This is a genomic window from Sphingobium sp. LMC3-1-1.1, assembly GCF_040676285.1.
Lineage (GTDB): Bacteria > Pseudomonadota > Alphaproteobacteria > Sphingomonadales > Sphingomonadaceae > Sphingobium.
Window position 1 is genome coordinate 1 of the sequence record NZ_JBEGHQ010000004.1, and the last position, 57,671, is coordinate 57,671.

The 57,671-nt window shown below is 60.8% G+C and carries 38 protein-coding genes (1 of these 38 running past the window's edge); 16 read left to right on the forward strand and 22 right to left on the reverse strand.

Going from position 1 to position 57,671, the window contains the following annotated elements; translation table 11 throughout:
• Nucleotides 1–129 precede the first annotated feature (129 nt).
• Together MRBLMC3_RS07640 and MRBLMC3_RS07645 are read left to right on the forward strand one after the other, a co-directional pair.
• Nucleotides 130–648, forward strand: coding sequence for a DUF6644 family protein (locus MRBLMC3_RS07640; RefSeq protein ID WP_363827294.1), 519 nt, complete (start codon nucleotides 130–132; stop codon nucleotides 646–648).
• Between the two features lie 11 nt (nucleotides 649–659).
• A complete protein-coding gene (locus MRBLMC3_RS07645; protein ID WP_363827297.1) occupies nucleotides 660–1,160 on the forward strand; it encodes a DUF6644 family protein in 501 nt (166 codons plus the stop codon).
• Between the two features lie 101 nt (nucleotides 1,161–1,261).
• Here MRBLMC3_RS07645 and MRBLMC3_RS07650 read toward each other — a convergent pair whose 3' ends face one another.
• Together MRBLMC3_RS07650 and MRBLMC3_RS07655 are read right to left on the reverse strand one after the other, a co-directional pair.
• Complete coding sequence (locus MRBLMC3_RS07650) at nucleotides 1,262–3,292, reverse strand: NAD(P)/FAD-dependent oxidoreductase (protein ID WP_363827299.1); 2,031 nt, start codon at nucleotides 3,290–3,292, stop codon at nucleotides 1,262–1,264.
• A 713-nt stretch (nucleotides 3,293–4,005) separates the two neighbouring features.
• Entirely contained in the window at nucleotides 4,006–4,947 is a 942-nt protein-coding gene (locus tag MRBLMC3_RS07655; RefSeq protein ID WP_363735834.1) for a LysR substrate-binding domain-containing protein, read from the reverse strand.
• Nucleotides 4,948–5,117: 170 nt separating this feature from the next.
• On the opposite strand from MRBLMC3_RS07655, the gene ald reads away from it, so the two are divergent.
• On the forward strand, nucleotides 5,118–6,206 hold the full coding sequence (gene ald, locus MRBLMC3_RS07660) for an alanine dehydrogenase (protein ID WP_363827554.1): 1,089 nt from the start codon (nucleotides 5,118–5,120) through the stop codon (nucleotides 6,204–6,206).
• Between the two features lie 236 nt (nucleotides 6,207–6,442).
• Here the strand turns inward: ald and MRBLMC3_RS07665 are convergent, their stop codons facing one another.
• From MRBLMC3_RS07665 to MRBLMC3_RS07700, 8 genes are all read right to left on the reverse strand, one after another.
• Complete coding sequence (locus tag MRBLMC3_RS07665) at nucleotides 6,443–7,858, reverse strand: NAD(P)/FAD-dependent oxidoreductase (RefSeq protein ID WP_363827301.1); 1,416 nt, start codon at nucleotides 7,856–7,858, stop codon at nucleotides 6,443–6,445.
• Nucleotides 7,859–8,124: 266 nt separating this feature from the next.
• Nucleotides 8,125–8,850, reverse strand: coding sequence for an amino acid ABC transporter ATP-binding protein (locus tag MRBLMC3_RS07670; RefSeq protein ID WP_363827304.1), 726 nt, complete (start codon nucleotides 8,848–8,850; stop codon nucleotides 8,125–8,127).
• Entirely contained in the window at nucleotides 8,847–9,500 is a 654-nt protein-coding gene (locus tag MRBLMC3_RS07675; RefSeq protein ID WP_363735837.1) for an amino acid ABC transporter permease, read from the reverse strand. The genes MRBLMC3_RS07670 and MRBLMC3_RS07675 overlap by 4 nt, the downstream gene beginning before the upstream one ends.
• Complete coding sequence (locus MRBLMC3_RS07680) at nucleotides 9,500–10,234, reverse strand: substrate-binding periplasmic protein (RefSeq protein ID WP_363827306.1); 735 nt, start codon at nucleotides 10,232–10,234, stop codon at nucleotides 9,500–9,502. The genes MRBLMC3_RS07675 and MRBLMC3_RS07680 overlap by 1 nt, the downstream gene beginning before the upstream one ends.
• Before the next feature lie 357 nt (nucleotides 10,235–10,591).
• Nucleotides 10,592–11,905: an MFS transporter gene (locus tag MRBLMC3_RS07685; RefSeq protein WP_363827308.1), complete on the reverse strand. Its 1,314-nt coding sequence runs from the start codon at nucleotides 11,903–11,905 to the stop codon at nucleotides 10,592–10,594.
• A gap of 62 nt (nucleotides 11,906–11,967) precedes the next feature.
• Nucleotides 11,968–12,522 (reverse strand): YceI family protein, encoded by a 555-nt coding sequence (locus MRBLMC3_RS07690; protein WP_363827313.1) that lies wholly within the window; start codon nucleotides 12,520–12,522, stop codon nucleotides 11,968–11,970.
• On the reverse strand, nucleotides 12,519–13,160 hold the full coding sequence (locus MRBLMC3_RS07695; RefSeq protein WP_363827315.1) for a cytochrome b: 642 nt from the start codon (nucleotides 13,158–13,160) through the stop codon (nucleotides 12,519–12,521). Before MRBLMC3_RS07695 ends, MRBLMC3_RS07690 begins: the two co-directional genes overlap by 4 nt.
• A gap of 11 nt (nucleotides 13,161–13,171) precedes the next feature.
• Entirely contained in the window at nucleotides 13,172–13,597 is a 426-nt protein-coding gene (locus MRBLMC3_RS07700; protein WP_363827557.1) for a YceI family protein, read from the reverse strand.
• Between the two features lie 637 nt (nucleotides 13,598–14,234).
• Here MRBLMC3_RS07700 and MRBLMC3_RS07705 point away from each other — a divergent pair.
• From MRBLMC3_RS07705 to MRBLMC3_RS07715, 3 genes are read left to right on the forward strand one after another with little or no spacing between them, the layout of a single operon-like run.
• Nucleotides 14,235–14,783, forward strand: a complete 549-nt coding sequence (locus MRBLMC3_RS07705; RefSeq protein ID WP_363827318.1) for a DUF6644 family protein — start codon at nucleotides 14,235–14,237, stop codon at nucleotides 14,781–14,783.
• Nucleotides 14,784–14,794: 11 nt separating this feature from the next.
• Complete coding sequence (locus MRBLMC3_RS07710) at nucleotides 14,795–15,295, forward strand: DUF6644 family protein (protein WP_363735832.1); 501 nt, start codon at nucleotides 14,795–14,797, stop codon at nucleotides 15,293–15,295.
• Between the two features lie 35 nt (nucleotides 15,296–15,330).
• Complete coding sequence (locus MRBLMC3_RS07715) at nucleotides 15,331–15,570, forward strand: hypothetical protein (RefSeq protein ID WP_363735912.1); 240 nt, start codon at nucleotides 15,331–15,333, stop codon at nucleotides 15,568–15,570.
• Between the two features lie 33 nt (nucleotides 15,571–15,603).
• Here the strand turns inward: MRBLMC3_RS07715 and MRBLMC3_RS07720 are convergent, their stop codons facing one another.
• The 4 genes from MRBLMC3_RS07720 to MRBLMC3_RS07735 all read right to left on the reverse strand — a co-directional run bounded on the left by MRBLMC3_RS07720 (nucleotide 15,604) and on the right by MRBLMC3_RS07735 (nucleotide 21,318).
• Complete coding sequence (locus tag MRBLMC3_RS07720; protein WP_363827320.1) at nucleotides 15,604–16,017, reverse strand: c-type cytochrome; 414 nt, start codon at nucleotides 16,015–16,017, stop codon at nucleotides 15,604–15,606.
• A 106-nt stretch (nucleotides 16,018–16,123) separates the two neighbouring features.
• A complete protein-coding gene (locus MRBLMC3_RS07725) occupies nucleotides 16,124–16,591 on the reverse strand; it encodes a c-type cytochrome (protein WP_363827322.1) in 468 nt (155 codons plus the stop codon).
• A complete protein-coding gene (locus MRBLMC3_RS07730; RefSeq protein ID WP_363755333.1) occupies nucleotides 16,588–18,594 on the reverse strand; it encodes a PQQ-binding-like beta-propeller repeat protein in 2,007 nt (668 codons plus the stop codon). The genes MRBLMC3_RS07725 and MRBLMC3_RS07730 overlap by 4 nt, the downstream gene beginning before the upstream one ends.
• Nucleotides 18,595–18,711: 117 nt before the next feature.
• The gene (locus MRBLMC3_RS07735) at nucleotides 18,712–21,318 is read right to left on the reverse strand and encodes a TonB-dependent receptor (RefSeq protein ID WP_363827323.1); all 2,607 of its coding nucleotides are present in this window, start codon (nucleotides 21,316–21,318) and stop codon (nucleotides 18,712–18,714) included.
• A gap of 481 nt (nucleotides 21,319–21,799) precedes the next feature.
• On the opposite strand from MRBLMC3_RS07735, the gene MRBLMC3_RS07740 reads away from it, so the two are divergent.
• The 10 genes from MRBLMC3_RS07740 to MRBLMC3_RS07785 all read left to right on the forward strand — a co-directional run bounded on the left by MRBLMC3_RS07740 (nucleotide 21,800) and on the right by MRBLMC3_RS07785 (nucleotide 32,113).
• Complete coding sequence (locus MRBLMC3_RS07740) at nucleotides 21,800–24,055, forward strand: TonB-dependent receptor (RefSeq protein ID WP_363735907.1); 2,256 nt, start codon at nucleotides 21,800–21,802, stop codon at nucleotides 24,053–24,055.
• Nucleotides 24,056–24,340: 285 nt separating this feature from the next.
• Complete coding sequence (locus MRBLMC3_RS07745) at nucleotides 24,341–24,946, forward strand: YceI family protein (protein WP_363735906.1); 606 nt, start codon at nucleotides 24,341–24,343, stop codon at nucleotides 24,944–24,946.
• Between the two features lie 57 nt (nucleotides 24,947–25,003).
• A complete protein-coding gene (locus MRBLMC3_RS07750) occupies nucleotides 25,004–26,200 on the forward strand; it encodes a serine hydrolase domain-containing protein (protein WP_363827326.1) in 1,197 nt (398 codons plus the stop codon).
• A 135-nt stretch (nucleotides 26,201–26,335) separates the two neighbouring features.
• Nucleotides 26,336–26,746, forward strand: coding sequence for a DUF6152 family protein (locus MRBLMC3_RS07755; RefSeq protein WP_363735904.1), 411 nt, complete (start codon nucleotides 26,336–26,338; stop codon nucleotides 26,744–26,746).
• A gap of 161 nt (nucleotides 26,747–26,907) precedes the next feature.
• Nucleotides 26,908–27,333: a cytochrome b gene (locus MRBLMC3_RS07760; protein ID WP_363827327.1), complete on the forward strand. Its 426-nt coding sequence runs from the start codon at nucleotides 26,908–26,910 to the stop codon at nucleotides 27,331–27,333.
• A complete protein-coding gene (locus tag MRBLMC3_RS07765) occupies nucleotides 27,317–29,353 on the forward strand; it encodes a TonB-dependent receptor (protein ID WP_363827328.1) in 2,037 nt (678 codons plus the stop codon). The genes MRBLMC3_RS07760 and MRBLMC3_RS07765 overlap by 17 nt, the downstream gene beginning before the upstream one ends.
• Before the next feature lie 188 nt (nucleotides 29,354–29,541).
• Nucleotides 29,542–30,042 carry a hypothetical protein gene (locus tag MRBLMC3_RS07770; RefSeq protein WP_363827330.1) on the forward strand — a complete coding sequence of 167 codons (501 nt, stop codon included), beginning with the start codon at nucleotides 29,542–29,544 and terminating at the stop codon, nucleotides 30,040–30,042.
• Nucleotides 30,039–30,719 (forward strand): HupE/UreJ family protein, encoded by a 681-nt coding sequence (locus MRBLMC3_RS07775; RefSeq protein WP_363827331.1) that lies wholly within the window; start codon nucleotides 30,039–30,041, stop codon nucleotides 30,717–30,719. Before MRBLMC3_RS07770 ends, MRBLMC3_RS07775 begins: the two co-directional genes overlap by 4 nt.
• Nucleotides 30,716–31,330 (forward strand): hypothetical protein, encoded by a 615-nt coding sequence (locus tag MRBLMC3_RS07780; RefSeq protein WP_363827332.1) that lies wholly within the window; start codon nucleotides 30,716–30,718, stop codon nucleotides 31,328–31,330. The genes MRBLMC3_RS07775 and MRBLMC3_RS07780 overlap by 4 nt, the downstream gene beginning before the upstream one ends.
• Nucleotides 31,331–31,471: 141 nt before the next feature.
• A complete protein-coding gene (locus MRBLMC3_RS07785) occupies nucleotides 31,472–32,113 on the forward strand; it encodes an IS6 family transposase (protein ID WP_363827333.1) in 642 nt (213 codons plus the stop codon).
• A 343-nt stretch (nucleotides 32,114–32,456) separates the two neighbouring features.
• Here MRBLMC3_RS07785 and MRBLMC3_RS07790 read toward each other — a convergent pair whose 3' ends face one another.
• The 8 genes from MRBLMC3_RS07790 to traA all read right to left on the reverse strand — a co-directional run.
• Nucleotides 32,457–32,987 (reverse strand): toxin-activating lysine-acyltransferase, encoded by a 531-nt coding sequence (locus tag MRBLMC3_RS07790; protein WP_363827334.1) that lies wholly within the window; start codon nucleotides 32,985–32,987, stop codon nucleotides 32,457–32,459.
• 15 nt (nucleotides 32,988–33,002) lie between these two features.
• Nucleotides 33,003–49,703, reverse strand: a complete 16,701-nt coding sequence (locus MRBLMC3_RS07795) for a cadherin domain-containing protein (RefSeq protein WP_363827336.1) — start codon at nucleotides 49,701–49,703, stop codon at nucleotides 33,003–33,005.
• Nucleotide 49,704: 1 nt separating this feature from the next.
• Complete coding sequence (locus MRBLMC3_RS07800) at nucleotides 49,705–50,424, reverse strand: hypothetical protein (protein ID WP_363827337.1); 720 nt, start codon at nucleotides 50,422–50,424, stop codon at nucleotides 49,705–49,707.
• 1 nt (nucleotide 50,425) lies between these two features.
• On the reverse strand, nucleotides 50,426–50,797 hold the full coding sequence (locus MRBLMC3_RS07805) for an SEL1-like repeat protein (RefSeq protein WP_363827338.1): 372 nt from the start codon (nucleotides 50,795–50,797) through the stop codon (nucleotides 50,426–50,428).
• Nucleotides 50,798–50,802: 5 nt separating this feature from the next.
• Nucleotides 50,803–50,988, reverse strand: a complete 186-nt coding sequence (locus tag MRBLMC3_RS07810) for a hypothetical protein (protein WP_363827340.1) — start codon at nucleotides 50,986–50,988, stop codon at nucleotides 50,803–50,805.
• Entirely contained in the window at nucleotides 50,985–52,442 is a 1,458-nt protein-coding gene (locus MRBLMC3_RS07815) for an HlyD family type I secretion periplasmic adaptor subunit (protein ID WP_363827343.1), read from the reverse strand. Before MRBLMC3_RS07815 ends, MRBLMC3_RS07810 begins: the two co-directional genes overlap by 4 nt.
• The gene (locus MRBLMC3_RS07820) at nucleotides 52,439–54,622 is read right to left on the reverse strand and encodes a type I secretion system permease/ATPase (RefSeq protein ID WP_363827345.1); all 2,184 of its coding nucleotides are present in this window, start codon (nucleotides 54,620–54,622) and stop codon (nucleotides 52,439–52,441) included. Before MRBLMC3_RS07820 ends, MRBLMC3_RS07815 begins: the two co-directional genes overlap by 4 nt.
• Before the next feature lie 312 nt (nucleotides 54,623–54,934).
• Nucleotides 54,935–57,671 carry the 3' portion of a Ti-type conjugative transfer relaxase TraA gene (gene traA / locus MRBLMC3_RS07825; RefSeq protein WP_363827347.1) on the reverse strand. 113 nt of this gene lie beyond the right edge of the window, so only the last 2,737 of its 2,850 coding nucleotides appear in the window; its start codon lies off the right edge, out of view; its stop codon occupies nucleotides 54,935–54,937.

Consider the following 57,671-nt stretch of genomic DNA (forward strand, 5'->3'; position numbering starts at 1 on the left):
GGCGGACAGGCTCCAGACCAACTCCAGTGCGGGTGTCCAGTGCGCTCGTAAGGCTGTGGGCTTCCATACCGCCCACCGTCTGCCCCAATCACCACATCGTGCAAGGTGGGTGGGAAACACCGCTTACATTTGAGCCAGTATCTGCGGACCACTCCGGCTTTGGATCTGGCGGATCGGATTGCCGCGACCTCCCTCAGCCGGTCGATCAGCAGCAACTTCTGGGCGGTCCCGGCGCTTCAGGTCGCGCACATCCTTGCGATCGCGGCTGCTTTCGGATCTGTGCTCATGATCAACATGCGCATCCTGAGGATCAGCGGGGTCGACCGAACGATGGGCGACACCGTCGCGCGGTTCGCACCGTGGATCTGGTGGGCTTTGCTCGTCCTGGCCATCAGCGGACTCGGGATGATCATTGCCGAGCCAACCCGCGAGCTCCTCAATGCGGCCTTCTGGATCAAGATGGTCCTCGTGATCTCGATGATCGGGGTGACTCTGGCCTTCCAGGCGCGGACGGTGCGGCTCAACGTCAAGGATTGGGAAGCCACGCACGCGCGTCGAACTTCAGTCCGGCTCACCTCAGCGGCGATACTCCTGCTGTGGTGCGCAATCATTTTCGCTGGACGCTGGATTGCTTACGCGCCGACTTGAGAGGATTGTCGATGGCATTGGAATCTTTGTGGCAGACGCTCGAAGCGTCTTCCTTGGCGACGTTTCTAGCCGAATCGGCTTGGGCGTTCCCGACAGTCGAGTCGCTCCACGTCCTGGCGATAGTCACGGTCGTCGGCTCGATCGCGATCATGGATCTTCGCCTTCTCGGCCTGGCGTCCAACGGATCGGCGGTCTCGGCGGTCTCCGATGAGACGCTGCCCTACGTCTGGATCGCGTTCATGGTGGCAGTCGCCACGGGGAGCCTGCTCTTCGTCAGCAGAGCCACTGCCTACGCTGTCAACACCTACTTCATCGCAAAGATGCTCTGCCTCGTCCTGGCGGGGCTCAACATGCTGCTGTTCCAGAGCATCACCTGGCGCGGCCGAGATCGCTGGGATCGCAGCGCCACGCTTCCGCTGGCGGCGAGGATGGCTGGCGGCATTTCGCTGTTGTTCTGGATCATGGTGGTCGTGTGTGGTCGTCTCATCGGCTTCACTCTCGCCGCCTTCTGACAGGAACCCTGAGAGAGGATCCGGAAGTGCTTCCTGTGCTTCAAGATCACCGCTTCGGAAAGATGCCGCCGGCAACCTAGGCATTCGGTGAAGGCCGCGGATCAGGCCCGCCGTGCAAACGGGAACGTGCGTTGCGCGATCACCTCGCCCACTGCGCGATGCGCCTCCTCGAACGCAGCGTCGGTGTGGGGACTTGCAGCAGCATCTGAATTGGCGATCGAGATCAGACCGAATGGCTGCCGGGCGACGACACACGGTCGATCAGGCGCCTCCGAGAACACCCACTCCACGGGATCATAGAGGCTATTGTAGGTGTAAGCATAACCGTGGGGCCACCGATTGACCGTGATGCCGGCGATGTCTCGACCCGGATCGAAGCCTCCGGGCCCCAGGATACGTGCCAGCTGGCTTCTCGCCTGGCGTTCGAACTCCTCGAAGCTTATCGCAAGAAGCTCGGCGCGGCCGGCCCGATGCTGGTCCCGTTTCGTCGGCAAACCTGGCGCAGCCATGTACTTGTTCATCGCAACAACGATGGGCTCGTCCGGCGAAGTCGGGGGAACGACCTCGCCGATACCGACGCACTCCGCCAACGACACGTCCTGAAAGAACATCGTCTGGGAACTAACGCGCTGTATGCCGAGCTTCTGGAAAGCACGCCAGTTGCGCAGGGCAACGTTGGTATAGACCAGCGGACCCTTCACTCCATAGGCGAGAGCCTCGCGTTGAAGCGACGGGAGCTCGGGCACGAGATACGGGATGAACATGTTCCAGCAGGCCATGATCACATTGCGCGCGCGGACACGCTGCAAACCCTTCGCTTCCGCATCGTTGCTGCGAGCATATGTGACGATGCATTCCGTCGCTGCGGCCGGACTACCTTCGTGGCGAACGTTGAGCACCGTCGAGCTGAGACGGATCCGAACCGGCTGATCCGGTCGATCCAGCGCTCCGTAGTCGATCAGGCCGGTGCCTAGATCCTCCTGGGTCCTTGCCTTGGTGGCTCCCGGCACCAGCGAACCGACGAGCAACCGCGCGAGCGTGGCGCTGCCGTCGGGGAAATGGACCGAGGAGCCTGACTCCTTCTGGCGGCCATGATGGCCTCCGGGAAGGCTCTCGAACAGGCCATCCGGGATCGGGCCAAGCTGCAGGCCGGAGAAGCCCGGATAGCCCTGAACCCAGCCGAACAGGGCGGGGTAGGCGTCAGCCCCGACACAGAACGTCCCCTGACCAGCTCCCTGGAAGTACCAGAAGGCCTGCGGATCGATCTTGACGATCTCCAGCAGATAATCTCGATAGGATGTCTTGGCGAGCAGCGCCTTCTTCTCGGCGATGCTCCGTCCGGCGAGATAATCGGGCTGATCGGGCGCAAGCAGCCGGAGCATGTCAGCCTTGGCACGCGCCGACAGCGGACTGCGCGCGATCGCGTCCGGGCTCGGCCCGCCGCGCATGTCGGATGCTGCAGGTGGCACAACGAGCTGATCGCGCCTCCACGTCTCTCGATCGAAGAAGTGCCCGGAGCGCAGGCCGAGCGTGTCGTAGAGCTTGTAATTCGCGCTGTTCGCCTGTTCGTAGCGGTGTAGATCAACCCCTAGATCATCAAGGACGCTGCGAGCCCATCGATTGTACCGGTCGGGCGACTCGATCTCGAGCACGCCGCCGTTTGTGACGAGCAGCCGCCCATCCACGCGAAACTCGTTCCGCCTGGCGTGGCCACCGAAATCGTCGTGGTTCTCGAGGATCAGAACACGCACATCGCGCCCGACGCTCTTGATGAAGAAGTGGGCGGCCGCCAATCCGCTCAGGCCTCCGCCGACGATCACGAGATCATAGGTCTCGCCGACGTCCACCGCGGTTGCCGGATCGAGCGATCCGTCGCGCAGCGCGTGAGCCGCCTCGAACGCTCCTGGATGACTCCCGCGCATCCCCATCCGAGCGGGGGGGTAGTTCGTCGGCGGGGCCTTCCCGCCAGTCGTGGAGGCGGAGGGGGCGGCTGCTCCGGCCGTCGCGGTGGCGAGGGCTGCAATCCCGACGGCCGCGCCATTGACGAAGTCCCGGCGCGTGATGGCTCGATCCATCCCCAATGCGCGATCGTCGGCTATCGGCGAACCATTCGCCGGACGGGTGGTGTTCATTTGCTCGATCGCCTCCAGCGCAGATCATATTCGGTGGTCCAAGTCCGGCCTTGGTCCTCGGTCCCAACAGACAGTTCGCGAACGGTTCCGTCCGGCTCCCGCGACAACGTCCAGTGTCGTAGCCGGACGCCACCGCCGACAAGCGGCCGCTCGGTCACGAAAAGCACGCGGTCCTTGCTCTGCTCCGTCCCAAGGAACGATGTCGCGGACGCGGTATCCGCCGCCCATAGGTACAGCCAGCGGCTCACCAGGCGCGAGTAGGTGAACAAACCTAGTCCATTGCCGCTGCGAGGTTTGCGAGAGATCGACACCCACCGCTCATGTATGGCGCACCCACCAAGGGCACGTTCCATGGTCACGCGGGCATCCTTCTTCCCGTTCGCGTAAACATCCCACGTGCCGAGGGTGAAGTCCAATTGACGGTACAATGGATCCATCGCGCAACTCGGAGGACTCGCCGGAGCTGCTGCAGACGCGGGCGTCGCCGCGACCAGCGCCAGCATTAGAATTGCGGGCGTCTGGAGGCGGCCCACTTCCACTGCATCAGTCCAGCGCATCGAATGTGCTTCCGATCCATCATCTCATTGATCTCCGGTTCGCAAAGCAGCTTCCAGCGAGGAAGATGCCTAAATGCGCCCCCTAGGTGCTGAATAGACACCGAACCCATGGCGATCATCCGCGCCGATCCCGAAGGGTCACTCCGTCGTCGATGATCACAGCTGGCTGAAGTCACCCGCCTCATAGGCGTCGGCGGTTCGTCGCAGCCATCGCCGGAATATCGCCAAGGCAGGCGTGCTCCAGCGATCCTCGCGGGCCAAGAGCGTATAGCCGCCGAACCGTACGGGTACGAAGTCCCCCTGCGCCAACTCGACCCTCACGAGGCGTCCATCGGCCAGCTCGTCGCCGAGCAGCATCGGATTGGCTAGGACTATCCCACGATCCTGACGGGCAGCGTTCAGCGTCAGATGAGCGTGCCAAAGGCGCGGCCCCGGAAGTTCATCGGATATCGTCATGCCCTGAGCCTCGAGCCAGTGGCGCCATTCCAGATCGTTGTCCTCGTGGAGCAAGGTGTAGGACAGCAACTCCTCGACGCTCTCCAGCGGCTTCATGTTTGCCACGTAGCCGGGGCTCGCCACTGGAAAGACGAGGGGGCGCGCGAACTCGAGCTTGTAGGCAACCTTCGGCACGGCCGCCTCCTCCCATCGGCGAAGGTAGCGTATATCCCCGTCGACCTCCTTCGAGCGGAAATCCGGGCTGGCGTCCGCTGGCCTGAAGTCTAGGTCGATAGAGGGATGGTGCTTGATGAAATCGCCCAGACGATCAGAGAGCCAGAGAGAGGCGAATCCGGGAATGCACCAGATCCGAAGCTTCTTGCGCTCGGTGGTCTCGGTCAGCCGGGCGGTGGCGGTGGCGATGGTCGTCAGCGCCTTGTAGATCTCCTGATGATAGACTTGGCCGTCATCCGTCAACTGATAACCAGTCGGCTCTCGCACGAGCAGGTTCTTCCCGATCAGGCTCTCAAGCGTTCGAATGTGCCGACTAATGACCGCATGATCAATCTCCAGTTCCTTGCCGGCCTTCCTTACGCCCCCAAGCCGACCCACGGCCTCGAACGCCCGCAATGCCGCCAGCGGCGGTAGCAACTTGTGGTTCACCTAAATCCAAACTCCCGATCCCGCCGTTCGGTCAGCCCACTCGCGCGACATGATGTAACCTGTGCGACACGATGTAACCTGGTGGCTATCATACACCACCTGGGATGGTGTTCGCAACTTTCTGGTCGCGAACCTTTTGTCGATGAGTGCTGGGAACAATGGAGCCCATGATGATCGTCGGTGTACCTAAGGAAATCAAGACGCACGAGTATCGGGTCGGCCTCACTCCGGCGGCCGTTCGCGAATACGCTGCGCGAGGGCATCGGGTCTTGGTAGAGACGGGCGCCGGCGCCGGTATCGGCACGACCGACACCGAATACGAGAACGCGGGTGCTGAGATTGCCGCCGATGCCGCGCAGGTGTTCAGGTCAGCTGACATGATCGTGAAGGTGAAGGAGCCGCAGCGAGTAGAGTGGGAGCAGCTTAGAGAGGGGCAGATACTCTTCACCTATCTGCATCTCGCGCCAGATCCCGAGCAGGCTCGCGGACTGCTGGCTTCCGGCTGCACCGCCGTCGCCTATGAGACGGTCTCCGAGCCGGGGGGCGGTCTGCCGCTGCTCGCGCCGATGAGCGAAGTCGCCGGCAGATTGTCGATCGAGGCGGCGGGGGCTGCGCTCCGTCGCTTCGCCGGAGGGCCCGGCATCCTGCTCGGCGGCGTCCCGGGCGTTCCGCCGGCCCGGGTAGTCGTGCTCGGCGGCGGCGTGGTGGGCAGCCACGCGGCGCGCATGGGAGCAGGACTCGGCGCTGACATCACGATCATCGATCGTTCGCTTCCGCGCCTGAGGCAGCTCGACGACATGTTCGGTGGTCGAGTGAAGACTCGGTTCTCCAGCATCGCCGCAATCGAAGATGAACTGGTGGTCGCCGATGCCGTGATAGGAGCGGTGCTCGTGACGGGCGCGACGGCGCCGCAACTCGTCACCCGCGATATGCTCAAACTACTCCGCCCGGGTCGCGTATTGGTTGATGTCGCAATCGATCAAGGGGGTTGTTTCGAGACGAGCCGTCCTACCACTCATGCCGATCCGACCTACGAGGTCGACGGCATCATCCACTACTGCGTCGCGAACATGCCCGGCGCGGTCCCGATGACGTCCAGTCACGCGCTGAACAATGCTACGCTTCCATACGGCCTCGCCCTCGCCGACGGCGGCTACGAAGCATGCCTGGAGAATCCCGCGTTGCGGGCGGGATTGAACGTGCACCAGGGGCGCATGATGAACCGGGTTGTCGCCGAAAGCCTGAATCTCGATGTGTAAGGTTGCATCCATGCCGAGTGTAGAAGATCGTCACCGATGGCGTCATTCCGACAAAGCGATGCTCTTCTAGCTGAAGCGGAGCTCGACCCCCAGCATTCACGAGGCGCGGCCGCTCGCTGAAGAACAGGCACGTCTCGATGATCGCAATCGGGGGGACCATCGGCGCGGTCTGTTCGTCGGATCGGGCAGCGCGATAGCCTTGATCGGCCTCGCAGCCGTGATCATCGCCTTCATCCTCATGGATCGCCCAGAGCTGCTGCGATCGACGCATCGAACGGCGGCGCGCGACCGGCCGCATCGGCTTCGTCGATCCGTGAAAACGCGTTCTGCACGTATCGAACGCCAAGCCAGCGAAAAGGCTCGGGCTCCCACCGCTTGCCTTCACTGCGATGGAACGGCAGCTTTTCCAAACCGGTACACTGATCGGTGATTAATCCGCCCAGAAGTTTCCCGAACAGGCTGCTGGTCGCAACTCCGCGTCCCGTGTAGCCGTGCAATTGCGCCAACCGACTCTGTCGATCGAACGTCACCGTGGGCATCCAGTCGCGCGGTATGCCCAGGTAGCCGCCCCAGGCATGGGTAAATCTAACGCCTTCAAGTGCCGGCCACCATTCCCGAACGCATCCGCGCATCCACTCGAACACCGTCTCGTCCCGAATGGCAGCGTCGTCCATTCGCGATCCGAACCGGTAGTTGGCGCCTCGACTACCATACAGGATGCGACCATCAGCGGTGCGGGTCAGATAGTTCTTGGTATGCGCCAGCGAACTGAGACATTCACCGCCTTGCCACCCGAGCTCGCTCCACAAACTCTCGCTTAGTGGTTCGGTGAGCACGATCATCGACGACATGGGCAGCAGGCTTCGATGGAAGCGGGGGAGTCCGGTGAGATACGCCTCGCCTGCCGCCACCACGGCCAGTCTCGCGGACAGGTCACCTGCGGCCGTGACGATGGCCGCATCTGCTCCCGTGCGCAGCTCGGTTGCAGCCGTTCCCTCGTAAATCGTACCGCCAAGCCGTTCCACGACGCGCGCTAGTCCCCGCGCCAGCCGGCCCGGATGAACGGCAGCACCGATCGAGGTGGAAAGGCCAGCATGGATGTTGGTGGCGTGCACTCGCTCGAACGCCTCGCCTGCACTAAGGAGGCGCAGCGGACCGTCCATTCCCAGTCTGGCGAAGGTCGCAAGCGTATTGGAGAGCGAAGCGGCCTGCTTCGGACTACGCGCGAGGCTTAGCACTCCGGTCGTGCGATAGTGGGCGTCGATCCCCTCGCGCTCGCAGATTTCCCCGACGTAAGCAGCGGCTGCCTCGACCGACTTCAGGATTGCCCGTGCTCCATCGATACCGAACCTCGAGATCAGCGCCGCTGGCTCCAACGGAAAGCGTGGCGAACACCAGCCGCCGTTGCGGCCAGAGGCGCCATATCCACACACCTCGCGCTCCACGATCGCAACTTCGAGATCGGGTCTCGCCCGCAATAGATGATAGGCTGTCCAGAGGCCGGAGAACCCGCCACCGAGGATGGCGACATCAACGACGCGGTCGCCGGCCAGCCGGGAGCGAGCGACAAGATCCTCGCCGCAGGTCTCCAGCCAGTAGCTCACCTGCGCCATCGACTGAGCCGCGAGGCGTGGATCGCGCAGCTCGGTCATGACCCTGATCCGCCTTGCTCGAAGAGAAAGAATATCTTGCGAGTGGGCTCGAGGACGTCCCAAACTCCGGCGCTCTCGGCCGAGCCGATCGGTTCGGGCACCGGAGCGAAGCGTGGAAGTTCGCGAACGAGTCGGCTCAACGAGAAATGGATCGGTTTCATTGACGTTCCTGCCGTGTTCCGCGCATCGTATCGGCGCTGCGAAGGTTATGAGGAAGTTTCAATCGGCTCCGCTGCCGCTGCAGACGCATCATTACATCTCAGGCCTCAGAGCGGATTGAGCACACGATCCAGGAAACGCCTCGTCCGCTCGGCGCGGGGAGCGGTCAGCACATCCCGGGCCGCGCCCTGTTCGACGACCACACCTCCGTCCATGAAGATCGCGCGATCGCCGACCTCCCGCGCGAAGGCGATCTCGTGCGTGACGACGATCATGGTCATGCCTTCGACGGCCAAGCCACGCATCACCTGCAGGACCTCTCCGACCCGCTCCGGATCGAGGGCGGAGGTCGGCTCGTCGAACAGTATGATGCTCGGCCGCATAGCCAAAGCGCGTGCGATGCCGACCCGTTGCTGCTGACCGCCTGAGAGCTTGGCGGGATAGGCTCGAGCGAAGTCGGCCATGCCAACGCGCTCCAGCAGTGTCAAAGCTTCCGCCTCCGCCTGTGCGATCGGGCGACGTAGAACCTGCACGGGACCTTCCACGACATTCTCGAGGACAGTGCGGTGCGGGAACAGGTTGAACCGCTGGAACACCATAGCGGCCTTGCGGCGAACGGGGAGCAACGTTGCGTCCGAAACAAGATCTCCGTCGACCCGGATTTCGCCCGCATCGTGGCGTTCGAGTCCATTGATGCAGCGCAGCACGGTCGACTTGCCGGAGCCAGACGGCCCAAGCAGACAGGTGACCTCCCCCCGAGCGGCGGAGAAGCTCACGTTGCGGAGAACGACGTGAGAACCGAATGCCTTACCGACGCCGTTCAACTCTATCATCGCCGGCCCATTCGACGTTCGAGGTGACGGACAGCGGCGGCGAGAGGCAGGCTGGCCGCGAGATAAAGCAACGCGACGAGCAGGTAGATCGTGCCGTTCTTGAAGGTCGAGATCGCCAGCAGCTGGCCGGCGCGGGTGAGCTCGGCGATGGTGATCGTCGAAGCTATCGAAGAATCCTTGAGCAGCATCACAGCGGTGTTTCCGAACGGCGGAAGCGCGGTGCGTACGCCGAGCGGCAGCGTCACGCGATGGAACACATTTCGATCAGTCATCCCGAGCGAGCGTGCGGCTTCGATGGTCTGGGGATCTACGGACTGGAAACCCGACCTGAAATTTTCCGCCTGGTAGACCGAATAGGCGATACCGAGCCCGACCACCCCGGCCGAGAACGGCTCCAGCTCGATACCGACCTCGGGCAGCACGAAATAGACGCAGAACAGCTGCACAATGATGGGGATGCCCCGAATTATGTTGACGAAGATGCGTGCCGGGGCGCGCAGCGCGGCCAAGCGGCTCATCCCTCCAAGCGCGAGCAGGAGCCCGAGGGCGACGCTGAAGCTCAAGGCGCATAGGCTCAGCACAATGGTCATGGCCAAGCCCTTCAGCAGGACTGGAAGGTAGAGAACTGCGTCGCTAAGGAATTCGGCCATCAGGACGCCTCCAATCCCCAACGTCGGTTGATCTCCGGAATGGCGGAGGCTCGCATGCGTTCTATCGCCAGATCAACGTGCGCCAGCAGTGGATCGCCCTTACGTATGACCAGGCACAGCGCCTCGCCGGCCGGTGCCGCGAATTCCTCAGCCAGCCGCACCGGCCGCTTCGGACCCACTCGCAGCTGATAGGCGAGGATGGGCTGATCGCCGTAACCGACGTCGATTCTACCCAAGCCGAGATCACGCAAGATGTCGCTTAGTCCGTCATAGGTCGAGACATCGATCACACCGGCCGAGCGCAGCTGGTCTACGAACCGGGTGCCGATCTGCGCACCGACGCGCAGACCTCTCAGGGAGACGAGAGAAGGATAGGTGCGTTCGGACGCCACCGGCACGACCAGCGCACCTGAGTAGGAGTAGACCGGACTGCTGAAGGACACCACGGCCTCGCGCTCGGGCGTGCGCAGCATGGCGGCCGCGATCAGGTCGATCTTGCCTGCCGTCAACGACGGAATCAGCGCGCCGAAGGAGGTGATCCGCAGATCGGGAACCCGCCCAATCGCCCTGGCTACGAGAGCGGCAGTGTCAACCATCGACCCAGTCAGTTCGTTGGACCACGGGTCGACGAAGCTGAACGGCACCCCAGTCGGCGACGATCCGATCCGCAGCTGTCGGGCGTCGAGCACCGAACGAGAACATGCGGCAACGGCGGCCGAGGCCGCCAGCACCATGAATCCGCGCCTGTGCCACTCAGCTTCTATCACGCGCAGCGATCGATCGGACCAGTCATCGGCGGATCATGCCCGCGCAGCCCGGTGCACGAAAGTCTTCAATCGCAAACCATGCGGTGTCGGAGTGACACCACGGCCGACCCGAGCCAGACGTAACCGACCTCAAATGTCGGCGGCATGCAGGCCCTCACCACGCGTGCCGATTCAACCTGCCGATCCCAGTGCCGCCGATGGCATTCCACAGCTTTGGCGGCTGGAGGGCCTCACTCCTCGGCGATCACCACATGCATGGGCTGGAAGGTAATCGCGGTCATCATCGGCTCGCAGCGCCTGCGGTCGACCAGGGAAGCCCGCCCGTCAAGTTGAAGGAGACGTCGCCGGCGCACGCAGCGAGAGCAGAGCAAGGGCGCCGAGGAGGGAACCCATCGCCATCGCGACCGCCACGCCCTGGAGTCCGACGCCTGTCTGGAAGAGGTATCCAGCCAGAATCGGCCCCAGAGCGGAGCCGCCGCGCCCGATACCGACCACGAAACCCGTTCCCCCTGCGCGGACTGCCGTGGGGAAGGATTGCGCGAAAACCGCGTAGAGGCCCACGATCGCGGCATTCGTGAAGAAGCCGGCGGCGCCCGCCATCAGCGACAGGCCGGCCAGATCACTCTGCCCCCGTCCGAACAGAGTGACGAGCACCGCAGCGAGCAACATCGCACCTACAACCAGACTTCGCACCGCATATCGCTGCGTCAGGAGGCTCAAGGCAAGAGCGCCGAGCGCACCACCGACGTTCGCCCAAACCAGCACGCTACCTGCCCGCGCCGGCTCAAAGCCCATGTCGACAACGATCTTCGGGATCCACTTCAGGATGAAGTAGAAGGTCATAACGTGCGCGAAGTAGGCAAAGGTGAGCAGGACAGTCGTCCGGGCGAGCGCCGGCTGGAACAACGCTGCCACGCCTGGGCGCGCACCGGCCGCGTCAATTTCGGGAAGCGCACCGACCTTGTCTGCTCCAATCCTCCTCAGAACGGCGTTCGTCCTCTCGAGTGCCCGCGTGGGGCGCCTCTCGACCAGAAAGGCGACAGTCTCCGGAAGAAAAAGCCAGACGACAGGAATCAGCACTGTCGCCACTATCGCTCCGAACACGAAGATCGCGCGCCAATCTCCTCCATCCAGCAGAAGCAGAGAGGAGATCGAGCCGCCAACGATCGCCCCCAACGGATAGCCGCCCGCCATGAGCGCTACCGCCAGTTGGCGGCGACGCGCGTTGGCAAACTCTGCAACCACCGCATTCGTCGTGGCCAGCATGCCACCGATGCCAAGCCCTGTGATGAGTCGGTAAGCCGATAAGGTGCCGACATCCGGGGCTACAGCCGCGAGCCCCATGCCCGCCGCCATGACCGTCAGGCAGAAGAGCACGATCGGCCGCCGGCCCCACCGGTCGGCGAGACTGCCGAGCACGACCGAGCCGGCCGCCATGCCGATCAGCTCCATCGACAGCACGATGCCGAGTGCCGCGCGGTCGATCCCCCACTCGGCAGCGACGCCGGGAGAGGCAAAGCTGATCGACAGCACGTCAAAACCGTCGAGCGCGTTCAGGACGACGCACAGCACCACCGCCGCGATCTGGATCGGCGCCATCGGCCGTTCAGACACGAACGCGCGCGGGTCTTTTTCCATGACGACCTCTCAGATTCTTGCGGTGATGGATCTCTGCCCAGAGACTTCGGGCGAGACTCCCGTCAGCGTTGGGCCGTGAGCCTCACCTGCACTCGGACAACTTTGCTGACCCAGGCGCCGGTTGGATCGGATTTCATTCCGATGTCGACCGCCGCCCGGTCGAGTGCGAGGTCGCCCGACATCGTGGCCTTGTTTCCGTTGATCGCCAAGGTAAAGGGGAGTTGCACCGGAACCTTCCGACCCTTGATCTGCAACACTCCGTCCGCCACGTACTTTCCCGGCCCGGAGGCGCGGATCCTGCTTGTCGTGTAGGTGGCAGTAGGAAATGCGGCGGAGTTGAACCATTCCGCGCCTGCCAAGGTCGTCTCTTGAAAGCGATCGCCCGTCTTTGCGGACGCGGTAGCAAACACCACCACAGCCTTTGAACCCACCAGGTCTGCGGGATCGAAGGCGATCTGCGCCTTCCACTGGTCGAAGCGACCCTGAAACGGCTTCCCGGACTGGGTCCCCGCGAAGGAGACGCGGCCTTCCTGCGGCGACACCCGCCACGCTGGTGCTGCGGCTACGGCCGGGGTCGCAAACGCTGCGACGCAGATCAGAAGACGAGGCGAGATCATTGGCGGGTTTCCTTTCTTGCCTGAGGTATGTGGCGAGGGCGCACCCAGGGAGCCATGCCGGCGAGCACGTCATCACGATCGACGAGGTGATGCTTGAGTGCGGCGGCCACGTGGACGGCCACCAGCAGGATACCGCTCCAGCCGAGCAGCTCGTGCGCATTCATGGAGACGTCGGCCACGACTGCGCGCCGCGCCTCGGACAAGCTAGCGACGAATCCGATGTGCGGCCATTCGAACTGGTTGAACCACAGCGTCGGGATTGCGAAGGCCGCTCCCATCGCGCGGTTCCAGCCGGCCGACACGTAGATCCAGCCGCTCAGCGGCAGCCCAACTATCAGTACATAGAGGAGGACGTGGGAGAGGCGAGCGCCCCACCTCTCCCAACGCGACATCTCCTGGGGACGCGGCGGTGCCCGATGCAACAGGCGCCACACGACACGGATGACGCTCAAGACGAGGATCGTCAGTCCGACCGACTTATGCACCTGGTAAGCCTCGAACGCGTTCGCCTGGGTCTCGGGCTCGTTGATCGCACGGGTCATCCACCAGGCGAGCGGATACATGGCGATGATGAGGACCGCGATCGACCAGTGAAGCGCGATCGATACCAGGCCATAGCGGTGTTGCGCGCACGGCATTGACTATCCCTTCATCGATCGGGAGTGAATTTCGCGGCTGAGCGGTCCCATACCCGCTTTCGCCCGATCCATCCGGTAATTGCGACGCCGAAGTCGCTGCGCTTGATATTGCCGGTCGCGCTGAATCCCACGTTGAGCGCGTTGTTGGCCATGGGGCTACTGCCGGCGCCAAGAAAACGCGCGTTCAGGGTGACGGGCTTGGTGACGTTCTTGATCGTCAGGTTGCCGACGATAACGGCAGCATTCTTTCCGGACGGCTTAATCGAAGTCGACACGAAGCGCGCGGTGCCGAACTTTGCCGTATCGAAGAAGTCGGCGCCGTTGAGATGCTTGGTGAACCCTGGAGCGGTCGTGCTCAGTTGCTTCATGTCGAACGTAACCTCAACCTTCGACGCCACGACCTTCGCAGGATCCAGTGAATAGACTCCCGCTGTCACCTGCAATGAGGTGGGCGCCCGGCACCCGATCGGAGAGCGCGAGCAAGATCAATCGAATGTTCATCAGGCAGTCCAGTCCATCGAATGTTCTCGGCAACCTAACGAAGTGACAAGCCCCGAAAAGTCCCATTCACCCGCTTCCGTGGTGTTTCCTGAAGGTAAAGCGGTGATGAGCAGGCACCGCGATCCACTTCGTCGACAGCGCCGGCCATGGGACTTAGTCCGGAAAGTTAGGAAAAGGGGAAGTCGCTTGCGAAGCGCAAACTGGCGCCGCGCTCGCACCCCCGCGATCAGGGTATGATGAACCATCGGCTGTCGACGCATGCCAGCAGCGCCTGTCCCGTGTGCAGCGTTGATGCCGCACTCGCCTGCAAATCAGCAGCATGCCACTGCACTCGGAGAGCGCCGGCGCGTCGGAATGGAAGCGCCAGTTGTATCCTGCGGTGGAAAAGGTGCAAGCCAGCCCCCTCGGCCTCGCTCCTGGTGCTCTGCGAACAACGCCCGATCGCACTTTGACACCTTTGCCGGAGGCCAGTTTCGCTCAGTCTGACGAGCGAGGCTTGGCGGCAGCAGAAGCTATCGAGAGTAAGGACGACACAGCTTCACGGAGTTGAAGTGCCAGCAGTGAAGGAAGCACATGTCCACCTTCGGTGACCTGTTGTATGATTTGAGCCAGTATCTGCGGACCACTCCGGCTTTGGATCTGGCGGATCGGATTGCCGCGACCTCCCTCAGCCAGTCGATCAGCAGCAACTTCTGGGCGGTCCCGGCGCTTCAGGTCGCGCACATCCTTGCGATCGCGGCTGCTTTCGGATCTGTGCTCATGATCAACATGCGCATCCTGAGGATCAGCGGGGTCGACCGAACGATGGGCGACACCGTCGCGCGGTTCGCGCCGTGGATCTGGTGGGCTTTGCTCGTCCTGGTCATCAGCGGACTCGGGATGATCATTGCCGAGCCAACCCGCGAGCTCCTCAATGCGGCCTTCTGGATCAAGATGGTCCTCGTGATCTCGATGATCGGGGTGACTCTGGCCTTCCAGGCGCGGACGGTGCGGCTCAACGTCAAGGATTGGGAAGCCACGCACGCGCGTCGAACTTCAGTCCGGCTCACCTCAGCGGCGATACTCCTGCTGTGGTGCGCAATCATTTTCGCTGGACGCTGGATTGCTTACGCGCCGACTTGAGAGGATTGTCGATGGCATTGGAATCTTTGTGGCAGACGCTCGAAGCGTCTTCCTTGGCGACGTTTCTAGCCGAATCGGCTTGGGCGTTCCCGACAGTCGAGTCGCTCCACGTCCTGGCGATAGTCACGGTCGTCGGCTCGATCGCGATCATGGATCTTCGCCTTCTCGGCCTGGCGTCCAACGGGTCGGCGGTCTCGGCGGTCTCCGATGAGACGCTGCCCTACGTCTGGATCGCGTTCATGGTGGCAGTCGCCACGGGGAGCCTGCTCTTCGTCAGCAGAGCCACTGCCTATGCTGTCAACACCTACTTCATCGCAAAGATGGTCTGCCTCGTCCTGGCGGGGCTCAACATGCTGCTGTTCCAGAGCATCACCTGGCGCGGCCGAGATCGCTGGGATCGCAGCGCCACGCTTCCGCTGGCGGCGAGGATGGCTGGCGGCATTTCGCTGTTGTTCTGGATCATGGTGGTCGTGTGTGGTCGTCTCATCGGCTTCACTCTCGCCGCCTTCTGACAGGAACCCTGAGAGAGGATCCAGGAGTGCTTCCTGTGCTTCAAGATCACCGCTTCGGAAAGATGGGAGCACGCCGCGCCGCCGGCAACCGCGCCGGTCATCCTGAACAAGATCAGCGAGACCACGCGGGAGCGGCGTTGGCAGCGGGCAGCGAGGGCGGGCTTCTTCGACGCGAGCTGACCGCAGGTGGCCGCGCGCTTGCCAGCACTGGCTACACTGTGGATGATCGACGCGAAACGACGAAGGCCAGCCTTCTCTTCTTCACGCGCCGCTGAGGCCCTACCGCCAACGAGCCCCCCTCGCCCCGCCTATTTCGCGCTGAGAAGATAGGCGATGACCGCCTTGCGCTCGGTGGCGGACGGCACAGCCGTGACCATCCGCGTGCCGGGTACCATCTTGCTCGGCGCCAGCAGGAACTTGTCGAGGACGGCTTCGGTCCAGACCAGCTTCGAGTTCTTCAGCGCGGCGGAATAGTTGAAGGCCGGCACCGAGGCCGCAGGACGCTTTGCGATGCCGTAGAGGGCGGGACCCACGCCATTCTTCCCGTCCACCTTGTGCGTGTGGCACATTTGGCAACGCCCTTTGAAGAGCGCCTCCCCATCCGCGGGAGCGGCCTGTGCGGAGACCGTGGACAAAGCGACGGCGCTGGCGAACGCAAGCGCGAGGCCAGCAGCGTTCGACTTGACGAGATCCATGGCACGACGAGGGAGACTCAACTGCATGCTAACTCCAATCCTTTGATGATCATTGCGCGGCGACAGCTGCGGCGTCCGTTCGTCTGCACTCGTTCTACTGCGTTGCAGCGCTTGCCGCGGGCTTCGACAAAAATTACTGACCGATCGTGATGCTGCTCAGCTCGCTCGGTTCCTTGACCCCGGCATTCGGCAGCGCTTGCCCATTCTCGGCCAGGATGTAGGCAGTTAGGTTGAGAACGGTTTCTGCTTCGAGCGAGCCGGGATCGTTCTGTGGCATCGTGCTGAGGATCCGCCCATAGAGCGCCCTGGCTGGCTTGCCGCTCCAGGAGGTGAGAAAACGCTGTCCCTTCAGGCTTGCTGAATGGGCGTCGCTCGGCTGGCCCTGATCCATGCCGTGACAGGCGGCGCAGACTTCCCCGAACACCTTCTTGCCGGTGGCGATCTGGACTGCGACGGCCCGAGTATCGGACGCAGGAGATGCTGGACCGCTGGGCGCCGATGCGATCAGAAAGGGCGCCGCCAGGACGGACCCGCATGCTACTCGCAATCCCGAGATCCGCCGTCGCTCGTCAAGTGTGCCGGCTCTGCGTGCGCTGCTCATCGTGCCGGCACCTCGTTCACGGCCAAGGCGACCCAACGGCCTCCGACCTTGCTGTTGCCGATGGGTACTACTATCATCTGCCTTCCTTTGACTTGATAGGTGATGGGTCCGCCTGTCGTTCCTGCGGGCAGCTTGATCTCGCCGACCACCTTTCCCGTCGCCTTGTCATAGGCGCGGAACACGGACTCCCCCGAAACGCCGGACCCGCCGAACACCGCATCGCTCCCCTCCCCGACGAAGAGCAGCGATTTCGTCACGAGCGCTGCCGGCCTGCCAGGATATCCGAGCGGCGGCAGCTGTAGCCCCGCGAGCAGCGGGTGGTTGCGCGGCCCCTCCCCGTTCGCCGCCATCCAGACTTGTCTGCCGACCTTCATGTCGATCGCCGTGATCCGGCCGTAGGGCGGCTTGGTGAGCGGCAACTCGTTTCGCGGACCGATGCCGTACGGATTGCCCGGTGGCGGCGATCCCGAGAAGCCGACGTCCCAGCTGTAGTCTATGGTCGCCTTCGGATCCGTCGTCTTGCTCACTCCGACCACGCCAGGCGCGGTCATGGACACCGCATAATAGAGGCCCGTCTCGGGATCGAACGCCCCGGTGTTCCAGCCGATCGAGCCGATATCACCAGGGGAGGAAATTGTACCCTTCGTGCCCGGACGATCCTTCGCGTTCACCGTCGGCGGCGTGAAGAGCGGACCATGCACGTATTGGTCGCGTATTCGCATGGCCTCCTCGCGAAGCGCTGGAGTGAAGTCAATGAGGTCGTCATCGGCGAGGCCGATCCGGTCGACCGGCTCCGGACGCGATGGAAATGGCTGCGTGGGCGAGGCGTGCTCCCCAGGCACGGTGCTTGGCGGTACGGGGCGTTCGTTGATCGGCCACACCGGCTTTCCGGTCGCGCGGTCGAGCACGAAAATATAACCTGTCTTGTTGGCTTGGATCACTGCCTTGACCGTGCGTCCGCCAGTCTTGAAGTCGGCGAGCACCGGCGGTGAAACGTTGTCGAAGTCCCAGAGATCGTGATGAACGGTCTGATAGTGCCAGATTTTTCGACCTGTCTTGGCGTCCAGGGCGACCAAGCTGTTCGAGTAGAGGTTGTCGCCGGGGCGGTGGCCGCCGTAGTTGGGGTTAGTCGGCGCCGACAGAGGTACATAGACAAGGCCGGTTTCGTCATCCGCGGTGATCGGCGCCCAGGCGGCCATGTTGCCCGAGTAGGCCTCGGCTCCTCCCCAGCTATCGCCGCCTGGCATGCCCCGGTCAGGGATGACCTTGAATGTCCAAACTAGCTTGCCCGTGCGAACGTCGTAGCCGCGGATGTTCTCGGGCAGGGCCTCCTTTTCGTTGCCGCTGTCGCCATAGCCTACGCCGACCTTGCCGCCGCCGTTCCCACCGACCACGATCACGTCGCCCACTACGATTGGGCCATTGAAGTTGAAGTATACCGCGCCATCCGGCGTGTTACGGTTTAGCGATACACGACCGCCCTCGCCGAATCCCGTCACGGGACTCCCATCGCTGAGGTTCAAGGCGTAGAGATATTCGCCGCGCACCGAAACAACTCGCGCCTCTATTCCCGTGCCCCAAACATCAACGCCCCGGCTGCTCTGTCCGGCCGCTTCTCGGAAGGTGGCCTTGAACGGCTGCTGAACCCAGACGGTCTTGCCGGTCGCTGCGTCGAACGCTTCGACCAGCCCCACCCCATTAGGGGCGTAGAGGATGCCATCCCGGATCAGCGGCGTACCCCGGAAATAGGGCGATGGTTGCAGATCGGGAAACTTGGTCAGCAGCGCTTCGTCGACGCCCGGGCGGTTCCAGACGACCGCCAGCCGATCGACATTCCTTCGGTTGATGTTCGCAAGCGAGGAGTAGCGGTCAAAGCGGTGAGAACCACCGAAGTAGCTCCACGTGTCGGCGCCGCCTGCTAGGACGCTCGACGGGGACAGCAAGAGGGCCAGGGAGAGCAAGCCACGTGCTTTTCGGAAGTTCACCTTGTCGTTCTCGCTCATCTCGAATTCGTATTCCTCTGCGTCGAAACAATCCCCGTCAGCCCTCTAGCGGCAACCGCCTTGCGGAACTGATCGTGGCGCGGATGCGCTGCACCACAACCACGGTACCTGCCGCAGCTATCGGCGGTACGAGGCGGTGACGCCGACTGTACGGGGCCGGAGATAGCTGGTCGTGTACAATGGGCTGTTGACGTACTTCTCGACGCCCTGTGCACGGTTGTAGTTGAGCGCATTATTGACGAACACCGACACGTCGACGCGATCGAAGCGCATGCCTGCCCGCAGGTTGACGAGGCTCACGCTCGGCCGTGGAGTGTCGAACGGCTGGAACAAGGGACTGTCGGGATCGACCCTGCCGGTCCGACGAGGGGCGCTGGTGTAGGTAAAGTCGCTGCGCAGATACCCTTCGTTTCCGCGCATCGGGATACGGTATTCGCCCGAGAGGTAGATCGTCCAAGGGGATCCGGCATTCGGCACGAAGTCGCCCTTCTGGAAGACAAGGCTTTCTTCGCTGAACGTTGTGCGATTGTAGCCGACCGACGCGCTGAGATCGAGTTGCGGGATGGGACTGTATGTCACAGCCGCGTCGAAGCCTCGTGACTTTGCCGAACCGAGGTTGTCCACGAATAGATAGCCGCAAGTCGGCAGCTGCAGCTGCGTTTGGATCTTGTCCCACTTGATGAGGTAGATGCTTCCGTCGAACCGCAGTTTGCCGCCGAGCATTCGATTCTTCGAACCGACTTCGTAGTTCCAGACCGTGTCCGACTCGTACGACGTGGGTGATGCCGGGTTGCCGTTGGCATCCACGTAGCCAAGGCTAGTGAGATCCCCCCCGCAAACCGGCGGAACACGGACCTGCGCGCCGCCGGGTCTGAAGCCCTTCGACGCCGTCGCGTAGATCAAGTTACGGTCGTCCGGCTCCCAAGAGATACCGAACTTCGGGGTGAACACCTTTTCGTTGTTGAACTGTCGTTCGATCGGGAACACCGGCGCGAACGCCCCCTGCCCCGGCGTGCAGCCTGCCGCGTCAGGACACGGCGTTCCATAGGGGGCGTTCAGGTTATTGAGCGGACCGCCCTGGACAGTGTCGAACCGGACCTTGTTGGAAGCGTAGCGACCACCCACCGTGAGGGTGACTTGCGGCACGATCTTGAAGTCCACCTGGCCGAACGCGGCGAGTTGCCGTTCGCGGGACGAGAACTCTGCCGAGTATACGAGGGAGTTCGGTCCGAGCGGTACGCCGAAGGCGTTGAGGAACGCGCTGGTGCCCGGATAGGGGCCGTCCGCCGCGGTGACGCCGAACAGGGACGGCACGCGCCCGAGGAAGTTGACATAGTCCTCTTCGTACGAACGTTGGCGGTTGTTGCTGTAGAAACCCCCGACGACCCAGCGCAGACGAGCGTCCGGATTAGCGGATTGCAGCCGCACCTCCTGCGTGAAGTTGCGCTGACGGTCGGTGAGGATGTCGCGCGCAGAATCGCCGACGCGTGGCGCTGCGAAGCCGAGGAACGAGTAGCCGTAGCTGCTCGTGGCCTCGACCCACTGGCTGTGGTTGCGGGCCAGCCACGCCGTCGTTGAGATCAGCTGGACCGCATCGTTGGACCAGTCGACGGTCACATATGGAAGGTAGAGCCGGTCCGAGCCCTTGTCATAGAGCGGAGCCTCCAATCCCGTGAGGAAGGGCTGGCCCGTAGCGGGATTCCCGGGATCATTCGGATCGTTCAGGAGCTGCGTGGTCGAGCCCGCCGCGAAGACTGGAGCGGCGTAGACACCTCGGCCCGGTCGTGAGGCGCTGACCCACACCGTATTCGTAGCATCGTGGAGCGTCTGGTCCTCGACATTGAAAGATCCTGTCACCACGAGATTTTCGGTCACGTTGAACGCCAGCGCGAAGCGTCCGGCGATGGTCTCGGTCCAGTTGGAATCCTCGTAGACGGTCCTGGCACCCTCGAGGCGCAGCCCGTCCGGGCCAAGCGAGCCGTCCACAACCGGCTGGCCGCCGCTTGTTGCCACGATAGGGGTGCCGGCGATGCGATCGATGAAGCCCCCCTGACGACGGAAGTACCCGGCTGCGCGGAAGGCGATCTTGTCGTCGACGATCGGCCCACCGACCGCCGCTCCGAACTCGTAGCTCTGACCGCCGCCATCGATGTCGCCGAACTCGGCCCGCGCGCGGAATTGGAAGTCGTTGAACGACGGTGTCGGCTGGATGAAGCGGATGGTTCCCCCCTGCGATCCGGATCCGAACAGGGTTCCCTGGGGACCGCGGAGCACCTCGACCCGCTCGAGGTCGAACAAGACCGGGAAATATGTGCCGGCGGAGTAGCCGAGACTGCGCACCTGAATGGGAACGTCGTCGATGTAGACGCCGGTGGTGGATGCTCCGGCGGCAGAGGATATGCCGCGGATCGCGATCTGGTTCGAGCCGGAACTGGTGCTCGTCAGGTTGACGCCCGGAGTGAGGCGGATCAGGTCGGCGAATTCGCGCACGCCCGTCCTGTTGATCTGCTCCTGCGTGACCGCCGCGATACTGACTGGGACCTTGGAGATCGATGAAGCACTCCGTGTCGCCGTCACGATGATATCGTTGCCCGGTGCCACCGTCTCGTCTGGGGCCGCCTGCGCGTCAGCGGTTCCGGAGCACATCGCCGCAGCGAGAATAGCAAGCGCCGAAGCTGTTCCGAGAAGCGCGTGATTGCCGCACATGGATTGCTCACCAACCATTCTACCTACCCCCAACTGACTTGAAGCCTCCAACCCCAAGCTCGTCAGACTGATCGAAACTAGCCTCCGGCAAAGGTGTCAAAGTGCGAGCGGGTGTTGTCCGCAGAGCACCAGGAGCGAGGCCGAGGGGTCTGGGGCTTGTACCTTTTCCACCGCAGGATACAACTGGCGCTTCCATTCCGACGCGCCGGCACTCTCCGAGTGCAGTGGCATGCTGCTGATTTGCAGGCGAGTGCGGCATCAACGCTGCACACGGGACAGGCACTGCTGGCATGCGTCGAACAACCGCCTGAAAGAGAGGCGAAACAACCGCCATCCGCCCGAGCGAGCTTGCTTGGTGATGATCGCCTCCCATAAGGTGTCAATTTGACACCCTCTCCGCGAGGGTCTGCGAGACTACCGGTTCCCCACCAGAGGTTGCGAGAAGCACGATCTGATTGGCCGCATCCTTACGGACGCGCTGAAGGCAAGGGGGAAAGAGATGGTGCAGTTCATGGTTCGTCGTACCCTAATGGCGGGGGTTGCGAGCGCGGCGCTAGTCTGCGCTTCGCAAACGGCTTGGGCGCAGGCGGCGCCTGCAGAGCCACCGGCGGCGCAGGGTACTCAGGCCGAAGTGGATGAGAACTCGGGCGGGTTGCAGGACATCTTCGTCACCGCCACCCGCACGTCCACCAACATCCAGCGGACGCCGATCGCCGTGACCGCGCTGACGACCGAGGCTTTGCAGGAGCGCGGCGCGCGCAGCCTGCTGGACCTCAACTCCTTCACGCCCAGTCTGTCCGTCGGAAACACGTCCGGCCAGGCGACGAGCGGCGGCTATGCGATCCGCGGCATGGGAGTTAACGGCAGCTCTTCGGCGGCGGTCGGCATCTACGTCGACGACGTTTACTTCTCCTCCTCGGCGGGCAATCTCCTCAGACTTATCGACGTCGAGCGCATTGAAGTGCTCCGCGGTCCGCAGGGGACGCTGTTCGGCCGCAACACCATCGCCGGTGCCGTCCAGTTCATCACCAACAAGCCCACGCAGGAGTTCGGCGGATACGTCGACGGGACCGTCGGACGCTACGATCGTGCGGACATCCAGGGCGCGATCAACCTTCCCGTGACCCGGACGCTTGCCGTGCGCCTTACCGGCGCGTCGCAGAGGAAGGACGGTTACGTACTTGACGAATTCAACCAGATCTATCGCGGAGCTGAGCGCTACAGCCAAATCCGCGTCCAAGGACGCTGGGAGCCGATGGAGAGCCTGACGGTCGATCTCAAGGGCGACTTCTTTCGTCAGCGGAGCAACGGTCAAGCGATCCGCGTGACCGCGATCAATCCCAACGCCCTGTTCATCGGCCTCGGAGCATTGGGCGGCGAGACGCGACCGTACGACGACCGCTATCTGTCGCGGTCGCGCTATAGTTTCGCAGGGTTTGGTTCGCCGGAATTTGCGCGACAGAAGTTCGAGGTCTATCAGGGCGTAGTGAACTACGACGTGACGGAGAACTTCCACCTGAAGTCAATCACTGCCTACACCAAGGCGAACAACTCGACAGCTTACGACACCGACAGCACGCCCCTCAACTTCGTGTCTGTCACGCCTGACGACAACACCGCCAAGGTATTTACGCAGGAGTTCCAGGCGAGCGGATCGGCGCTCGATGAACGTCTGAAGTGGACAACCGGCGTCTACTACTACGACAGCAGGAGCAGGTCACAGTCCGGCATCCTTTCAATTGGTCTGGATGCCTTCCCGCTTGATCCAGCGAGCCGCAGCAACGTGGAGTCGAAGGCGGTCTACGGCCAGGCAACCTTCAACTTCACCGAAGCCCTCTCGGTCACCGGCGGCCTGCGCTACTCGAAGGAGACGAGCACCGACTTCGTCGAAGGCACGGCACCGGGATCCTCAATGTTCAAGAACACATCGCCACTGATCGGCATTAACTTCCAGGCTACCGAGCGTGCCCTCTTCTACGCGAAGGCATCGCGCGGCTTCCGCGCGGGAGGGTTCACTGCGGATGCACGGCTCCCCGGAAACGGGCTTGGGTTCGGTCCAGAGACGGCTTGGACCTATGAGGCGGGCGCGCGCCTCGACCTGTTCGATCGCCGACTGCGCCTCAACCCTACGGTGTTCCAGACGGATTGGAAGAGCATCCAGTTCAACCTGCTGATTCCCACTGCCGGCCAGATCATACTTGCGACGGCCAACGCTGGCGACGCACGCATCCGCGGCGTGGAACTGGAAGGCCAACTGATAGCTACCGACCGCCTGTCCTTCAACTTCGCCGGCTCCTACTTGGACGCTGAATACACCCGAGTGCCCGCGCTCACCTATTCGGCCTATCCCGAAGGCGTGCTCGGGCCGGTCGTCACCCTGCCGAACCTGACCCGCGATACGGAACTTCAGCGGACGCCTAAGTACAAGATTTCGGTCGGTGGGCGGTACGTCCTTCCCTTGAAAGGTGGCCAGAAGATCACTCTGTCGGGCGATTACACCTACACCGATAGGCAACGCAGCGCGGTGACGATCTCGGACTCCGTCGAGATGCCTTCCTATCACCTGGTCAACTCGCGACTGCAGTTCGACTCTGCTGACGAGATGTGGTCAGCGGCATTGTTCGTCACGAACCTTACGAACGAGTACTATCTGACGGGAGGGGTGGATTATGCTGGCGGCTTCACCGCCGGTGCTCGCGTGGAGAATCCCGCCCGTCCGCGTGAGTGGGGCCTTCAGGCCACCGTCCGGTTCTAATTGCACGGGCAGCTCTTCGTAGCGGTCACGGCTCGATCTCCGTGGATGAGGCTGCATTTTGACAGGAGTGCAGCCTCATCCGTCCCGGACGCGGGCTTGGGTGAGTCCCCCCTTTCTTAACTTTCCGGACTAAGTCGCATGGCCGGCGCTGTCGACGAAGTGGGCGCGGTGCCTGCTCATCACCGCTTTACCTTCAGGAAACACCACGGAAGCGGGTGAATGGGACTTTTCGGAGCTTGTCACTTCGTTAGGTTACCGAGAAAATTTGATGGACTGGATCGCCTGATGAACATTCGATTGATCTTGCTTGCGCTGTCCGCCGCGCCAACGGCGCTGTCCGGTCAGGTGCCGGGTACCCCAGACCCATCGCGGGCGACAGCGGGAGCCTATTCGGTGGATCCTGCACACACCCAGGTCACCTGGAAGCTGAACCATCTCGGCTTCAGCATGCTGCAGGGCCAATTCGGAGCTTCGGGAGGGTCGCTGTCCCTGGATCCTGCGAAGGTCGCGGCGTCGAAGGTTGAGGTTACGTTCGACATGAAGCAACTGAGCACGACCGCTCCAGGGTTCACCAAGCATCTCAACAGCGCCGACTTCTTCGATACGGCGAAGTTCGGCACCGCCCGCTTCGTGTCGACTTCGATTAAGCCGTCCGGAAAGAATGCTGCCGTTATCGTCGGCAACCTGACGATCAAGGATGTCACCAAGCCCGTCACCCTGAACGCGCGTTTTCTTGGCGCCGGCAGTAACCCCATGGCCAACAACGCGCTCAACGTGGGATTCAGCGCGACCGGCAATATCAAGCGCAGCGACTTCGGCGTCGCAATGGCCGCGCCGGCCGTAGCAGACGACGTCGAGCTCGAGATCAACGCCGCTTTCGTAAAGAACTGATTCAAAACGGATGGGGTGGCCGATTGACCGCATCATCCCATTGCCGGGGAGTGAGTGATGAATGTTGGACTCCGCAAAGCGAAGGTTTTCCTGGCGCTGGCGATCTCGGCAACACTCTCGCTGCCATTAGCAGCGGAGCCCCCGTCGCCTGCGGTAGTCGCCGCGCGCCGCGCGATCTTCGATCCGGCGATCAGCTCCGTGCTCTTCCATAACATGGACGAGTTATTCGAGACGCGTGTCGTCGGCCATGCAGCTGCGCCCTGGCAACTGCCCCGCACCGATGCACCGATGAACTTCTCCTACTCCTATGGTGGAGCGACTAAGCCGGCAAGTGAAATCCTGGACGGCAACTACACGAATGCGCTGCTGATCATCAAAGACGGCAAGATCGTGACGGAGATCTATCGGAACGGGACGGATGCACAGAGCAGGTTCATTTCCTGGTCCATGTCGAAGTCGCTGACTGGCACGCTGGTGGGACTTGCTGTGAGCGAGGGCAGGATCAAGTCGTTGGATGACGGTATCGTCACCTACCTGCCGGAACTGCGGCGCACGGGATATGAGGGCGTCACGATCCGGCAAATACTGGAGATGAGGTCGGGCGTTGACTACGACGAGCGCTACGACTGGAAGAACCCAAGCGTCGCTTCTATCAATCACGAGGAAGCGCTGGTTCAGAACCGTGTCCGCTTCGCCGACGTGGCGCGAACCCTCAAGCGCAAACACGCTCCAGGATCGACATTCGACTACAAGACAATCGACACCGCCGTGCTCGGCTGGCTTGTCGAACGGGTAACCGGGATGAGCGCCTCGGCTTACATGTCCAGTCGGATTTGGGAACGGCTCGGCACGGAACGGGACGCCTTCTACATCATGGACGGCCCTCCTGGGATCGGGCGGGAGTTCACCGGCGGCGGCTTCAACGCGACGTTGCGGGATTATGGACGCTTCGGGCAGATGATGCTGCAGGACGGGGTCGGCAATGGCCAGAGGATCCTTCCCGCCGGTTGGGTGCGCCAGGCCACTGCGCCTGTTGGAGGGCAGGAAGGAGAGACGGGCGGCTACGGCTACCAGTGGTGGACCGTTCAGAACAGCGATGCGTACTTCGCGCTCGGGTTGTGCGGCCAGTTCATCTACGTGGATCCGATCACCCGCACGGTAGTCGTGAAGTTGAGTTACGTTCCGCTCGAAAAGGGCGACGCGATGAAGGAGACGCTCAGCTTCATGGCGGCCGCCTCGGCATGGCGGCCGTGAGTGCGATCACGAGGCGTGAGCGACAAACCAGGTTTAGCCTAGTCTAATAACACACTGTCCATAACCGGCAACTAACACCACTAAATCAAAGAATGGCTTTGCTAGTCGGTTCGGTGAGCTACGAAGGATGTTGAGATGAAACGTGCTCTTTTGGCCATCGCAATCCTGGCCGCTGGACTTGCCTCCCCGATTTCAGCGCATCATTCGACGGCGATGTTCGACAATCAGAAGCTCGTCATTTTGCGAGGCACGATCAAGTCGTTCTCATATTTGAATCCTCATTCGTGGATTTCGATCGTGGCGGCCCCTGAAGGCACCACTGCTGCGAAGAGATGGGACGTGGAGTTGGTCTCGCCGGTGGTGTTGGAGCGGATGGGTATCACCCGTGAAACGTTTCGGCCTGGTGACAAGGTCGTGATGGGGATCCGGCCGTTGCGCGACGGCCGTCCCGGAGGCGCCTTCGTGCTCGCGGTGACGGCGAATGGGACACCCTATGGTGCCAAGCCTGCGGAGGTCGGCGTCGATCCGAAGCGCCTACGCCTCTAGGCCTCCGGATCGGGCGACCTCCTGAACTTCTGCTGGCGGCCCCTGCCGGACGCATGCCGACACTACATCTCCCGAGGTCCATCGCCCGGATGGATCGGGCGAAAGCGGGTATGGGACCGCTCAGCCGCGAAATTCACTCCCGATCGATGAAGGGATAGTCAATGCCGTGCGCGCAACACCGCTATGGCCTGGTATCGATCGCGCTTCACGTGTCGGCCGGCTGGAACCGCGCGATGGGAGCGGCCTTCGCAATCCCGACGCTGTGGTTCAACCAGTTCGAATGGCCGCACATCGGATTCGTCGCTAGCTTGTCCGAGGCGCGGCGCGCAGTCGTGGCCGACGTCTCCATGAATGCGCACGAGCTGCTCGGCTGGAGCGGTATCCTGCTGGTGGCCGTCCACGTGGCCGCCGCACTCAAGCATCACCTCGTCGATCGTGATGACGTGCTCGCCGGCATGGCTCCCTGGGTGCGCCCTCGCCACATACCTCAGGCAAGAAAGGAAACAGGAAACGACAGCTTCCGCTTAAAATCCAGGGTCACTTCGCAGCGGAAATCAACGAGGAACCTTCATGTACCACATCCGTAAACTGGCGGCAGCTTGCCTGGCCGTCGGCGCCTCTCCCCTGTCCTTCACGCCAGCCGACGCCGCTGCTCCGGTCGATACAACCGTTCTTGCCGCGAGGGCCGATGCCGACATCGTCGTGTTTGGCCGAGGCGAGAGCAAGATCGGTGTCGCGGGCGCAGCGAGCGAGGGCAGCGTCGCAGGCTCCGACCTGCTCATCCGTCCGCTCCTGCGCGTGGCCGAACTCCTCGAAGCCGTGCCGGGCATGATCGCCGCGCAGCATTCGGGCAGCGGCAAGGCAAACCAATATTTCCTGCGCGGATTCAACCTCGATCACGGATCGGACTTCACCACCTATATCGACGGCGTGCAGATGAATTTTCGCAGCCACGGCCATGGCCAGGGCTATCTCGACCTCAACGGCCTGATCCCCGAGGTCATTGACCGGGAAGATTACCGCAAAGGCCCTTATCGCGCCGACGGCGGCGATTTCGCGATGGCTGGATCGGCCGCCCTGACAACCATTGAAAAGATCGACGCGCCCTGGGTCTCGGCCGAACTCGGCTCCTATGGCTGGCGGCGACTCGCGGCGGGCGGGACGATCGGCAATGTCGGCGGCGGCGACTTGACCCTTGTCGGGCAGTTCAAGATCTATGACGGCCCCTGGCAGCAGCCCGAGAAGCTGCGTCATTATTCGGCCTTTGCCAAATATGCAGCCGTGATCGGTCTTGGCAAACTGGACCTCAGCCTGCACGGCTATCGTGGCACATGGCGGCCGACCGAGCAGATCCCCGAACGCATCATCGGCTCCTCGATCTGCGCCGATGCCTTCTGCTCGCCCGATCCGACAGCGCGCGGGGAAACCACCCGCGTTGTTGCCAATGCGGCGCTTAGTGGGGAGAGTTGGTCGGCGAACGTCTATGGTCAATATTATGACTGGGCGATGAGCTCCAACCCGACCTATGCCAATACCGATGGATCAAGCGCCCAGATTCTGCAGTTCGACAAGCGCGTCATCCTGGGGATGACGGGCCGTAAAAAATGGGAGATCTCTCCCTCGCTCGACATCAGCATCGGCACCGAAAACCGCTATGATACGATCGGCCCCGTCGGGGTCCACCACACCGACGCCGGAAGCTTCAAGGAATCATTGGGATCCTACGACATCACCGAATCCTCGGGTGCGATCTATGGCGAAGCCACGCTTCGCCCTTTGCCAGGCGTGCGGGTGATCGGCGGCCTGCGCGGGGATTATTATCATTACATCGTGCGAGCGCGCGACGATGTTGCCGCAGCGCTTGGCGCGGGGCGCGGTGATGATGCCATCCTCTCGCCCAAGCTGGCGCTGGCCTACTCTCCGGTCCCATCGCTCGAATTCTACGCCAATGGGGGCCGGGGGTTCCATTCAAATGACGTGCGCGGGGCGGTGAATACCGCGTCGCCCGTCCCGGTCCTGGTCCGGGGCACCGGCAAGGAACTGGGCGCTCGCTTTCAGACCGGTCCGTTCAGCCTCACCGCAACCTATTACTGGCTGAATGTCGGGAGCGAGCTGCGCTTCGTGGGAGACTCCAATGCGGTGGAGCCCACCGGCGCCAGCAAGCGGCGCGGTTACGAGCTGGTGGGCTTCTGGCGACCCCTGCCCTGGTTGGCCCTGGATGCCAACTATACCGCCAGCCGGTCGCGCTACGACAATGGTGACCGCATTCCCAATGCCTTTGAAAACGCCGCTTCAGCAGGCATTTCGGCCATGTTCGACCGCTGGAGCGGCAGCGTCCGCCTCCGCCATCTGGGTCCCTATCCGCTGATTGAGGATAATAGCGCCCGTGACAAGGGCAGCACCATCGTCAACCTGCGTGGAGCATGGAAACCGCCTCATCTCGAGGTTTTCGGCGAAGTGCTCAACCTCTTCGACAGTCACGACAAGGACATCGCCTATTGGTATGAATCCTATATTCCGGGCTTTGACAGCGCGCCCACCGAAGGTCGCCTCAGTCGGGTGGTCGAGCCGCGCACCTTCCGGATGGGGATCCGCTACAGCTTCTGAGCGAGCAGGCTTGTACCGCCACGCTGCCCAGACGGACCCAGACAGAGAGCGCCCGTGCCCTAACAGCACTGTACCGCCAGCGTCACTGCAATTGCCTTTGGCGCGGCGGCGCAGACCGGCAAGCTGGGTATGAATGAGACAAGGGACAAAGCTTTCGTCCATCGCACGACAGACACCAGGAGACAGGCATGAAGAAAAGGCTGATCGCACTTGCATTCTGGATGACGTTCGTAGGCGGCTGCGACCGCAAGACGGACCAGCCCTCGGCGGACGCGCCGCCGGCTGACGTGCACAAGCTGATGGTGGAGAAAGTCGATCCGTCCGCCAAAAGCTATTGGAACGCCGTCCAATATGTCAGCGATGAGACCGGAAATCACGAAATTCGGCCGCGTAACGATGCGGAATGGACCCGAACTCGCGAGGCTGCGGAACGGGTTGGGCAATATGCCGCACTTTTGCGAACACCGGCCTATGCCAAAGGCCGCGGCCAGGACTGGCAGGAATTCGCGCAAGGCCTCTCGGACGCCGCCGGACTGGCCGCACACACAGCGGCAGCAAAGAACGTCAACGAGGTATTGGAAGTGGGCGGCGCGTTGTATAATGTCTGCAGCGCCTGCCATCAGGCCTATATGAAGTCGCCGGCCAGCCTCGCGCCAACGGGGACCAAAGAGCCTGAAAACGCCTCATGAGGCGGTGGACGCTTCCCCTCGCCGCCATGGCGCTGGCATTCTGGTCAGTGACCGCCCTGGCCCACGACGTGGCCGAAGGCGACAAGGCCTTCGTCCTGGCCACCGACGGTCCGGCGATCCTCCCGTTTCTCTATCTGGGCGCCAAGCATATGGTGACCGGGTACGACCACATCCTCTTCCTGATCGGGGTGGTCTTCTATCTTTATCGCCTGAAGGATGTCGTCCTGTACGTGTCGATGTTCACCATCGGCCATTCGACCACGCTGCTGCTGGGCGTGTTGCTGGGTTTTGGCGCAAATGCTCATTTGGTCGATGCAGTGATCGGGCTATCGGTCGCCTATAAGGGCATCGAGAATATCGGCGGCCTCCGGAAACTCGGTATCTCCATCAATACCAAAGCGACCGTTCTTGCATTCGGCCTGGTTCATGGCCTTGGCCTCGCGACCAAGCTGACCGAACTTTCGTTGCCCAGAAATGGGCTGCTGACCAACCTCATCAGCTTCAACATCGGGGTTGAGGTCGGACAGTGCCTTGTCCTTGCCTTTGTCCTCATGCTGCTCGGCCTCTGGCGTGGCACGTCCAGCTTTCGAAACGGGGCGTTTACCGCCAATCTGGCGCTGATCGCCGCGGGCATATTTCTCGCCGGTTATCAAATTGCGAGGTATCTTGAATCATGACTGAAATTGAACCCGTGCGCCCCTCCCGGCGCGCGCTCGTCATTGGAACCACGGCGACGCTCGCCATTGGCGCAGCAATTGTCGTCCTGTTCGTGCTTCCAGCCGAAACCGGCATCGATCCGACGGGCGTCGGAAACGTAACGGGCCTTTCCAGTATTGCAACCGCTGGAGCCAACCAGTTCTTGGAACGGGGCCTGAAACGCCAAGGTACGTTCACGCCCAGCCAGACGCCCCTGCCGCCCGAGCCAGGCGCCAGCGACCATTGGGAATTCGAACTCAAACCCTTTGAAGGCATTGAGCTTAAATATGTGGTCGATGAGGGGCAGCCGATACACTTCCACTGGTCGGGATCAGGACCGCTCAACTATGACATGCACGCCCATCCCTTCGACGGTGGTGAAGAGCTGACTGAAAGCTATGCAATCACCAAGGGCGACCGGCAGGCAGGCCGCTATGTCGCGCCGTTTACGGGCATCCACGGTTGGCATTGGCAGAATCGCAGCATGAACAACGTGCACCTGACGCTTGATGCTTCTGGCAAAATTAAAGGATCCAAGCTGTTCGATGCCGGCGGGGAACACGACCGGACGCTGACGCCTCCAACGGAGTAAGATAGCACAGGAGCCAGGGCTCTGTCAGAGCAAAACGGCGCGTTGCTCTGGGCGCTGCTAAAGTAGGGGCATGAGCCGCTCCAAGCCTGACAATCCGTTCCGCTACTTCAACTCGTCGCGCGAGGTATCCGGCTGGCGGTGATGATGTACGTGCGCTTCCCGCTCAGCCTCAGGAACGTGGAAGACCTGCTCTTCGAGCGCGGTATCGACATCAGCCACGAGACGGTGCGCTACTGGTGGAACAGGTTCGGCCCGCTGTTCGCAGGCGACATTCGCCGGCAGCGGATCAGCCGCATGCGGGGATTTCGCCACTGGCGCTGGCACCTCGACGAAATGTACGTCAAGGTGAATGGCGAAATGGTTTATCTATGGCGCGCCGTCGATCAGGAAGGCGAGATCCTGGTGAGCTATGTCACCAAAACCCGTGATAAGATGGCTGCGCTAACCTTCATGAAGAAGGCGCTGAAGCGTCATGGATCTCCCGAATCGATCACCACTGATGGCCTCCGCACCTACGGCGCGGCAATGGATGAGCTTGGCAACCGGGCAAAGCAGGAAATCGGTCGGTGGGCGAACAATCGGGTCGAGAACAGCCACCTTCCCTTTCGACGACGAAAGCGAGCCATGCTGCGCTTCCGACAAATCAGGTCGTTACAGAAATTCGCATCCGTACACGCCAACGTCCACAACCACTTCGCACTGGAACGCCACCTCGTCGATCGCCAGACCTATAAGGAAAGACGCTCAGCTGCCTTTGCTGAGTGGCATTCTCTCATGAGCTGATCCCCTACCCTCGCGATCCAAAGTGCATCGCGTGGAGAGCAGTTCGCCTTTGTCTGACAGCACCCCCACCACGGTTCCGGCGTCGTCCGAAAAGCCAGCTTTGACAGTATGTTGGGAAAAACTTGGCTGGGGCGGCAGGATACAAATTCCCGCAACAACTCATTGAAAGTAAGATATTACTAAATAATACTATAATAAAATGACCAACATTTACTACCAAGAATACATGATCCATCTTCGGATTCATTGAAACATATTGATCAATAATGAGATTTTGTCAAGGCGATCCCTATCATCGCCTTACGATATCTCAGGCGTCGCTTTGCTCCAGGCTTCCACTCCTCTATTGCTTGCTTGTCAGAGAGGCTTCAATGGCAATCTTGAGTTTCTCGCCAGCGTCCCCATCGACCGTTTGCACGGTCCGCTTACCCGTCCGGGGATCGGTCTGATGGAATTTGAACGCTTTGCCGCTTAGCGGCCCGGAAATCAGATCGGCGATCATGATCTCCCGATGCTTGTTCTCTCCGTTTGCAAATGGTGCGATAAGGTCGACAAGCCAGATCGCCTCGCCAGACGTCCACTCCTCGAGCGTCAGACGGTTGGCCGGTTCGATCATCCCGCCCTCCAGCTTTTTCTCGGCTTCCGGGCTGCATTTCGCCCACAGCGCGAGACCCACCGGCTTATCGCCGTCGCGGAAGACATAGAATTGCTGGTGGATCAGCGCCGGCATCAACAGCCATTCGATGTCGCCGATCGAAAGCCCCCGATGCAGCGGGGACTGCGTCAGGAGCCAGGTCATCTCTCCCAGCATGTGGCTTACGGTGGGCGGCGCGGAAGCGGCCGCAGCCGCTTCCTTCTGTGTCGTCTCGTTCATGCGACAATCCTATAATCAGGCCGCGAAATAATCATAGAGCGCTTCGGTCTTGGCATAACGGGTGTTCAGTTCACCCTCTCCGCTTTCCGCCCCGAACGCCGCCATCTGTTGCGTCATCCGTGCCAATATGGTCTCCCACCCGCTCGCCGGCTCGTTTGCCGCCTCACCGGGCTTATAGGCGAGCGCTACATCGCCTACGGTCCCCACCGAGCCGTTCGCACGCGTGAAAGTAGAGGTGGCCAGCACGACATTCGATCCGATCTTCACATTCTGCTCGACCGCACGCGATGACAGGCTGATCGAGGTGATACCATGATCGGCCAGGGACTTGAGTTCCCCGCTATCGGTTGCGCCATCACCATCGCCATCCACCCAGACCTTCAGCTCGCCAAAGCGGGTGTCGTTTGCGTCGATCTTGCCGTCCTTATTGGAATCGAGTGCTCCAAGCGCATCAAGATCACTCTTGGCATTGCTCTTCTCGGTGAGGAAGCTGAGTTCCGAAGCGCTGGTAATGCTACCGTCCCCGTCGCGATCAATGACGAGGAAACCATCGCCCTTCCCGACCCAGCCGGTGTTGTCCGCAATCCCGTCTCCATTCATGTCAAAGGCGGCCTTTGCCTTCTTGATCGAGCGCATCTCGACGCCGTCGCCATCCAGATCGAGGATGATCGGCGAAAGCATGCCGATGTCCTTGTTGGAGAAAGACAGGATGGTGGCTGGATCAATCAAGCCCGAGCGCCCGTCCAGAACGGCGGTGTCACTCCGCCGACGAACAAACATCTGACCGCCGGTTGTCGAGATCATATAGCGCTTGGATTTACGCTCATATTCCTGCCGCTCGACGTCAATCGCTGGTACAATCGGAGCATCTGAAGTGGCAGGCGTTTCGGTCCCCGTCCATGCCGAATAAGCCTCACGCGCGCTGCCATCGCCGCGTACATAAGCGAGTCCGGCATCGAGAGCTGTACCAGTGGTGCCATTAGTACGGCTGAAGCTCGCTTTGCCATAAATGATGTTACCACCGTCGTTGGCGTTTTCCGGCGCGACTGACAAAAGGCCGATGGCGCTGATCCCGGCTTCAGCGAGACTCTTAACTTCACCCGCATCCGAGATGCTGTTGCTGTTGGTGTCGAACCATAGCTTGAACTCAGCAAAGCGCGCATCGAGCGCGTCAAGCACGCCATCCCCGTTGCTATCAAAAGCCTTCAGACCCTCGAGATCGGTCTTGGCGCCTTCCAGATCACCGACAAAGGAGATTTCGGCAATGTCGGAGATCTTGCCGTCACCATTGCGATCCAACGCCAGGAAAGCATCACCCGCTTCGATCCAGCCTGTGCGTTCGGTCGCGCCGTCGCCGTCCATATCAAAGCGAACTGTGCTTGAGGTTACCGAGATCAGGCCAGCACCGTCACCGTCATAGTCAAGGATGACCGGGGCGGCGATCCCGATGTCGGAGGGATCGAACGACAGGAAAACGTCACCGACGGCTCCGCTGGTACCATCATCACGCAAAAATTCCGAGGTCGCATAAATCACGTTATCGGCCCCTCCCGGAACCTCGCCTGTCAAGTTGAGCGTCAGGTTCACCTGTGCGATCCCCAGCGCCGAAAGCGAGAACAGCTCCCCAGTCTGGCTGACGCCATCCTGGTTGACGTCCCGCCATATCTGGAATTCGGCGAAACGTTCATCGCCACCATCAAGGAAGCCGTTGGCATTGCTGTCATAGGCTCGCAGCCCTTCAAGGTCCGAGACAGCGCCTTCGGCATCCTCCACAAAGGAGATTTCCTTGATATCGTCGATTGTACCATTGGCGTTACGATCCAGCGCCAGGAAACCATCGTCACCGCTGAGCCAGCCAGTACGATCCGCTATTCCATCCAAGTCCATATCGAAGGTTGTCGTAGAGATATCGGCGGCCACAAGTTCGAGGCCATCGCCATCGAGATCCAGCATGACGGGAGGCGTTGTCTGTCCACGGCGAATGAAAGTAATCTTCATCGGAATATAAGTTGTCCGATCGCCGTTTACGATGTTGAGCGTGAAGGTTGCGTCAACGCTTGAAGTTCGCCTGACGCCTCCGATCTTCAGGCCGCCCTCCCATTCGCCGTCCCAATCCTGTCCGGGAACCCAGAAACTGATGCGTCCAGAAGAATCAATGTTGATATTCGGCATAGCCGTCGCGTTGATCTCACCACTTCCACCCGAAACAACATTATATTCTCTATAGCTCAGGTTTGAGATGGAATAGGTAACCCCCTGACGTTCGGGATCAGTGACGATCGGCGTGATATACCGGGTCACGGCCGAAGAATTCGCCATGATCCAATATTCGGTATCGGTTCTCTTGATCCACGTTCCTTTGGAACTGCCGGTCAGGTAGGACGCATAGGAAACGTCTTCATTCACGTCAGCGACATTGAGCGTCAGGGTTGCTGAGGCTATCTGGCCCGAACTGTTATCAATCGCCTGAACGCCCAGATTGAATGTTGCTCGGGACGTGTCTCGGCCGGTATAGACCTGATATTCGTAATAGCCGCCATATTCGTCCCAATAGCCTTGGGTCTGGTAAACTTCGACGAGAGACTCATAATCTGTTCCTCCCGTCATCCAGATCGCACCGGTCGCTGCATCGATACTCCAAGGACCCCAATTCTGCGAACCATTGGAGAATCGGTAGCTGATATTGGCGCCACCTTCCGCGTCGGACAGCATCAACGATTTGGCATTGAGAAGCTCGCCAGAGGTCGCCGTGACACCTGTCCATGGCCCCAAAGCCGTGTTGGATTCATTGACATTGAAGGAGCGATTGGCCAGCGTGTGCTGCTCATTAACGTCAGAAATGAACACCTGCATGAGTGTTGGGCTAGACCAAGCGCTGCCATCGAAGGCCTTGAGCGACACGTCGGCGACACGGGCATCAAGACGTCCATCGCCATTCCAGTCGTAGATATTATAACCGTTCGCCCGGAACCATTCGAAATCAAAATTAAGGCCTGGTTGGAAGCGAACCGTATTGCCATCGATATAGAACCAGCCCTGCGACGTACTTCCGTCTGCAAAACGCAAGGACGGCGTCCCGCCATCAGGATCGCTTAATCCGAACGAACCGGTCACGACATAAGCGTTTGCTGGATTGGAACCGAGACCTGTTTCGTCGAAGAACGACCATTTTGTCGCTCCATTGTCTGGCGCATTAGGGGTTTCATTCACATTGGCGATTTCGATCCAGAAATTGGCCGCCGCTTCGGTATAGCCCGGATTGCCCTGATTATCGCGTGCCCGAATGACATAGTTCCGTCCAGGATCCGGCGCCTCGCGGTTGAGTGGAGCATTTGTCCTGATGATACCAGTCACATTGTCGATCACATAGCGCCCGTCCCAGGACTGGTTGGAATAGTTGGTGCCGTCCCAGAACCAATAACGCTGCTGGCCAAAGGCCACCCCCGATCCATCCGGATCGCTCGCCGCGACCGTGCCGACAGTGGTCCCCACCCCGACATTCTCACTCACATACATGGTGAAACCAGCGAGGCTGTTGGCTTCGTTCACATTGTTAATGCCGATTGTGACAGTCGTGGAAGTCTGGTTGTAACCGGCATTGCCCTGATTGTCCCGGGCAAGCACGGTATAGTTGACCAGGGCGTTGCCGGCTTCGTAATTCAAGGCGCTATTAGTCTTGATCAAGCCGGTCACGGCATCGATCACATAGCGCCCGTCGAACGAAGTGTTGCTGGCCACAGAGCCATTCCAGAAATAATAGCGCTGCTGACCAAAGGCCACACCAGAACTGTCGACATCAGTTGCAGTCACCGTACCAACGAGCGTACCGACGCCGACATTCTCGTTGACCGCCATGGTATAGCCGGCCGGCAAGCTGTTCGCCTCGTTAAGGTTGTTGATGCCGACCGTCACCGTCGTCGAACTCTGGGTGTAACCGGCAGCTCCCTGGTTGTCGCGCGCGATTACTGTGTAGGCGACGCTGGTGTTGCCCGCCTCATAGTTGAGCGCGGCGTTGGTCTTGATTTGTCCGGTGACCGCATCGATCGTATAGCGACCATCCGAGGACGTTCCGCTCGCCGCCGAACCGTTCCAGAAATAATAACGCTGCTGACCAAAGGCCACACCGGAACCGTCGGGGTCGCTGGCCGCCACCGTGCCCACAAGCGTGCCAATGGCGACATTCTCATTGACCGCCATGCCATAGCTGGCTGGCAGGCTGTTCGCCTCGTTCAGGTCGACGACGCCGATGGTGACGGTGCTGGACGTCTGGTTATATCCCGCCGCACCGGCATTATCTCGCGCGATAACCGTATAGGCTACGTTGGTGTTACCCGCCTCATAGTTGAGCGCAGCGTTGGTGGTGATCTGCCCGGTCGTCGCATTGATGGCATAGCGCCCATCCGACGACGTGCTGCTCGTTGCCGAGCCGTTCCAGAAATAATAACGCTGCTGACCAAAGGCGATGGCAGAGCTATCAGGATCGCTGGCCGTGACCGTGCCGACAAGAGTGCCAACCGCCATATTTTCGTTGACCGCCATGCCATAGCTGCCTGGCAAGCTGTTAGCTTCATTGATGTTATTGACGGCAACGGTAAGGGCCTGATCCTTGGTCTGGCCGAAGCTGTCGGTTACGCGAACGGTAATCGCATGCGACGTCGCAGCCTCGTAATTGAGGAGCGACCCATTGGCTACACTCAGCACGCCCGCCGAGCTTAATGCAAAGCGTCCCCCAGCATTGTCGATGAGCGTGTAGGCGAGGACATCGCCCGCGTCAGGATCGACGCCGGTGATCGTACCCACCATGGTATTGTTTGCCGCATTCTCGTTGATCGAGCCCGACAGGTTCGCGCCGGTTGGCGGCGCATTGATGACGACCGTCGTCGTCTTCACGGCCGAGATCGCGGTCTGCCCAGCCTCGGTCGCACGCGCCGTGACGGAGAGCGAGAGATCCTGACTCCAGCCTGCCGGTGCATTGACCTTGAGGCCGCTTGTCTGGGCGGATGTCAGCTTCCAGATCCCCGCAGCACTGTCATAGGTTCCAGCGCTCAGCGTCACTCCCGACGGTACGCCGGAAATCCAGATTTCCTGGGTTTCGGAGCCGTCCGTGTCTGGGAATGTGACATCGAGCGTCAACGGGATGCCCCCGGCCTGCCCAGACGTACCCGAGCCGCCAGTAAAGGCCGCGACCACCGGCGTATCCGCGATAGCGTTGACGGTGACGGTAAATTCCTGGGTCTCCGTGACGCCGCCCGCATCAGTCGCCTGAACGCGAATGGTTGCCGTCCCGCTGGCGTTGGAAACCGGCGTGATCGTGAAACTGCGCTGATCGCTGGAATCGGGCGCGCCGAACACCAGCCCCGCATTAGCGATCACAGACGAACCCGATATGACTGTGGCCGACATCTGGATATTCGCATTGGGCGTAATATCATCGGTCGCTGTGACGGTGAGATTGATCGTCCCGTCCTCATTGACCGTCCGGTTACCGATGGCAGACATGACCGGCTTGGCGTTCGTTCCCCAATAGGTCGCCCATTGCGCCTTGTAGGTAAGGTCGGCCATCAAGATGTCACGCTGCGCGGTCGTGGTCGGCTTGGTCTTGGTCGCCATCAACTGGACCAGGCCCTCGACGTTGATCTGCGTGCTGTAGCGCTCACCCGCGATGATGAAGTCGATCTTGTAGTTGGACCGGCTGCTGGGATCGGAGATCAGATACCAGTCCTTGATGAGAACGCTGGAGGTCGTGCCGATCACGCTGATCCGCATGTCGTTGCCGACCTGTTCGAACCAGAGATCCTCGTCGTTGATGGAGCCAGCGGTGTCCTGGAAGCCCAACACGTCGACATCGTCGCCCGAAGGGTCGTAATTATAGATGGTGTCGGCCTCGGACGAGCGCGTCACGATATAAGTGTCGTTGTCCACGCCCCCGTTCAGCAGGTCGTTGCCAGCGCCGCCATCGAGATAGTCGTCCCCGCTTTCTGCATAGAGCTGGTCATTGCCAGCCCCGCCGAGCAACGTGTCGTTACCGGTTCCACCATAGATGATGTCGTCACCATCATCGCCCAGCAAGGTATCGGCGCCATCGTCGCCATAGAGCGTGTCGTTGCCGCTCCCACCCTGGAGATTGTCGTCGCCAGAACGACCGCGCAGAATGTCATTGCCGCCGAGACCCTCGATCCGGTTGACGGACCCATCGCCACTCAGCGTATCAGCAATTCCGGTGCCCCGAAGATTTTCGACACTGGAATAGCTGTCACCCGCCGCTGCGCCAGTGTTTGATGCCGGAGTTACCAGATCGGCCGTCACGCCCATCGTGTCGGCAACACCGGATCGAAGCTGACTATAGTCCGCCCAGTCCGAACCGGCGCCGCCAATCAGCTGGTCGGAACCAAGACCACCAAACAGAACATCGTCACCATCGTCACCGTTAAGAATGTCATCTCCGTCCTCGCCAAAGAGCGTGTCGAACGTTCCCACGTCATTGGCACCGCCATAGATGCTGTCATTGCCAGCACCCGCCCTGATTGTGTCAGCGCCATCACCACCATAAACGGTGTCGTGGCCGTTGTTGCCGATCAGCAGGTCATCGCCAGACCCGCCGTCAATGAGATCGTCGCCATCGCCCCCATCGATGGTATCGTTGCCGCCAAAGCCGTAGAGAAGGTCGCGATTCTGCTGACCGATGAGCGAATTGGCATTGGCGTCGCCCTCCAACACATCATCCTGGTTGTCCACGGCCAACGTGATTGTCCGTTGGATTGAGTGCGGAGCCGCACTGAGGTCGGTGGCGGTCATGGTGAACGCGATGCTGCTGCCCGCCTCATAGTCGAGCGCCGCGCCCTGCTTCAGCCGCAGGACATTGCCCACGACCTCGAACCGGCTATCGGACACGGAATAGCTGTAACTGGCGTCGGCAAAGCCCGCGATATCCGGATCGGTAACACTGAGCGTCCCAATGGTAGTAGCAGGAAGCATCGTGCCATTGGCAACCCGGTCGCGTTCGGCCACCGAGGCGAGGCTCGCCGACCAGTTAAGCGCGGTTGGCGCCTCGTTGACGTCCTCGACCCGAATGGCAAAATCAGTGCTGCCTGGCGATGACAGGCTGCCATCCGTGGCATCGACGGTTCCGGTCAGCAGGACCTCCATCTGCCCATCGCCATCGCTGTCTGAGGCGGTGAGGCCGCTATTGTACAGCGTCTCGAAATCAGGCTCGAACCCATCGGCAAAGTGAACCTCGTTCCCGACAACCTTGAAGCGGTTGGAGGGATTACTGACGAGGCGCAATGTGGGGGTCGGTCCGTCCACATCCGACAGGGTGAAGCGTGCGACCCAACTGTTCGCCAAGCCGCCGGACAAAGCTTCCCCGACAATGCCCCGGGCATCCGACAATATGGGCGTATCGGGCACCTCGTTCACATTGTTGACGGCGATGGTGACGGTGCTCGATGCCTGATTATATCCGGCAGCGCCCTGATTATCGCGCGCGATGACCGTGTAGGAGACGCTGGTATTCCCGGCCTCATAATCGAGAGCGGCATGGGTGCTAATGAGACCGCTCACCGCGTCGATCCTGTAGCGGCCATCGCTGGAAATGTCGCTGATCGCGCCTCCGCTCAGGAAAAAATAGCGTTGCTGCCCGAAGACATCGCCCGCGCTGTCGAGGTCGGTAGCCGCAATCGTACCGACCGGCGTGCCAATGGCGACATTCTCATCGATGGCCATGGCCTGGGTTGCAGGCAAGCTGTTGGCTTCGTTGCGGTTGGCGATGCCGATCGTGACCATACTCGCGGTCTGGTTATACCCGGCCTGCCCGGCATTATCGCGTGCAATCACCGTATAGGCGACGCTGGCATTATCCGCCTCGTAATCAAGCGCGGCATTGGTCTTGATCTGCCCGCTTAACGCATCGATCATGTAGCGACCGTCCGAGGATACCGCGCTCGCCGCCGAACCGTTCCAGAAATAATAACGCTGCTGTCCGAAGATATCCCCGGCGCCGTCAGGATCGCTCGCGGTGACCGTGCCGACCAGGGTGCCGATGGCGACATTTTCATCGACCGCCATCGCATGGGCGGCCGGAAGGCTGTTCGCCTCGTTCCAATTGCCGACCGTGACCGTAAAGTCCTTCTCCGTCCATGCGCCATGGACATCGGCAACCCGGACACGGATCGTGTGGGACATGGCAGCCTCATGGTCGAGGAGAGCCGGATTTTGGGCAATGAGTAAGCCATCGTTGGTGAGAGCAAAGCGACCACCGGCGTCATTGACGAGCGAGAAGGTCATGGCCTCGCCCTCTACCTCCGTGGCGGCGAGTTGCTTGACCGGGCTGTCCACACCGGTCGGGGATCCCGTGGCGCCTTCCATCACGGAGATGGAAGTGCCATCCGCTGTTCGGATATCGCGCGGCGCGTCGTTAACCGCCGCAATGCTGACCTTAACGGCAATTTCGGCCGACTGACCGTCCGCGTCGGTGACGATGACGGTAAAGCTGTCTGCGCCGTTGAAATCGGCATTGGGCGTGTAGACGAGGAACCCCGATAGGCCGTCCACGGTCGCAGAACCGTTGGCCGGTCCGGTGCCTAGCAGATAGCCGCTGATATTCTCGTCATGATCAACAGCGCCCGCTGCAACGGGGCCGCTGGCATTATCCTCGTTGATCGCAATCGCAATCGCGTTGCCGGTTGGCTTCGCCTTATGGCCCTCATGCCAGTAGGTCACCAATTGCGTGGCGATGGCTGCAGGCATGCTGGCCGGCGTGGACGCGCTGCTGGCCGACATGCCGCCGATCAGCGGGGTGGCGTATTTGAGGAACAGGCTGTGCGTCGCCGTGCTAATGGTACGGATGCGAGACGGATTCGTGGTGCTGAAATAATTGCTGACGGTGATCGTCGCATCGCCACCAATAACGCCGATCTTCAGGTCATCACCCTGGCGGGTTAGCCAGATATCGTCGATGCCGACGCCCTGGTCGAAGACAATGCTGTTGATCCCCGATCCGTCCGCGATGGTGTCGCTGCCCGAGCGGGCGTCGAACAGATAGACATCATCACCGGCATCGCCCTGCAGCCAGTCAGTTCCTGTTCCTCCTGCGAGCGTATCGTTACCGTCCCCGCCCACCAGGACATCCGCGCCATCGCCGCCCTGCAACTGGTCGTTGCCCCAATTGCCTTCGAGATGGTCGTCGCCGCCATCGCCAAGAATCTGGTCATTGCCGGTCCCGCCATAGACCTGGTCATTGCCTAGGCCAGCCTGGACCAGATCATTGCCATCGAGCGCATAGATGACATCGTTGCCGTCGCCGCCATCGATATTGTCGTCGTCTTTACCGCCGTTGATGAAGTCATCGCCATCACCGCCGTCAAGAACGTTCGCGCCATCGCCGCCATTGATGACATCGTTACCGCCAAGGCCGGATAGACGATTACCCCCCGCATCCCCGGTCAGCGTATCGGCAAATTGTGAGCCCGTGACATTCTCGATGCCAATCAGAAGATCACCTTCCGCATCACCCCCTGAACCGGTGCCGGTTACGAGGTTGACCTGCACGCCTGCTGCTGAACGCGCATAGCGTGCACTGTCACCCCAGCCGATTTCGGTCGCGGCCGAGTTGGTGCCGCCGTCGAGACGGTCCGCGCCCGCGCCGCCTTCGAGAATATCGTCGCCATTCCCGCCATAGAGGAGATCGTTGCCGTCATAGCCGACGAGAACGTCATTCCCGTCTCCGCCGGCGAGATTGTCGGCGAGGCTACCCCACTGTCCCAGGATCAGGTCATCGCCCGACGTCCCCGCGACCTGCGCCGAGCTTGTCGCCCACATTATCGAACTCAGTGATGCGGACAATCCATCGGCGAACTGCAACGTCTCGATGGCGCCATTAGCCGTGAACTGATCGTAGAGGATGAGCTGAGCGGTGGACGATCCATTGTACTGGATCAGAAGATCATTGCCGGTTCGCGTGAATTTGAGATCGCCGAGGCCAATGCCCTGCCCGAACTCGAGCACATCCTCGCCACCCGATACCGAGCTATCATAGGCGAAACGGGTGACCTGCTGCCCGTTCGTCCTCGAGAATCCGCCAAGCCAGCCCGCCTGAATATAGGCGGAAGGGATCGGTGCGGCGGGCGTAACGCCTGGAGCATAGACATAGCTACTGCTGTCATAGACCAACGTACCGTTCGAATCCTGGACCTGCAGCCGCCAATAACGATACCCTGAAACCGGTTCGATCGCGCCCGTGGTCGCCCAGGACTTGACTGAATATCCATCGGCGAGTTGGCCCGCGCTCGTCACGGCCTCTTCTATGGAAAATGCGGCATCCTTGATGTTGTCGGCGCCATCCCCAATGTTCCAGACATAGGTGTCATCGCCCACACCGCCTCTCAGCGTGTCGTTACCCTGGCCACCCGTCAGGACATTGTCATCTTCGTCGCCGCCAAGGATATCGGCGGCAGCGCCGCCGGTGAGGTCCTCGATGCTGTCATAGCTATCGCCCGCGCCTTCCCCGGCGTTCGACCAGCTTGCCGAAAGTACCGCGCGAACCCAGCCACTCGCCGAGACATAGGAAGCCGTATCCTGCCCCGCGCCGCCGATCAGGACGTCATTACCCTTGCCGCCATCAAGGATATCGTTACCGGCACCGCCATACAGAACGTCATCGCCCATCTCGCCTTTCAGCGTGTCGAAGCCGCTATTACCGGCGATGATGTCGTTGCCCGATCCGCCCGCGATGACATCGTCGCCCGCGCCGCCCGTGATCCAGTCCGCTCCTGATGTTCCGGCCAATGGCGTGATGTCGGTTCCATCCGCATAATCAGTGCCCGCGATCAGATTCGTAACACCTGCACGAATGTCGAGGATGCCGGTCTGATAAAAGGCCAGTTTCTCGATCTGGCCAGGCAGCGCATACCAGTCCTTGATCGTGATGCTGTCGCCAATCGAATTGGCCGTCGAAAACTCGCTATTCTCATCAGCGATATTGAAGATCAGATCGTTGGAGCCCGCTGGGCGCGACAGGACGATATCCTGGATCTTGATGCCCGGATCGAACTCGATGGTGTCGGTGCCGCTATTGGCGACAACAGCACTGCCAGCAGGCGGGTTGAAGACGGTCAGGGTTCCCGTCACATCGTCATAATCGAACCGGCCGAGCCATTGCAGGTTGGGCGCTTGAGCCGTGCCCACATTTTTGCGGAGATAGGCGCCGCCGGGGCCGGTCACCTCACCAGTCTGCTCGTCATAATGATAGCCCGCCGCTTCATTCCACTGGCCAGAAGCGCTCCAGACGACATCCCAATGCGCGGAATAATCATCGAACAGTTCATCACGGCCATCACCACGCGAATATTTGAAAATATCATCGCCCGCGCCGCCAACGACCACGTCGCCATCCCCGCGACCACCGGAGAGGATGTCGTTGTCATCGCCGCCATAAAGGTCATCGCCGCCGCCGTCGCCCGAAAGGGCATCCTTGCCCTTGCCGCCGATCAGCTGGTCAACGCCTAGGCCACCGACCAGCAGATCCTGGCCCGAATGACCGGCGACCAGGTCGTTGCCGGTTCCGCCATTGCCGATATCGTCGCCGCCAAGGAGCTGGAGCTGGTCATCGCCGTCGCCGCCATAGACGAAGTCGTTGCCGCTGGTGCCGATCAGCACATCGTTGCCACTACCACCGACGATAAAGCTGGTGATATCACCGATGCGGATTTCGCTACCGTCGGCGAATTTGAGCCATTCGATCCGCTTGAAATAATCGGCGAACCAATCCTTCACGGTCAGTTGCGTGCCGGTGAAGGTCGTGACACCACTTGCGTTGGTCTGCATCACGCGGATGATGAGATCGTCGCTGTCCGTGCTCGACCGGATCATCTGAATGTCGTTGAGGCTGATGCCTGCGCCGAAGACGATCGCATCCTCGCCACCGATTGCGGCCTTCTGGACCACGCCGGGGGCATCACCAATCCAGTTCTTCTTGATCGTTCCGGCAAGCAAGCCCGCCATGCGCTGGCTGACATAATCGCCTCCGCCTGCTTGTGCGGCGGGCGCGCCATTGGGTTCGTCTTCGGCAATATCGGCGCCGTCGCCCAACCGCACCAGATATTGGTCGTTATCCAGGCCACCCTTGAGGATATCTCCATCGCCGGCGCCGCCTGCAAGGATATCGTCGCCCGCACCAGCGGTCAGCGTATCGGCGCCTTCACCGCCCTCGAGCCAGTCGGAGCCCTCCCGGCCGCGCAACAGATCGTTGCCCGCGCCGCCGTTCAGATAATTGCCGTCGCCGCCGAGCGCGTTCTGGTCGGCCGTGCCCGCTTCGAGCACGTCGTCGCCATCGCCGCCCAGGAGCCAGTCGTCCAGGCGACCGCCATAGAGCGTATCGTTGCCAGTGCCGCCGAAGATGTTGTCGCCCAGGTCCGAGGCGTAGATTGTGTCGTTACCCGCACCGCCATCGACAGTGGCGGCGACGTCGATGGCAAGCTCGCGCCGGTCAGCGGTCGAGAAGGTAATGGATGCTACCTCGTTCGTGCTCCTGCTGCGCGAAATCGTGAAGGTCGCGGTGCCGCTGTCCTCATGGACAACCACATTGTCGAGCCATACATAGGGCTTGGAGCCGCTGGTTGCGTCGATGATCGTGCCCTTGCCCGATATCGGGGTCGCGCCATTGGCGAGTGCGCCCGCCCCTGCCGTCACCGTAGCCGTCAGGGTGAAGCTCTCATTGCCTTCGACATTGAGATATTGCGGCTTGCCGTTACCCGGCGTCACTTGTCCAGTGAGCGGGTTTGTGGTGGGGCCGACATATTCGGGGTTGAGGACATTGTCGGCGATCACCGCCGTGCGCACGAAAAGCTGGGTCGTGCCCGCCGCGAAGGTCGCACTGGTCGCATTTGTCCAGTTGATGCCGTCGATGGAAACCTGAAGGTTGCTCGTATCCGTGGCGCCATAATCGATGCCCTGGCCAGTTGCCCGACCACCCGCAAGCGCGAGGCTCACGGTCACATCGGTACCCACCGCCTTCGACAGGCTGAGGCGGAAAACGGCATAGCCATCGGCCTCCGACGCAAAGCTCCTGCCTACCATGAGGTGAGCGGCGGAGGAGGCGTCGCTGATGATCGTCGCCGTCGCGTCGCCGCCAATGGCGCTCACCCCCGTGCCGTTGGAAAGCGCCGCGAGGAAACTCTCGATCGCTGTGTCGGTATCGCCCGCGACCGCAACGGTAACCTGCTTACGCAATTCGCCGGTTGCAAAGCTGACGGTCGCGTTGGTCGCGGTGAAGTCAGCGCCCGATGCAGCAATGTCATCCTGCAATTCGCCGTTGACGGTATAACCGCTCTGATCGGCCAGTTTCTTGCCGCGCAGGTCGATGACGTCGTTCGCAGCGCCAGCTTCGATCGTCGTCTGTCCAGCGATGTCGATCGCATCGCCCAGCACATAGTCGCCGATACCGATCAGGCGGCTGATCTGGCCCGAATAGGGGTCATAGTCGAAGCCAAAATCAACGCTGACCGCGTTGGTTTGCGCCTCTTGAATCAGATAGGAGAAACCACCATACCAGTCGCTCGCATGGCGGCGGGTTAGGCCAAGTTCGACGGCACGCGCAAGGTTGATCATCGTCTCGGCGGCGAACACACTATCGGGTTCGGCCGCCACCAGCGCGTTGATCACGGTCGAGTTGGCGAGATAGCTCTCATATTGCTGCGCCGAGGCAATATTTCCAAGCAGGACGCTACTGTCGAAATCCAGAGCATTAAGCCCGCCCATCTCAAACGTATTGTAGAGTGCGCGTTTGACATAGACATCGCCGCCCGCGATCTTGAAATCTGGATCGGTGAGACCGGTATAAACGCCGTAGCCGATTAGGCGGGTTGCGGCATCCTTACCCGAGAACCTCTGCGTGATCGCGTCGCTGCTCTTGGTCGAATAGGGTTTGTAGACGAACTTCTTGCCCCGCATGCCGTAATTGCCGGACTGAACCGATGTCGGGTCCAACAACGCGCCGCCGGTCGCGGAAAGAATGCTGTTGAAAGTTTCCGAAACCGCAGACGCAACCGAGCGCGCCGCGTCCTTCGATCCGCCCTTCTTCGACCAGACATTAGCGACGACGAACCTACCTTCGTCCTCGCTCCACTGCGCATCCGCGCCTGATCGAGGGATACCACCAAATACGGAGCCAATCAGGCCTCCTACGATGAAGCCCACAAAAGCACCCACGAGTGCACCCACGGGTCCCGCAGCAATTCCTAGAGCCGAAAATGTCGAAGCAAGCGATCCGCCTCCGGTCACAAGCGCAACAGCGCCGATAGCCCCCAAAGAAGCTCCAACGGAAGATCCAATCTGTCCGCCAATCGTATCGAAGGAAACGATTTCCGATGCCAGCTTCGTACCCAAGAATGAGCCGACCGCAGTGAGCACCATTGTTGGGTTAACGTCAGAAAAAACTTTCAACTGCGAGACACCGTCCGCAGCGAACTTTCCTCCGGCAGCCAAAGAAGCCAGATTGCTGGCAATTTGCCCTATCGCCGCCCCAGCAGCCGTGTCGGCCAGTTCACCGGACAATCCGTCAAGATCAAGGACATTTATAAGTTCCGCCGTCAGGAAAGACGAAATCGCTCCGATACCCGCAGACTTCAAATTAGAAAGGAATTCGGCTCCTGTGGTGGCAAATGCGTCATTCGTGGCGTTGGTCGTCGATTGGTGCCCAATAATTCCATCGAGCACATCACCAAGGTTGTCGCCAAGCGTCTTTAACGCAGCTGACGTAACAATTCCGGCAAGCTGGTTGCCACCTGCCAATCGGTAACCCAGTTGCTGGCCTAATACTGAACCAAAATCGGAAAATTCTATACCTATGGGATTGTTATTAAGTTTTATATCTGTGGAAACTGGTTTTCCGTTTTCATAAGTCGTAACTACATTCACACGACCCGTTTTCCCGGGTGTCATTGGCGATCCGCTAATAATTATGTCGCTTTCGGCAAATCCATCCACGATTTCCGTTTTTTGGATTTTCCCATCAGCCCCATAAGTGATTTTTGCCGAGCGGTATTTATCATCCCGGACTTCCCATTTTCCATTTCGACCATAGGCCAAAAACCCTTTAGGCAATGCCAAACCAGTGTTTGGATCAAGCATGCTGATTTCAGACGGCTGCCAATTGGAACGAATGACGATCTGCGATCCATTCTCTTCCAAGCCTCCGGCAAGATCCACCCGAGTGGTCTGATGAATCGCGAGTCCGTCCTTCTCATCAGGATGTGCACTGTTTGCGAGCGGCTGTGAGGCCGCTTCCATCCGATCAATCTGCTCGCGCGCGAGCAGACGCAATTCGTTCTGGTTAGCAAGAGCCGTCGCAACTCGATCCTGCTCGGCCAGCGTCACGTCAATCAATCCAGTGACAGCACCCGACGAATCCACGATAACTTTCTTTATGGCTCCCGCTACGAACTGCCCCTGACCGTTCACAATACCGGACTGCATATAGGTGACAACGGCCTCACCCTCTTTGACACTGATCGGTATGCCAATTGTGCGTGTTCCGTCCTGGTCAATCGCTATCAGCGGAATAGACGACAGCGCGACGCGTCGGCTCGCGTAAAACTGAGCGAAAAGTTGCTTCTCGCTAATGTCCGTTGTTTTGCCTTCGACATAGTAGGACGAGTTCTGCTGATTATAGTAGCGCAGTCCGTCCGGACCGAAATTCGCCCCCAGGCGTTCCTGAATAGCATCCGGCCCCCAAACGCCATCGACCATTTTATACGTATAGCTCGACTGGCCACTTGGCCCTGCCGCGATATCGACAAAATCCAGTAAGAAGACGGGTGCACCACCAAGGGCAGCGCTCTCGAGAATTCCTTTAAAAACGCCGTCCCAACCACCAAGCTGATTATCGTTTTTGACCCAAGCTATGGCACCATTCGGATCATAAACGCCATTTGCGGCTTCACGGATCGTTTCACGGCCATATTGGTCGACAGAATAATAATAACGACCGTCATCGCTGCGCACTGGCGGCCGGCTGTTAGCAGGCAAATCCAAATAGTCATCTATTGCGGCCTGCGAAATCTTAAAAGAGATCGGTTCGCGACCAAGGTATTGAGCAAGCGGACTAAGAAAAGTTGTCGCGACACCGAGGCCTCCGCCGTTCCCCCACGGCGCAACGTAGGTTACTTGGCCATAGCTGCCGAGACGTAATTGTGCCTGTTGCTCGGAGGTGACAGGAAGCGCTTTCCAGACCGAAGATTCGTTGGGGATAGTGCGATAATCGATGCCAAGAGCGGTGCCAGGGAAGGACTCAAGCATACCCTTGGATGCCCAAACGAGACCGTCCACTGCATTAATATTCTGCGCGGTAATCTCGGAGAATCGTTCATTGTTAGCAACGGCCTCAAAAAAATTAATGACCGCCTTGTCGATTTGCCAACTGAAAACATCCAACGGTACATTGTATAATGTAGGGTTATTCACCATAGCGGCGTAATTACCGATCAACGCGGCGCGACCATTAAATCCAGAATAAGTCGTAATCTCAGCCTGCTCTTCGAGTTGATGAGCTGCATTAAGGAGATTTATGTTATTGGTTCGTTGATATTCATCGCGCAGGACGCTCGCGATTTCTAAATAAGCATTGGCGCGCTTGTCAGTTAGGTTAAAACCTGGGCCAAGATAGTCTTGGGCGCGTCCAACAGCTGCCCTAAGTTGTTCTCCAAAGCTCGTGCCATCGGCCATCTCAGTTCCCCCAACCGCTTACAATAATTTTGCCGCCAAGAAAGTGCTCGACCTGCTGTCGGATTATTTCCCAGTCCGCCAACCGCTCATGACGAAAGATGATCTCAGTCATTACCGCAGCATTGGCCTGCGGATTGATGCCCCCGCCACGTTCGCCCACGACGGTTAATGTACACAGCGAAGGATAGGCATTCCCGCTCGGCCGACAGTCAATCATCGTTCGATGAAAAAAATCATTATCGAACAAGAATTCCTTGGGCGGTGCGCCTGGATATTCGATGGTAGTGAAATAATTCAGTCCATATCGGCGCGTTTCGATTTCTTCGCCCCAACGCTCACCTTTGTCCGTACGACGGAGATGGACATAATCTTTTACGCTCCTATCGACGCCTTGATAGGCGACCACCGAGAGCGCCACTACGACAACCGAGGGGCGCTCAATAGGGGTTAGCCCTGTTGCCCTACCATCCTTAAGGTCGACTGCGAACGACACGCCATTGAGCGGAGGCTTCCAGGTCTCACCCTTTTGGTGCAGATACGCTGATGGTAACGTCAGCTTGAAACGAATATCTTGCTTGAAATATTTATTCCGCTCAGTCGGAACGACTAGCGTCTCTGAATCGGCGGGTGCGAGCGCTGGAGGGCGGGCAATTGGGATAATTCCCATGGTTACGGCCGCTCCAGCCGTAAGCGCAGCAATGGCGGACACCAGCGCAAACATCTTAGCGCGCCTCATGGATCATACCTCGCAAGCGGCGCTTTGCCTCGTCAAGCCCATGCACGACGGGTCGATCGACCGGCAAAACCCTGGCGGGAGAACCACCTCCTGGCGAGGGAGAATAGATCCACATAGTTCCGCCGCTATCACTTGCCGCCATGGTATAGAGTTTCCTCGCCCGCTCCAGATCAACTGGCAGTCCTTGCCCTTCTTCATATCGAATTCCCAGTTCAAGCTGCGCCTGCCTGTTACCTCCACTCGCCCGTTGCGCGAGATCCCGAAGCCCAGGTGCCGCCACGCCTGGCTTAAGCGAAATCCCCATATATTCGTGCGACGCGCAGGCGCTCAGCGCCAGGATTGCTAATGCCGCTGGCATGAGACTCAATAGCTGTCGTCGCACAGGTAAACCCCGACTTCATCTGTTGTTCTGGCGACCCGTCGGATGGCGGACTCTGCCGGCATGCTCTGGACGATGTGCTGCAAAAGCTTTTCGACGCGGTCAACAAAATTGTTACGGTAAAATAACGATTTGCCTTTCTCAGAGGGAATTCGTGGAGCCTGCTTCATCTCTCCCTCCCCGCTTCATCCATGGCCTGCACGATAGGTGAGAGGAGATATTGGATGATCCTGCGCTCTCCAGTCTTGATCTCCGCTTGAACGGCAAGTCCGGGCCCGATGGGCTGATCCATACCCGCCACCTTGATGGTGCGTTGGTGCAAGCGAATGCGTGCGGCATAGACGAGTCCTGGCTGGACTGGCCTGTTCTTCTCGTCCCGTAGTGCCGTCTGCTGGTTCTGCTCGATCGCATCGCGGCTGATCGTCTCGACCACACCTTCGATCAAGCCATAGTCTGTAAATGGATAGGCCTCGAGCTTGACCCGCACCTTCTGGCCCTCGCGCACAAAGCCGATATCCTTGTTAAGGATCATCGCCTCAACTTCGACATCGCTGCCGTCCGGTACAATCACCATGATCGGCTGAGCGGGCTGAACGACGCCGCCGATGGTAGTGACCGCCAGCTGCTGTACCGTGCCACTGACCGGCGCGCGCAGTTCCTGGAATGCTCGACGACGCTCTGATTTGTGCAGTTCCTGGACCGCCAAAGCCGACTTGTCCGTAGCTTCGGAGAGTTCGGTCACCGCACCCTTGGCAAAGCCTTCGCGCAATTTGGAGATTTCCGCATCCAGCGCGCCCATCGCGGCGCGCGCCTTGACTGCGGCCGCCTGCTGAACCGCGATGTTCTGGATATGCTCGAGGCGCAGCTGCTCATATTCCAGTGCCTTGAGCTTGGAGTAATAGCCTCGCTCCGCCAGTTCATTCCGCGCGGCGAGTTGACGTTCCACCAGCGGAAGGGTCATTTTCAGCTTGGCGATTTCCGCCTCGGCCGAAGACAGTTCGGCGGCCTGCTGCGCGCGTTGTTCACTGAGGCTGGCGCGCTGCGCCTCATATTCCGCTATGGCAGCGCGAACAAACTGGGCTTGAGTGGCGGATACGCCCTCGGGCGTGCCAGCCGGCGGGATGAAACGCCCCGGTCTGCCGGCAAGATAGGTCAGTAATGCGTCATTGCGGGCTCGGATCACATTGGCAAAGAGAAGTTGCTGCCCCGCTTGTGCTTCATCGGCTCCGGCTAGGGTCGGATCGAGTTCCACGAGCAACTGCCCTTTGGTGACATGCTGACCGTTGCGCACATGGATGGCACGAACCGAACCGATCTCAATAGGTTGGATAATCTTCACATTGGCGGAAGGAATGACCTTGCCGCTGGCGACCGCAACGACATCAACCTTGCCGATCGCGGACCAGATAAGGGCAATGGTGAAGAGACCGCAAAGCAGCAACAGAAGCATGCGCAGCCCTGGGCTGGGCGGTTTCTCCATGATCTCCAATGCGGCAGGCAGGAATTCATGATCGCTGATCGGACGCTTGGCCTTGTCAGCCTCGTTTTGCATCGTCCAGCTGATCTTGAGCACCCGCCAATGATGGTTGAGCGTTGGGAAGGTTGCTGCAGCCCAGGCCTTCATGCCACCTGCCCCATCTGCTTGGTGTAGAGTTGCGCATAACGCCCACCTGACTTGAGCAGGCTCTCATGATTGCCCACCTCGGTGATCGCTCCTCCCTCGACTGTAACGATGCGATGGCATTGGCGGACCGCAGACAGGCGGTGGGCTATGATGATGACGGTGCGCCCCTGCGCGATGCGGCGCAGGTTGGTCTGGATGATGTCCTCGCTCTCGGCATCGAGCGCGCTGGTCGCTTCATCAAGGATCAGGATTCGGGGATTGCCGATCAGCGCCCGCGCAATCGCCATGCGCTGCCGCTGGCCGCCGGAGAGGTTGCCTCCGCGCTCGTCGATGATCGTGTCATAGCCGTGCGGCAGCTCCAGAATGAAGTCATGCGCGCCCGCGAGGTTCGCCGCCGCCATCACCCGTTCCATCGGCATGGTGGGATCGGCAAGTGCGATATTCTCACGCACCGAGCGGTTGAACAAGATGTTCTCCTGGAGGACCACACCGATCTGCCGCCGAAGCCAGGCGGGATCGACCAGAGCCAGATCCGTGCCGTCAACCAACACCCTGCCCTGCTCAGGCACATAAAGGCGCTGGACCAGCTTGGTGAGCGTCGATTTGCCCGAACCCGATGGCCCGACGATGCCCAGCATCTCGCCCGCCTCGACCGTGAGGCTGACGCCGCGCAGTGCTTCAGGCGCATCGGGGCGATAGCGGAAACGGACCTTGTCGAACTCGACCTTGCCCCGGATCGGCGGCAGGCTGGCGCGGTTGGGATTATGCTCAGGCTCGGCGGGAGTATTGAGCACATCTCCCAAGCGATCGACGGAAATGCGGACCTGCTGGAAATCCTGCCAGAGCTGTGAGAGCCGTAGGATCGGCTGCGCGACGCGCCCGGAGAGCATGTTGAAGGCAACCAGCGATCCGACGCTCAGATCACCCGCGATCACCGCCTTTGCCCCGAAATAGAGAATGGCGACCGTCGTCAGCTTGGAAACGACCTGGATGAGATGGCTGCCCCAATTGGCGAGCGTCGCCACGGCGAAACCGGTGTTGGTGTAGCCGGCAAACTGCTTTTCCCATTTGGCGCGCATTTGCGGTTCGACCGCCATCGCCTTCAAGGTGCCGATGCCCGTGACGCTTTCGACCAGGAACGCCTGGTTTTCCGCCCCGCGCTTGAATTTCTCATCCAGTTGAACGCGCAATGCAGGGGTTAGGACAATCGAGATCGCCGCATAGACGGGGATCGACAGGGCTACGATCAGCGTCAGCATCGGGCTGTAGAGATACATGACTATGAAGAAGACGATGGTGAAGAAGAGATCGATCACCACCGTGACGGCATTGGAGGTCAGGAATTCGCGGATGCGTTCCAGTTCCCGCACGCGCGCCACGCTGTCGCCGACCCGCCGTGCCTCGAAATAGGAAAGCGGGAGGTTCAGGAGATGGCGGAACATGCGCGCCGACAGCTCGCTGTCCACTCTGTTGGTGGTATGGGCAAAGAGCCAGTTACGAAGGGCTGAGAGCAGCGTCTCGAACAGAAGAACGGTCGCAAGACCGATCGCCAGCACATCGAGCGTAGTCATTGACTGATGCACCAGCACCTTGTCGATCACGAGCTGGAAGAAGATCGGGGAAACCAACCCCATCAATTGCAGGAAGAAGGAGCCGATCAGCACATCGCGCAAGGCGCTGCGATATTTGACTAGCGCGGGAATGAACCAGCTGATGTCGAACGGGCGCGACGTCCCTGCCATCTGCTCGCGCGTGGTCATCAACAACAGGCGTCCGGCAAAACGCCCATCCATTTCACCGCTGGTCCACACCTCCGGCTTGTCGCCATCACCGCGCTGGACCAGGAGACGGAGAGCCTCCTCCTGCTGATCAACCTTCAGCAGAATGACGACTTGTCCGTCGCGCAGTTCGGCGAGTGCGGGCAAAGGCAGCTTCGCCAGATCGGCAAGCGAAGCGGAGCGGATCTTTGCAACGATTTTCAGCCGTTTTGAAATCCGCGCCAGATCCTCCAGCACATAGCCGTTCGCAGGCTCGCCATGATCGTGCGCGATCTGCGCAGGATCAGCGGGAACCCCGAGAAATTTCGCTAAAAGGACAAAGGAGGAAAGGACAGAATCCGAGAAGGAAGATGTTTTGGAACTTCCGTCGAATCCGCCACCCTCAACGGCAGCGGACGTCATTCAGGCTGGGTGGTTTCAGCCCGGGCACCGCCCACAACAAGACCCTCTGGAAAATTGATAGACCGAAACAAACGACATCCCCCGCAAAATCACCCAACGTGCGAAGGACACGACCCCTCATATTTATTCCCCCGCATCTCCTTGGCTATCAAATCCAAAATGGCCCCGCAATCAGTTATTTAGCGATGGTATAACTATTTACTCCGAAACGGAGGAATCTCTCGCCGGGCCAGTCGGCACGAATCGCATGATGAACAATCTGCCGTTGTTGACCATGCAAGGACGACATAAACCTCGTCGCTCTGCTGGTCCTCACACTCCGATTCCCAGCCCCCGGCCCCTCCCCAGGTCGATCCCATGGTTGAACGCGAGCTCCGCCCCCAACCTTCGCCCGCTGTCGATGGCAAGGCCGAGTTCACGCTTGCGGTTGGCTAGGATCGATTCCACCTGCGGATCGCGCTCCAGCGATCGCGCCATCGACCGCATGCCATCCTGACAGGTGCGGCGCCGGTCATAGTCGCCATCGACATAGGCGCGCTCCGCGGCTTTGGCGTAGCGGTTCCAGCGCTCGACGAAACGGTCGGCCCTGAGGTTCGGATCGGTGCGGACTTCGCGCTCATGGACGATGGCCAGACGCGCTGGCTCGGTGTCACCCCGCGCGGCTCCGGCGGCCAATGATGGGTTGCGGCCATAGGCGGTTTCCGCGTCGAGCGCCGCATGGTCGCGCAGGCCGTTCAGCTGCTGCCTGGCTTGTTTGAGTTCGCTTCTCTGATCCGGCGTCATTTCCGCGCCCTGATCCTGCATCGAGAAGATCGCCTGCACGACGCGGGCATGCCGCGCGATTGCACGATCCCGGACCTCCGTGATGCTCTCCTTCGGTTCGGCCATGGCAGGCGGATCGGCCCGCAGCTCCAACCCTTCGAAGGGAGACCGGGCGGGTTTTGGTGCAGCCTGCCGCTCTGGCGCGGGTGACTGGGCATAATCCGACGCCATGTCCTTGCCGCGCTCGCGGCTGAGGGCGTGTGCCAGCCTACCGCGATCGGCAAAATCATCCTGGCCATAATGGAGGTCGACCGTGCCGCGATGGCGGGAGAGCGCGACATAGGCGGCATGGCGGTCGAACCCCGGCGTTGCGAGCACATGCACCTGATCCACGGTCATGCCCTGCGCCTTGTGGATGGTGGCGGCATAGCCATGATCGATCGCGGCATAGTCCTTTATGTCGAATGCGACAGCGCGGCCATCGTCCAGCATCACCGTCATGCGCAGTTGGTTGACATGCTGCACGGTGGCAAGGGTGCCGTTCCTGACGCCCAGGCTGCGCTCATTGCGCAGGAACATGACCCTGTCGCCGGAGGCAAAGCTGCGCGTTCCCCGTTCGACCGTCAGGCTGACCTCCTGGCCCAGCCCACCTGCGCCGCGCAGCCGGTCGCGAGCCGCCTCGTTGAGTTCGCGCACTTCGTCATTGGTGTGGGTGAGGATGATGCGGCTGGCGCCGGGCTCGGCCAGTCGATCCCGATCCCAGCGATCGATCAGATCGCGGCGTGCATCATCGCGGGTTGCGGCGGAATGCACATGCCCCGCTGCCTCATAGGCGGCGATCGCCTCACCGGTCCGGCCCGTGGCCAGCGCTCGCGTCGCCTCGCGCTGCCACTCTTCATTCTGACGGCGAATGGCGGTGATCTCCACGCTGCCATGGCGCTCGGCAACCGAGCGGAACGCCGCCCCCGCCTCAATCGCCTGGAGCTGTTCGGGGTCGCCGACCAGCACCAGCTTGGCGCCGCGCTTCTCGGCTTCCGCGATCACCCGTTCCATCTGCCGCGTGCCGATCATACCCGCCTCGTCGATCACGAGGATGGATTTGTCGGTCAGCAGTTCACGATCCTGCGCCCATTGGTGTTCCAGGCTGGCAATGGTGCGGGATGCAATGCCCGAGCCACCTTCGAGATTTTCCGCTGCAATGCCGGAGAGCGCCGCACCCTGCACGGTGTAGCCCGCGCGTTCCCAAGCCTCGCGTGCCACGCCCAGCATTGCGCTCTTGCCGGTCCCGGCATAGCCGATGATAATGCTTAGGGTCCTGGGGCTGGTCACATGCTCAAGCGCTCCGCGCTGCTCGGCGGAGAGGTCCATGCCTCGCTGCGCTGCCTGCGCCAGTGCGCGATCGACATGCCGCGCCGCGACGCCATGATGGCGGCGCGCATCGAGCGTGGCGGTGGCACGTTCAAGCCGCTGTTCGGTTTCCAGCATGGCGCGTGAGGTGAAACGCTGTTCACTGCGGCCATCCTTGCCCAGCGCGACAAGATCTGGCGACGCCTTCACCGCCGCCATCACCGTATCGAACTGATCCTTTCCCTCGCTGTGCCGATGGACAAACAGGGCAAGATCACGGGTGGTGAAGGTCGCTTGGCCGTGGGTGATCGCGTCAAGCGCAATGCCGGGGTTGGCGAGTATCTTTTCGCCATTGGCCCGGGCGATGGCGTGATGCTCTTCCAGCCGCTCCCTGTCATGCCCCTCAAGCGCCATGCGCGCTGCGGCCGGGCCGATCTTGTGCTGGGGTTCCAGCTCAATACCCTGCGCCTCCAGGCTGCGATGATCGATGCGCGCATCGATATCGAGTTCGGCGAGGCGGGTGTTCACATGGCTTTCCCAGGCCTCGCGCCAGTGGGTAAGCAGATCGGTGCGGTTCCAGTCGCGCACCTTGGCGCCGAAACCTTCGTCGGTCACTTCGCGCAGACCCAGCATCACATGGGCATGGGGCTTGGACTGCCCGTCAGCGCCGACATCCCAATGGACATTAAGGTCGGCGACCATGCCCAGCGCTACAAATTCCCGTTCGACAAAGTCGCGCGCTAGGCGGATTCCCTCTGACTGGTCGAGCTCGTGGGGGAGAGCGAACTCCACTTCGCGGGCCAGTTGCGCGTCCTTGCGCAGCTCTGCCGCTTCGACAGCGTTCCACAGCTTTTCCCGGTCGCGCCATTCTTCGGGCGCGCCATCGGGCAGCATCACTTCGCTATGAACGACGCCCGCCTTGTTGGAGAAATCATGATGG

What these genes read in the sequence shown, in the direction of transcription:
- MRBLMC3_RS07645 (WP_363827297.1), top strand. Translation starts at nt 660, where the DNA reads ATGGCATTGGAATCTTTGTGGCAGACGCTCGAAGCGTCTTCCTTGGCG.
- MRBLMC3_RS07650 (WP_363827299.1), bottom strand. Translation starts at nt 3,292, where the DNA reads ATGAACACCACCCGTCCGGCGAATGGTTCGCCGATAGCCGACGATCGC.
- ald (WP_363827554.1), top strand. Translation starts at nt 5,118, where the DNA reads ATGATCGTCGGTGTACCTAAGGAAATCAAGACGCACGAGTATCGGGTC.
- MRBLMC3_RS07665 (WP_363827301.1), bottom strand. Translation starts at nt 7,858, where the DNA reads ATGACCGAGCTGCGCGATCCACGCCTCGCGGCTCAGTCGATGGCGCAG.
- MRBLMC3_RS07670 (WP_363827304.1), bottom strand. Translation starts at nt 8,850, where the DNA reads ATGATAGAGTTGAACGGCGTCGGTAAGGCATTCGGTTCTCACGTCGTT.
- MRBLMC3_RS07675 (WP_363735837.1), bottom strand. Translation starts at nt 9,500, where the DNA reads ATGGCCGAATTCCTTAGCGACGCAGTTCTCTACCTTCCAGTCCTGCTG.
- MRBLMC3_RS07680 (WP_363827306.1), bottom strand. Translation starts at nt 10,234, where the DNA reads ATGGTGCTGGCGGCCTCGGCCGCCGTTGCCGCATGTTCTCGTTCGGTG.
- MRBLMC3_RS07685 (WP_363827308.1), bottom strand. Translation starts at nt 11,905, where the DNA reads ATGGAAAAAGACCCGCGCGCGTTCGTGTCTGAACGGCCGATGGCGCCG.
- MRBLMC3_RS07690 (WP_363827313.1), bottom strand. Translation starts at nt 12,522, where the DNA reads ATGATCTCGCCTCGTCTTCTGATCTGCGTCGCAGCGTTTGCGACCCCG.
- MRBLMC3_RS07695 (WP_363827315.1), bottom strand. Translation starts at nt 13,160, where the DNA reads ATGCCGTGCGCGCAACACCGCTATGGCCTGGTATCGATCGCGCTTCAC.
- MRBLMC3_RS07705 (WP_363827318.1), top strand. Translation starts at nt 14,235, where the DNA reads ATGTCCACCTTCGGTGACCTGTTGTATGATTTGAGCCAGTATCTGCGG.
- MRBLMC3_RS07710 (WP_363735832.1), top strand. Translation starts at nt 14,795, where the DNA reads ATGGCATTGGAATCTTTGTGGCAGACGCTCGAAGCGTCTTCCTTGGCG.
- MRBLMC3_RS07720 (WP_363827320.1), bottom strand. Translation starts at nt 16,017, where the DNA reads ATGCAGTTGAGTCTCCCTCGTCGTGCCATGGATCTCGTCAAGTCGAAC.
- MRBLMC3_RS07725 (WP_363827322.1), bottom strand. Translation starts at nt 16,591, where the DNA reads ATGAGCAGCGCACGCAGAGCCGGCACACTTGACGAGCGACGGCGGATC.
- MRBLMC3_RS07730 (WP_363755333.1), bottom strand. Translation starts at nt 18,594, where the DNA reads ATGAGCGAGAACGACAAGGTGAACTTCCGAAAAGCACGTGGCTTGCTC.
- MRBLMC3_RS07735 (WP_363827323.1), bottom strand. Translation starts at nt 21,318, where the DNA reads ATGGTTGGTGAGCAATCCATGTGCGGCAATCACGCGCTTCTCGGAACA.
- MRBLMC3_RS07740 (WP_363735907.1), top strand. Translation starts at nt 21,800, where the DNA reads ATGGTGCAGTTCATGGTTCGTCGTACCCTAATGGCGGGGGTTGCGAGC.
- MRBLMC3_RS07745 (WP_363735906.1), top strand. Translation starts at nt 24,341, where the DNA reads ATGAACATTCGATTGATCTTGCTTGCGCTGTCCGCCGCGCCAACGGCG.
- MRBLMC3_RS07750 (WP_363827326.1), top strand. Translation starts at nt 25,004, where the DNA reads ATGAATGTTGGACTCCGCAAAGCGAAGGTTTTCCTGGCGCTGGCGATC.
- MRBLMC3_RS07755 (WP_363735904.1), top strand. Translation starts at nt 26,336, where the DNA reads ATGAAACGTGCTCTTTTGGCCATCGCAATCCTGGCCGCTGGACTTGCC.
- MRBLMC3_RS07760 (WP_363827327.1), top strand. Translation starts at nt 26,908, where the DNA reads ATGCCGTGCGCGCAACACCGCTATGGCCTGGTATCGATCGCGCTTCAC.
- MRBLMC3_RS07765 (WP_363827328.1), top strand. Translation starts at nt 27,317, where the DNA reads ATGTACCACATCCGTAAACTGGCGGCAGCTTGCCTGGCCGTCGGCGCC.
- MRBLMC3_RS07770 (WP_363827330.1), top strand. Translation starts at nt 29,542, where the DNA reads ATGAAGAAAAGGCTGATCGCACTTGCATTCTGGATGACGTTCGTAGGC.
- MRBLMC3_RS07775 (WP_363827331.1), top strand. Translation starts at nt 30,039, where the DNA reads ATGAGGCGGTGGACGCTTCCCCTCGCCGCCATGGCGCTGGCATTCTGG.
- MRBLMC3_RS07780 (WP_363827332.1), top strand. Translation starts at nt 30,716, where the DNA reads ATGACTGAAATTGAACCCGTGCGCCCCTCCCGGCGCGCGCTCGTCATT.
- MRBLMC3_RS07785 (WP_363827333.1), top strand. Translation starts at nt 31,472, where the DNA reads ATGATGTACGTGCGCTTCCCGCTCAGCCTCAGGAACGTGGAAGACCTG.
- MRBLMC3_RS07790 (WP_363827334.1), bottom strand. Translation starts at nt 32,987, where the DNA reads ATGAACGAGACGACACAGAAGGAAGCGGCTGCGGCCGCTTCCGCGCCG.
- MRBLMC3_RS07795 (WP_363827336.1), bottom strand. Translation starts at nt 49,703, where the DNA reads ATGGCCGATGGCACGAGCTTTGGAGAACAACTTAGGGCAGCTGTTGGA.
- MRBLMC3_RS07800 (WP_363827337.1), bottom strand. Translation starts at nt 50,424, where the DNA reads ATGTTTGCGCTGGTGTCCGCCATTGCTGCGCTTACGGCTGGAGCGGCC.
- MRBLMC3_RS07805 (WP_363827338.1), bottom strand. Translation starts at nt 50,797, where the DNA reads ATGCCAGCGGCATTAGCAATCCTGGCGCTGAGCGCCTGCGCGTCGCAC.
- MRBLMC3_RS07810 (WP_363827340.1), bottom strand. Translation starts at nt 50,988, where the DNA reads ATGAAGCAGGCTCCACGAATTCCCTCTGAGAAAGGCAAATCGTTATTT.
- MRBLMC3_RS07815 (WP_363827343.1), bottom strand. Translation starts at nt 52,442, where the DNA reads ATGAAGGCCTGGGCTGCAGCAACCTTCCCAACGCTCAACCATCATTGG.
- MRBLMC3_RS07820 (WP_363827345.1), bottom strand. Translation starts at nt 54,622, where the DNA reads ATGACGTCCGCTGCCGTTGAGGGTGGCGGATTCGACGGAAGTTCCAAA.